55 protein-coding genes and 1 other RNA gene (1 of these 56 cut by a window edge) are annotated in these 55,030 nt (G+C 72.3%); 35 read left to right on the forward strand and 21 right to left on the reverse strand.

Going from position 1 to position 55,030, the window contains the following annotated elements; all coding sequences use genetic code 11:
* Positions 1-110: 110 nt before the first annotated feature.
* The 3 genes from NUM_RS37395 to NUM_RS25910 form a co-directional block, all read right to left on the reverse strand.
* Positions 111-4,082 (reverse strand): glycoside hydrolase family 2 TIM barrel-domain containing protein, encoded by a 3,972-nt coding sequence (locus tag NUM_RS37395; protein ID WP_225918864.1) that lies wholly within the window; start codon positions 4,080-4,082, stop codon positions 111-113.
* Positions 4,083-4,527: 445 nt separating this feature from the next.
* A complete protein-coding gene (locus NUM_RS25905) occupies positions 4,528-5,109 on the reverse strand; it encodes a ClpP family protease (RefSeq protein ID WP_207127616.1) in 582 nt (193 codons plus the stop codon).
* 224 nt (positions 5,110-5,333) lie between these two features.
* On the reverse strand, positions 5,334-5,654 hold the full coding sequence (locus NUM_RS25910) for a PadR family transcriptional regulator (RefSeq protein WP_207127539.1): 321 nt from the start codon (positions 5,652-5,654) through the stop codon (positions 5,334-5,336).
* A gap of 133 nt (positions 5,655-5,787) precedes the next feature.
* On the opposite strand from NUM_RS25910, the gene NUM_RS25915 reads away from it, so the two are divergent.
* Complete coding sequence (locus NUM_RS25915) at positions 5,788-6,831, forward strand: NAD(P)-dependent alcohol dehydrogenase (RefSeq protein ID WP_207127540.1); 1,044 nt, start codon at positions 5,788-5,790, stop codon at positions 6,829-6,831.
* 11 nt (positions 6,832-6,842) lie between these two features.
* Here the strand turns inward: NUM_RS25915 and NUM_RS25920 are convergent, their stop codons facing one another.
* Positions 6,843-7,565 carry a maleylpyruvate isomerase N-terminal domain-containing protein gene (locus NUM_RS25920; RefSeq protein ID WP_207127541.1) on the reverse strand — a complete coding sequence of 241 codons (723 nt, stop codon included), beginning with the start codon at positions 7,563-7,565 and terminating at the stop codon, positions 6,843-6,845.
* 3 nt (positions 7,566-7,568) lie between these two features.
* The gene (gene malQ, locus NUM_RS25925) at positions 7,569-9,590 is read right to left on the reverse strand and encodes a 4-alpha-glucanotransferase (RefSeq protein ID WP_207127542.1); all 2,022 of its coding nucleotides are present in this window, start codon (positions 9,588-9,590) and stop codon (positions 7,569-7,571) included.
* 253 nt (positions 9,591-9,843) lie between these two features.
* On the opposite strand from malQ, the gene NUM_RS25930 reads away from it, so the two are divergent.
* Positions 9,844-12,420 carry an ATP-dependent Clp protease ATP-binding subunit gene (locus NUM_RS25930; RefSeq protein WP_370467062.1) on the forward strand — a complete coding sequence of 859 codons (2,577 nt, stop codon included), beginning with the start codon at positions 9,844-9,846 and terminating at the stop codon, positions 12,418-12,420.
* A gap of 63 nt (positions 12,421-12,483) precedes the next feature.
* A complete protein-coding gene (locus tag NUM_RS25935; protein WP_207127543.1) occupies positions 12,484-12,900 on the forward strand; it encodes a DUF2795 domain-containing protein in 417 nt (138 codons plus the stop codon).
* A 166-nt stretch (positions 12,901-13,066) separates the two neighbouring features.
* On the opposite strand, the gene NUM_RS25940 is transcribed toward NUM_RS25935, so the two are convergent.
* From NUM_RS25940 to NUM_RS25955, 4 genes are read right to left on the reverse strand one after another with little or no spacing between them, the layout of a single operon-like run.
* Positions 13,067-14,161 carry an acetate/propionate family kinase gene (locus tag NUM_RS25940; RefSeq protein WP_207127544.1) on the reverse strand — a complete coding sequence of 365 codons (1,095 nt, stop codon included), beginning with the start codon at positions 14,159-14,161 and terminating at the stop codon, positions 13,067-13,069.
* On the reverse strand, positions 14,158-14,940 hold the full coding sequence (locus NUM_RS25945; RefSeq protein WP_207127545.1) for a deaminase: 783 nt from the start codon (positions 14,938-14,940) through the stop codon (positions 14,158-14,160). The genes NUM_RS25940 and NUM_RS25945 overlap by 4 nt, the downstream gene beginning before the upstream one ends.
* Before the next feature lies 1 nt (position 14,941).
* Positions 14,942-15,112, reverse strand: coding sequence for a hypothetical protein (locus NUM_RS25950; RefSeq protein ID WP_203962613.1), 171 nt, complete (start codon positions 15,110-15,112; stop codon positions 14,942-14,944).
* A gap of 22 nt (positions 15,113-15,134) precedes the next feature.
* Complete coding sequence (locus NUM_RS25955; protein ID WP_207127546.1) at positions 15,135-15,785, reverse strand: UdgX family uracil-DNA binding protein; 651 nt, start codon at positions 15,783-15,785, stop codon at positions 15,135-15,137.
* Positions 15,786-15,955: 170 nt separating this feature from the next.
* On the opposite strand from NUM_RS25955, the gene NUM_RS25960 reads away from it, so the two are divergent.
* A complete protein-coding gene (locus NUM_RS25960; protein WP_207127547.1) occupies positions 15,956-17,572 on the forward strand; it encodes an L-lactate permease in 1,617 nt (538 codons plus the stop codon).
* A gap of 134 nt (positions 17,573-17,706) precedes the next feature.
* Here NUM_RS25960 and NUM_RS25965 read toward each other — a convergent pair whose 3' ends face one another.
* Positions 17,707-18,303, reverse strand: coding sequence for a TIGR03086 family metal-binding protein (locus tag NUM_RS25965; protein WP_207127548.1), 597 nt, complete (start codon positions 18,301-18,303; stop codon positions 17,707-17,709).
* 51 nt (positions 18,304-18,354) lie between these two features.
* Here NUM_RS25965 and NUM_RS25970 point away from each other — a divergent pair, with 51 nt between their 5' ends.
* Entirely contained in the window at positions 18,355-18,804 is a 450-nt protein-coding gene (locus NUM_RS25970; protein WP_207127549.1) for a MarR family winged helix-turn-helix transcriptional regulator, read from the forward strand.
* Positions 18,805-18,834: 30 nt separating this feature from the next.
* Here the strand turns inward: NUM_RS25970 and NUM_RS25975 are convergent, their stop codons facing one another.
* A complete protein-coding gene (locus NUM_RS25975; RefSeq protein ID WP_207127550.1) occupies positions 18,835-19,053 on the reverse strand; it encodes a DUF2277 domain-containing protein in 219 nt (72 codons plus the stop codon).
* Positions 19,054-19,203: 150 nt separating this feature from the next.
* On the opposite strand from NUM_RS25975, the gene NUM_RS25980 reads away from it, so the two are divergent.
* The 7 genes from NUM_RS25980 to NUM_RS26010 all read left to right on the forward strand — a co-directional run bounded on the left by NUM_RS25980 (position 19,204) and on the right by NUM_RS26010 (position 27,357).
* Positions 19,204-19,665 carry a MaoC family dehydratase gene (locus NUM_RS25980; RefSeq protein WP_207127551.1) on the forward strand — a complete coding sequence of 154 codons (462 nt, stop codon included), beginning with the start codon at positions 19,204-19,206 and terminating at the stop codon, positions 19,663-19,665.
* 115 nt (positions 19,666-19,780) lie between these two features.
* Positions 19,781-20,905 (forward strand): LacI family DNA-binding transcriptional regulator, encoded by a 1,125-nt coding sequence (locus NUM_RS25985; protein ID WP_207127552.1) that lies wholly within the window; start codon positions 19,781-19,783, stop codon positions 20,903-20,905.
* A gap of 15 nt (positions 20,906-20,920) precedes the next feature.
* Entirely contained in the window at positions 20,921-22,114 is a 1,194-nt protein-coding gene (locus NUM_RS25990) for an extracellular solute-binding protein (protein WP_207127553.1), read from the forward strand.
* The gene (locus NUM_RS25995) at positions 22,111-23,922 is read left to right on the forward strand and encodes an AMP-binding protein (RefSeq protein WP_207127554.1); all 1,812 of its coding nucleotides are present in this window, start codon (positions 22,111-22,113) and stop codon (positions 23,920-23,922) included. Before NUM_RS25990 ends, NUM_RS25995 begins: the two co-directional genes overlap by 4 nt.
* A gap of 27 nt (positions 23,923-23,949) precedes the next feature.
* Entirely contained in the window at positions 23,950-25,278 is a 1,329-nt protein-coding gene (locus tag NUM_RS26000; RefSeq protein ID WP_207127555.1) for an MFS transporter, read from the forward strand.
* A gap of 14 nt (positions 25,279-25,292) precedes the next feature.
* Positions 25,293-26,555: a CaiB/BaiF CoA transferase family protein gene (locus NUM_RS26005; protein ID WP_207127556.1), complete on the forward strand. Its 1,263-nt coding sequence runs from the start codon at positions 25,293-25,295 to the stop codon at positions 26,553-26,555.
* Between the two features lie 28 nt (positions 26,556-26,583).
* The gene (locus NUM_RS26010) at positions 26,584-27,357 is read left to right on the forward strand and encodes an enoyl-CoA hydratase/isomerase family protein (protein ID WP_207127557.1); all 774 of its coding nucleotides are present in this window, start codon (positions 26,584-26,586) and stop codon (positions 27,355-27,357) included.
* Positions 27,358-27,369: 12 nt separating this feature from the next.
* On the opposite strand, the gene NUM_RS26015 is transcribed toward NUM_RS26010, so the two are convergent.
* From NUM_RS26015 to NUM_RS26025, 3 genes are read right to left on the reverse strand one after another with little or no spacing between them, the layout of a single operon-like run.
* Positions 27,370-27,918 carry a DinB family protein gene (locus tag NUM_RS26015; protein ID WP_207127558.1) on the reverse strand — a complete coding sequence of 183 codons (549 nt, stop codon included), beginning with the start codon at positions 27,916-27,918 and terminating at the stop codon, positions 27,370-27,372.
* Between the two features lie 42 nt (positions 27,919-27,960).
* Positions 27,961-28,524 carry a universal stress protein gene (locus tag NUM_RS26020; RefSeq protein ID WP_207127559.1) on the reverse strand — a complete coding sequence of 188 codons (564 nt, stop codon included), beginning with the start codon at positions 28,522-28,524 and terminating at the stop codon, positions 27,961-27,963.
* A 4-nt stretch (positions 28,525-28,528) separates the two neighbouring features.
* Complete coding sequence (locus NUM_RS26025) at positions 28,529-29,770, reverse strand: ArsB/NhaD family transporter (protein WP_207127560.1); 1,242 nt, start codon at positions 29,768-29,770, stop codon at positions 28,529-28,531.
* Positions 29,771-29,949: 179 nt separating this feature from the next.
* Between NUM_RS26025 and NUM_RS26030 the strand changes: the two genes are divergently transcribed.
* Positions 29,950-30,225 carry a DUF3311 domain-containing protein gene (locus NUM_RS26030; RefSeq protein ID WP_370467063.1) on the forward strand — a complete coding sequence of 92 codons (276 nt, stop codon included), beginning with the start codon at positions 29,950-29,952 and terminating at the stop codon, positions 30,223-30,225.
* A 112-nt stretch (positions 30,226-30,337) separates the two neighbouring features.
* Complete coding sequence (mctP, locus tag NUM_RS26035; RefSeq protein WP_207127561.1) at positions 30,338-31,930, forward strand: monocarboxylate uptake permease MctP; 1,593 nt, start codon at positions 30,338-30,340, stop codon at positions 31,928-31,930.
* A 477-nt stretch (positions 31,931-32,407) separates the two neighbouring features.
* Here mctP and NUM_RS26040 read toward each other — a convergent pair whose 3' ends face one another.
* A complete protein-coding gene (locus tag NUM_RS26040; protein WP_207127562.1) occupies positions 32,408-33,634 on the reverse strand; it encodes an MFS transporter in 1,227 nt (408 codons plus the stop codon).
* Between NUM_RS26040 and NUM_RS26045 the strand changes: the two genes are divergently transcribed.
* The 3 genes from NUM_RS26045 (at position 33,633) to NUM_RS26055 (ending at position 36,639) form a co-directional block, all read left to right on the forward strand.
* Positions 33,633-34,676 carry an ArsR/SmtB family transcription factor gene (locus NUM_RS26045; RefSeq protein WP_225918865.1) on the forward strand — a complete coding sequence of 348 codons (1,044 nt, stop codon included), beginning with the start codon at positions 33,633-33,635 and terminating at the stop codon, positions 34,674-34,676. The two genes, NUM_RS26040 and NUM_RS26045, sit on opposite strands and share 2 nt — an antisense overlap.
* A 197-nt stretch (positions 34,677-34,873) precedes the next feature.
* Positions 34,874-35,282: RNase P RNA component class A (gene rnpB / locus NUM_RS26050), an RNA gene on the forward strand.
* A 412-nt stretch (positions 35,283-35,694) separates the two neighbouring features.
* Positions 35,695-36,639, forward strand: coding sequence for a hypothetical protein (locus tag NUM_RS26055; protein WP_207127563.1), 945 nt, complete (start codon positions 35,695-35,697; stop codon positions 36,637-36,639).
* Positions 36,640-37,015: 376 nt separating this feature from the next.
* On the opposite strand, the gene NUM_RS26060 is transcribed toward NUM_RS26055, so the two are convergent.
* The gene (locus NUM_RS26060; protein WP_207127564.1) at positions 37,016-37,384 is read right to left on the reverse strand and encodes a hypothetical protein; all 369 of its coding nucleotides are present in this window, start codon (positions 37,382-37,384) and stop codon (positions 37,016-37,018) included.
* A 736-nt stretch (positions 37,385-38,120) separates the two neighbouring features.
* On the opposite strand from NUM_RS26060, the gene NUM_RS37990 reads away from it, so the two are divergent.
* On the forward strand, positions 38,121-38,963 hold the full coding sequence (locus NUM_RS37990) for a hypothetical protein (protein ID WP_207127565.1): 843 nt from the start codon (positions 38,121-38,123) through the stop codon (positions 38,961-38,963).
* 10 nt (positions 38,964-38,973) lie between these two features.
* Here the strand turns inward: NUM_RS37990 and NUM_RS26070 are convergent, their stop codons facing one another.
* The 3 genes from NUM_RS26070 to NUM_RS26080 are packed head-to-tail and all read right to left on the reverse strand — an operon-like array spanning position 38,974 to position 41,356.
* Positions 38,974-39,798, reverse strand: a complete 825-nt coding sequence (locus NUM_RS26070) for a phosphotransferase (RefSeq protein WP_207127566.1) — start codon at positions 39,796-39,798, stop codon at positions 38,974-38,976.
* On the reverse strand, positions 39,795-40,496 hold the full coding sequence (locus NUM_RS26075) for an HAD family hydrolase (protein ID WP_207127567.1): 702 nt from the start codon (positions 40,494-40,496) through the stop codon (positions 39,795-39,797). Before NUM_RS26075 ends, NUM_RS26070 begins: the two co-directional genes overlap by 4 nt.
* Entirely contained in the window at positions 40,493-41,356 is an 864-nt protein-coding gene (locus tag NUM_RS26080) for a winged helix-turn-helix domain-containing protein (RefSeq protein ID WP_207127568.1), read from the reverse strand. Before NUM_RS26080 ends, NUM_RS26075 begins: the two co-directional genes overlap by 4 nt.
* 169 nt (positions 41,357-41,525) lie before the next feature.
* Here NUM_RS26080 and NUM_RS26085 point away from each other — a divergent pair, with 169 nt between their 5' ends.
* The 12 genes from NUM_RS26085 (at position 41,526) to NUM_RS26140 (ending at position 49,661) form a co-directional block, all read left to right on the forward strand.
* Positions 41,526-41,948: a hypothetical protein gene (locus NUM_RS26085; protein ID WP_225918866.1), complete on the forward strand. Its 423-nt coding sequence runs from the start codon at positions 41,526-41,528 to the stop codon at positions 41,946-41,948.
* A gap of 80 nt (positions 41,949-42,028) precedes the next feature.
* Positions 42,029-42,403: a hypothetical protein gene (locus tag NUM_RS26090; protein WP_207127570.1), complete on the forward strand. Its 375-nt coding sequence runs from the start codon at positions 42,029-42,031 to the stop codon at positions 42,401-42,403.
* The gene (locus tag NUM_RS26095; protein WP_207127571.1) at positions 42,400-42,621 is read left to right on the forward strand and encodes a hypothetical protein; all 222 of its coding nucleotides are present in this window, start codon (positions 42,400-42,402) and stop codon (positions 42,619-42,621) included. Before NUM_RS26090 ends, NUM_RS26095 begins: the two co-directional genes overlap by 4 nt.
* Positions 42,621-42,812, forward strand: coding sequence for a hypothetical protein (locus tag NUM_RS26100; RefSeq protein WP_207127572.1), 192 nt, complete (start codon positions 42,621-42,623; stop codon positions 42,810-42,812). Before NUM_RS26095 ends, NUM_RS26100 begins: the two co-directional genes overlap by 1 nt.
* Positions 42,812-43,081 carry a hypothetical protein gene (locus NUM_RS26105; RefSeq protein WP_207127573.1) on the forward strand — a complete coding sequence of 90 codons (270 nt, stop codon included), beginning with the start codon at positions 42,812-42,814 and terminating at the stop codon, positions 43,079-43,081. Before NUM_RS26100 ends, NUM_RS26105 begins: the two co-directional genes overlap by 1 nt.
* Before the next feature lie 351 nt (positions 43,082-43,432).
* A complete protein-coding gene (locus NUM_RS26110) occupies positions 43,433-43,687 on the forward strand; it encodes a hypothetical protein (protein WP_207127574.1) in 255 nt (84 codons plus the stop codon).
* Positions 43,688-43,803: 116 nt separating this feature from the next.
* Positions 43,804-45,432, forward strand: coding sequence for a hypothetical protein (locus tag NUM_RS26115; RefSeq protein WP_207127575.1), 1,629 nt, complete (start codon positions 43,804-43,806; stop codon positions 45,430-45,432).
* Positions 45,432-45,686, forward strand: coding sequence for a spread protein (locus tag NUM_RS26120; RefSeq protein ID WP_207127576.1), 255 nt, complete (start codon positions 45,432-45,434; stop codon positions 45,684-45,686). The genes NUM_RS26115 and NUM_RS26120 overlap by 1 nt, the downstream gene beginning before the upstream one ends.
* Before the next feature lie 16 nt (positions 45,687-45,702).
* Positions 45,703-46,422: a DUF2637 domain-containing protein gene (locus NUM_RS26125; protein WP_207127577.1), complete on the forward strand. Its 720-nt coding sequence runs from the start codon at positions 45,703-45,705 to the stop codon at positions 46,420-46,422.
* The gene (locus tag NUM_RS26130; protein ID WP_207127578.1) at positions 46,419-48,206 is read left to right on the forward strand and encodes a replication initiator; all 1,788 of its coding nucleotides are present in this window, start codon (positions 46,419-46,421) and stop codon (positions 48,204-48,206) included. The genes NUM_RS26125 and NUM_RS26130 overlap by 4 nt, the downstream gene beginning before the upstream one ends.
* A 70-nt stretch (positions 48,207-48,276) precedes the next feature.
* Positions 48,277-48,423: a helix-turn-helix domain-containing protein gene (locus tag NUM_RS26135; RefSeq protein ID WP_370467064.1), complete on the forward strand. Its 147-nt coding sequence runs from the start codon at positions 48,277-48,279 to the stop codon at positions 48,421-48,423.
* Positions 48,424-48,434: 11 nt separating this feature from the next.
* On the forward strand, positions 48,435-49,661 hold the full coding sequence (locus tag NUM_RS26140; RefSeq protein ID WP_225918867.1) for a tyrosine-type recombinase/integrase: 1,227 nt from the start codon (positions 48,435-48,437) through the stop codon (positions 49,659-49,661).
* A 123-nt stretch (positions 49,662-49,784) separates the two neighbouring features.
* Here the strand turns inward: NUM_RS26140 and NUM_RS26145 are convergent, their stop codons facing one another.
* A complete protein-coding gene (locus NUM_RS26145; RefSeq protein ID WP_207127580.1) occupies positions 49,785-50,930 on the reverse strand; it encodes a tyrosine-type recombinase/integrase in 1,146 nt (381 codons plus the stop codon).
* The gene (locus tag NUM_RS26150; RefSeq protein ID WP_207127581.1) at positions 50,917-51,585 is read right to left on the reverse strand and encodes a hypothetical protein; all 669 of its coding nucleotides are present in this window, start codon (positions 51,583-51,585) and stop codon (positions 50,917-50,919) included. Before NUM_RS26150 ends, NUM_RS26145 begins: the two co-directional genes overlap by 14 nt.
* 149 nt (positions 51,586-51,734) lie before the next feature.
* On the opposite strand from NUM_RS26150, the gene NUM_RS26155 reads away from it, so the two are divergent.
* From NUM_RS26155 to NUM_RS37745, 5 genes are all read left to right on the forward strand, one after another.
* Complete coding sequence (locus tag NUM_RS26155; protein WP_207127582.1) at positions 51,735-51,932, forward strand: helix-turn-helix transcriptional regulator; 198 nt, start codon at positions 51,735-51,737, stop codon at positions 51,930-51,932.
* Position 51,933: 1 nt separating this feature from the next.
* Positions 51,934-52,233, forward strand: coding sequence for a hypothetical protein (locus NUM_RS26160; protein ID WP_207127583.1), 300 nt, complete (start codon positions 51,934-51,936; stop codon positions 52,231-52,233).
* Between the two features lie 128 nt (positions 52,234-52,361).
* Complete coding sequence (locus NUM_RS26165) at positions 52,362-52,688, forward strand: hypothetical protein (RefSeq protein ID WP_207127584.1); 327 nt, start codon at positions 52,362-52,364, stop codon at positions 52,686-52,688.
* Complete coding sequence (locus NUM_RS26170; RefSeq protein WP_207127585.1) at positions 52,685-54,622, forward strand: toprim domain-containing protein; 1,938 nt, start codon at positions 52,685-52,687, stop codon at positions 54,620-54,622. The genes NUM_RS26165 and NUM_RS26170 overlap by 4 nt, the downstream gene beginning before the upstream one ends.
* Positions 54,623-54,923: 301 nt before the next feature.
* A protein-coding gene (locus tag NUM_RS37745; protein WP_263975146.1) for a hypothetical protein crosses the window boundary here: on the forward strand, positions 54,924-55,030 show its 5' portion. Its footprint extends 25 nt past the window's final position; only the first 107 of its 132 coding nucleotides appear in the window; the start codon lies at positions 54,924-54,926; its stop codon lies beyond the right edge, outside the window.

The following is a 55,030-nucleotide window of genomic DNA, read 5'->3' on the forward strand; positions in this document are numbered from 1 at the left end:
GACCGCCTAGCGCCCACCTCGGCGCCGACGACCCGGCGGTCGGGCCGAGGTCCGTGCCGACCCGGCGCCCCGGCCGGTCCGCGGTGCGCGCGGCCGGCCGGGGCGGACCGTCACGGCGTGGCGGCCGGGCGGCGGGCGAGCGTCGCTGCGTCCGCGACGTGCCGCAACGGGCGCAGCCGGTACGACCAGGCGTAGTCCCGGTCGGCGAACAGCTTGTACTCGTCGTGGGTCTGCGCGCCCCAGCTGTTGTCCCCGCCGACGCCCATCTGCCGGTGGTTGAGCCGCAGCACCACCGCGTCCCGCGGGGTCAGCTGGTAGCTGTGCCGGGCGCCCGCGGACAGGTCCTCCGGCGTGTAGCGCAGCGCGGAGAACTCCAGCAGCGGGTCACCGACCGCGAGCAGCCCGGCGCCGTGCCGGTTGGTCAACGCCACCCAGCGCACGTCGGTCCGGTTGCCGTTCTCCTGCGGCCGGACGTACTCGGTCCACAGAGAATCCACAGTGGACGAGTAGCGGCCGACCTCGGAGCCGGACTTGCGGTCCCAGTAGTTCTCGCCCGGCCCGCGGCCGAGGTAGTCGACGTTCGACAGACCCGCCGGCAGCGTGAGCATGGTCCCGACGACCGGGATGTAGGGCAGGCTCGCGGCACCGGGATGCAGCGTGCTGTCGACCGCGACCTCGCCGCTGCCGAACACCGTGTACGTGGTGGTGTAGTCCGAGCGGGTACTGGTCGGCAGCGTGCCGGTGACCGCGATCCGGACCGCCTGGTCGGCCGGCCGGCTCACCGCCACCCCGGTGACGGTCCGGTCCGCACCGGCCCGCCGCCAGGTGCCGTTGCGGGACGGCTGCCCGTTGCCGTTGTCGTTGTCGGTGGGGCCGCGCCAGAACTCCGGCGCCGGGCCACCGGTGACCAGCTCGATCCCGTTCGCCCGGTACGAGGAGAGCGCACCGGAGCTCTTGTCCACGGTCAGCCGGAAGCCGTCGCCGGTGACCGTCACCGAGTCGGCGCCCTCGTCGACGGTCAGCGTCGGCAGCGTCGCCACCGGTACCGGGGTGACCGCCGGGCTGCCGAAGTCGACCGGCAGCTGCTGCGCCGCCACCTCGAACCCCGGACCGGCCCAGACGCTGTGGCCACGGGTGGTGAACCACACCCGCAGGAAGTACTCGCTGCCCGGGGCCGGATGGGTCGGCGCCGTCAGCGGCAGCGTGATCGTCCTGCTCGCCAGCGGCGCCAGGTCGAGCTGGCCGGTCGACAGCCGGCCGCGCTGGACGACCCGGCCGTCCACCGCGAGGCTCCAGTGCCCGTCGTAGGCGTCGAGGTTGGTGAACAGCATCTCGTTGGTCAGCCGGACCCGGCCCTGCGCCACGGCGTCGGTCGCGGCGACCAGGATCTGTTGGTACACCTTCTTGACCTCGACCGCCTTGCCGTTCGGCTCGCGGCTGGCCGGCAGGATGCCGTTCGCGCAGAAGTTGCCGTCGTTGGGGTTGTCGCCCCAGTCGCCGCCGTAGGCGAGGTAGGTCTTCTCGGCCGGTTGCTGCTCGGTGTAGCCGGCGGTCGCCGCGTCGAACCACAGCCGGACGCCCGGGTCGTCGACCCCGCGGCCGGTGTCGGCGAGCTCCGCGGCGCTCAGCGCCCGGGCGTACACCCGCGCCGCACGGATCGTCCCGGCGAAGATGCGCTCGTCGTGGTCGGCGTCCGCGCCGATCGCGATCGGCGCGGCGATCACGTCCGGTACCGCCGTGGTGCTGCGGGTGGCGGCCGCCACCCCGTCCAGGTAGACGGTGAGCGTGCCGGCGGCGTGGTCGAACACGCCGGCGACGTGGTGCTCGGTGCCGACCCAGCCGTCCGGCAGGTCGGTGGTGGCGGCGATCCAGCTGGACCCGGCGTGGATGAAGAACTCGATCGTCTCGTCGGTCTGCTTCAGCGAGTAGGCGGTGTCGCCCTTGGCCACGATCGGCTGGTGGCCGCCCGGCGCGGTCGCGGTGATCCACGCCTCGGCGGTCAGCGACCCAGTCAGGTCGAGCGACGGATCGGTGTCGAACACCGCGCCGCCGGACAGTCCGTCGTCGCGGTCGAAGCTCGCCGCCGGTGCGAGTTCGGTGTGCAGCTTCGCCGGGCCGGTCTCGGTGACCTGCCGGCGTTTCGGGGTCGGCCAGGTCAGCGCCTGGTCGACGAAGTCCCAGATGAACCCGCCCTGCAGCACGTCGTGGGCGCGGATCACGTCCCAGTAGTCGGCCAGGTTGCCGGTCGAGTTGCCCATCGAGTGCGCGTACTCGCACATGATGTACGGCCGGGTGTCGGTGCCGTCCGCCGCCCGCTCGGCGATCCTCGCCGGGCTCTCGTACATGTGCGAGCGCATGTCGGAGACCGCGGCGCGGTTGTCGCCCTCGTAGTGGATCAGCCGGGTGGTGTCGTACGAGGCGATCCAGTCGTGCATCGCGACGAAGTTGGACCCGCCGCCCGCCTCGTTGCCCAGCGACCAGATCACCACGCAGGCGTGGTTCTTGTCCCGGTGCACCATGTGCTGCGCGCGGGCGACCACCGCGGCAGTCCAGTCCGGCTTGGAGTCGGGGAACTGGTCGCGCACCCCGTGCGTCTCCAGGTTCGTCTCGTCCAGCACGTACAGGCCGTACTCGTCGGCCAGCTCGTACCACAGCGGGTTGTTCGGGTAGTGCGAGGTGCGGTGCGCGTTGATGTTCATCCGCTTCATCAGCGTGATGTCGCCGACCAGGTCCTCGCGGGTCAGCGCGGCACCGCGGTCGGGCACCATCTCGTGCCGGTTGGTGCCGCGGATCGAGATCGGCTTGCCGTTGATGCACATCAGCCCGTCGAGCATGGCGAACTCGCGGAACCCGACCCGGCTGGACAGCGTCTCGATCACCCGGCCGTGCGGGTCGCGCAGCACCAGCACCGCGGTGTACAGGTTCGGCTGCTCGGCCGACCACAGCTTCGGCTTCGACACCGCCTTCGCGTCGCGCACCGTCACGTCCTCGCCGGCGGGCTTGGCGCCGAGGTCCACCGACTGGCGCAGCGGCGCCGCCCACACCGGCCGGCGGTGCGCGTCGTACAGCTGGGTCTCCACCGTGTACGTGCCGGTCGTGGCGTCGCCGTAGTTGCGCACGCTGGCGGTCACGTCCAGCTCGCCCGCGGTGTACCCGTCCGACAGCGGGGTGCGCAGCCAGAAGTCCCGCAGGTGCACCGTGGGCGTGGCGAACAGGTAGACCGAGCGGAAGATCCCGGACACCCGGATCATGTCCTGGTCTTCCATCCAGTCGCCGTCGGAGAAGCGGTACACCTCGACCGCGACCTGGTTGCGCCCCTCGACCAGGTACGGCGTGACGTCGAACTCGCTCGGTACGAACGAGTCCTCCCGGTAGCCGACCTTGACCCCGTTGACCCACAGGTAGAACGCCGACTTGACGCCCTCGAAGTGCAGGAAGATCCGCCGACCCGACCAGTTGCCGGGCAGCGTGAACGAGCGACGGTACTGGCCCACCGGGTTGAACCTCGTCGGCGCCGCCGGCGGCTGCGCGTTCTCGTTCCTGCCGTTCGCGCCCCACCACGGGTACGTGATGTTGACATAGATCGGGTGGTCGTAGCCGTGCAGCTGCCAGTCGGACGGCACCGGGACCGTCGGCCAGTCGTGGTCGTCGAAGTCGGTGCGGTGGAAGTCGGTGATCCGCGCGTCCGGCGTGTCGGAGTGCGCGAACCTCCAGTCGCCGTCGAGGTCGTGGCGCCACGGCGAGTCGCGCCGGTCGGCGGTCAGTGCCTGCCCGAGCCCCGCGTACGGCATCAGCGTGGCGTGCGGTGGCTCCGAGTTGACGTCGAAGATGCCGATGTTGTTGGTCCACTCGGGGAAGCCGTTCGGCGGGTCGGTCCACTCCGGCCTCGGGGTGTCCGACGAGGTCGCAGGCGCGGCCTGGGCCGCGCTCGGCGCGGCGACCGACGGGAGGGCCGCCGCGCCGAGCGCGACGGCGCCGCCGGTCAGCAGGGTCCGGCGGCGGATCGGTACGGAGGGCTGTGCGGGTGCGGCGGACTCGGGGGAGAGGGGCTCCGGGACGGGGGACTCGTGTGCGGAGGACATGCCTGGGGGACTCCGTTCCTCGAACGACCGTCGCGGCCGGGGTCTGGCCCGACGGGGGATCGGTGGAGCTGCCCGCACCGCCGGCTGGGGCGGCGGTCCGGCATGGCCCTTATTCGTACTGGTGGACCGACTTCGATGTCAATATTTGTCGAAGCGCTTTCGGTTCTGTGTGTCTGTGTCGCGACGTGAAACATCCTGCTCTGCGTTGTTTGGCCGGAAACTGCCGCCGGGCAGCGAGGGCGCCGGCCGCGGAACGCAGGTCACGGCGGCACGGTGCGGCGCGGTCGGCGCCGACGGATCCACCGCGCCGGCGGCGTGGCTCGATCGCCGCGGTCGCGGGAGACGCCGCCGCGGGCGCACCGCACGGCCGGGCGCCGACACGGCGCTGCCGTCCGCCCGGCGCGACTCGATCGCGGCGGGACGGACGGCAGCGGAACGTGCTCGGTCAGGGGGTCGGCATCGTGGCCAGGACCCGGTCGACCATGCCGTACTCCCGGGCCTCGTCGGCGGTGAACCAGCGGTCCCGGTCGGCGTCCTCGGCGATGCGCTCCACCGGCTGACCGGTGTGCCGGGCGATGACCTCCTGGTTCTCCCGCTTCATCGCCATCATGTTCTCCGCCTGGATCGCCACGTCGGCCGCGGTGCCGCCGACCCCGCCGGAGATCTGGTGCATCATCACCCGGGCGTGCGGCAGCGCGAACCGCTTGCCCGGCGCCCCCGCACACAGCAGCGTCTGGGCCATCGACGCCGCCATGCCCATCGCGTAGGTGGCCACGTCGGCCCGGATCAGCTGCATCGTGTCGTACACCGCCATGCCGGCGGTCACCGAGCCACCCGGCGAGTTGATGTACAGGTGGATGTCGCGGTCGGAGTCTTCGGCGTCCAGCAGCAACAGCTGGCCGCAGATCATGTTCGCGTTCTCCTGCTTGACCTCGTCGCCGAGGAAGATGATCCGGTTGCGCAGCAGCCGCTGGAACAGCTCGCCGTCGATGCCGGTGCCGGGCGTCTCGCCGGACCGCCCGTGCATCGTGCCGAGGTCGACCATCTCGTACCACCTGCTCCTTCTGCCCTGACCTGATCGCGTGACGCTTCGACCCTACGGGCCGGGCAGTGGTGTCGTCCGCGGTGTTCGCCCAGGGCCGATTCCGCTGAGAGCCGACTGAGCACCCGCGGCAGAGCCCGCCGCACCGGCGGCCGGCGGCGATCCACCGCCGGAGGTCGCCCGGCGCCGCGGCCGGTCGGTGGCGCCTGTCAGGCCAGCCCCGTCGCCGGAGCGCCGGTGATGCCGAGGGAACGGCGAATCGTGGCGAGGGCGTCCCGCCCGGCGGTGACGCCTTCGGGGGTGAGCCGGTAGTAACGGCGCGGTGGCCGGCCGATCTCGCTGGCGTCGGCGCTCTCCCACTCGCCCGCCACCCAGCCGGCCCGGTGCAGGCGGGTCAGGATCGGGTACAGGGTGCCGCTGGCTTGGCCGGTGGCGTGCATCAGCTCCAGCCCGTAGCGCGGGCTGTCCGGTTCGGTGAGGAACACGGTGAGCACGGCTGCCACCGCGGTGGTGACGCGAAGCTGGGCCACGCCGGGACCCTACATAGCCCCTCGACGGCCGGCAAGTGTGTCACCGACCGGTACCAGCCGGCACAATCTCCACGGGGCCCGGTCCACCGTGGCGATCCGGGCCGGCGACGAGCACCGGCGAAGGTGAGGAACGATGACCGACGTGCGCACCGTGGCAGCGCTGCCGACCACCATGCGGGCCAGCGTGCTGTACCGGGTGGGTGAGCTGGGTGTCGAGGACCGGCCGGTGCCGGTGCCGGCCGCCGACGAGGTCCTGGTCGAGGTCGGTTCGGTCGGGGTGTGCGGATCCGACGTGCACTACTTCCGGCACGGCCGGATCGGCGACTACGTGGTCCAGGCACCGCTGGTGCTGGGGCACGAGGCCGGCGGCCGGGTCGTCGGGGTCGGCGCGGAGGTCCCGGCGCAGCGGCTCGGCCAGCGGGTGTCGCTGGAGCCGGGCATCCCGTGCCGGCGCTGCGAGGCGTGCCGGCACGGCCGGTACAACCTCTGCCCGGACGTGCGGTTCTTCGCCACCCCGCCGGTCGACGGCGCGTTCTGCCAGTACGTCGCGGTGCCGGCGGACTTCGCCTACCCGGTGCCGGAAGCGGTGTCGGACGACGCGGCCGGCCTGCTGGAGCCGCTGTCGGTGGGCATCTGGTCCTGCCGGAAGGCGGGCGTCGGGCCGGGCAGCCGGGTGCTGATCGCCGGCGCCGGGCCGATCGGGTTGGTGACCGCGCAGGTGGCGGTCGCGTTCGGGGCGATCGAGGTGATCGCCACCGACGTGGCGGCGCCCCGGCTGGACGCGGCCCGGCGGCTCGGCGCCACCGGTACCGTCCCGGCCGGTACGGTGCTCGCCGCCGGCGACGCGGTCGACGTGTTCATCGACTGCTCCGGCGCCGCGCCGGCGGTCGACGCCGGGATCCGGTCGGTACGCCCGGCCGGCTCGGTGGTGCTGGTCGGGATGGGCGCCGACACGATCCCGGTGCCGATCCCGGTGATCCAGGGCCGGGAGCTGCGGGTGACCGGCACGTTCCGGTACGCGAACACCTGGCCGCTGGCGATCGCGCTGGCCGCGGCCGGCCGGGTCGACCTGGACGCGCTGGTCACCGGCCACTTCGGGCTGGCCGAGGTGGGTGCCGCGCTGGCCGCCTCGGCGGACCCGACCGCGATCAAGGCGATCGTGACGCCACAACACTGACCGGTCGGCCGTCAGGCCAGGCAGGCGAGGGCGGTGCGCAGCGCGGCCGGCAGCGGGTGGTCGGCGGGCAGCCGGTCCACGGTGGCCTCGACGAACTCCGCCGGGGACAGCTGCGCGGTGACCGCCCCGGGGTCGTCGACCTCCACGTGCCAGCGGTTGTCGGCCTCCCGGACCAGCACCGGACGGTCCTGCTCGGCGAGCACGAACGCGCCGAACCGGGCCCGCCAGTCGGTGCGGTCCGGTTCGTCCGCCGGTGGCGTCCGGTAGCCGACGTCGTCGGCGTGGGTGGCGAGCTCCGAGGCGTAGTGCAGCGCCTGCAGCCCCACCGGGTACGGGCCGGCCTGGGTCGGCAGCAGCGCGTCGGCGCCGCGGGCCCGCAGCTCGGCGCGGGTCCGACCGTTCGCCGCGCGCCACTCCGACAGCACCGTGTCCACCGGTACGTCCCGGCGTTCGTCGACGGTCCACTGGTTGAAGCCGTCCAGGCCGTCCACGCCGGCGTCGGTGAGCAGCCGGTTGAGTCCGGCCAGGTCGTCGTCCAGACAGGCGTGGTTGTACAGCTCCTCGCCGGCCAGGTGGGCCAGCACGTCGCGGACCGACCAGCCGGCGCAGCGCGACGGCCGGTCCCAGTCGGCGCCGGCGAGCCCGGCGAAGTGTTCGTCCAGCCGGCGGGCCTCCCCGTCGTACAGCGCGAACGGGTCGAGGTCGGCCAGCGCACCGGCCGTTGCGTGGTTCACGGGTCAGTCCTCCCTGGTTCGGTTGTCCGGCACCGCGTCCGGCGCCGGCATCGCTGCCGGTCCGGGCGGGACGTCCGGGTCGGGTGCATCGTCGGGCAGCGGCGCGGTGGTGGGCGGGCGCAGCAGGGCAGCCACCCGGCGCAGTCGCAGGTCGTCGACCAGCTCGGTCACCGTGACCGGCAACGGGATCCGCCAGTTCGGGTAGCGGTCGGTGGTGCCCGGCAGGTTCGGTGCGCGCAGCTCGCCGAGCACGTCGGTCGGCGCGACCGCCTTGATCCGGCACGGCGTGCGGTGCAGCAGCGTGTGCATCGCGAGGATCGCGTCGTCCAGCTCGGCGCGCCGGGCGAGCAGCCCGCGCCGGGTCAGCTGCGCCAGCAGCGCGCGCCGCTCGGCGTCGGCGGAGTGCCGGGCCGCGGCCGGATCGGCGAGCAGCCCGAGCTCCTCGCGTACCCGGACCGCCTCGCCGGTGAGGAAGCCGGCCGCGGTGGGCAGATCGTGGGTGGAGATGCTCGCCATCGCCCGCTCCGGCCACGCCTCCGGCGGCAGCGGCCGGCCGGCGTCGTCGCGGGCGAACCAGAGCACCTCGCAGCCGAGCATCCCGCGCTGCGCCAGGGCGGCGGTCACCGCCGGCTCGACCGTACCGAGGTCCTCGCCGACGACGACCGCGTCCGCCCGGTACGCGGCGAGGGTCAGCGCGCCGAACATCGCCGCCGCGTCGTAGCGCACGTACGTGCCGTCGGCGGGGGAGCCGCCGCGCGGGATCCACCACAGCCGGGACAGCCCGGCGACATGGTCGACCCGCAGCCCGCCGCCGTGCGCGAGCAGCGCGTCGAGCATCTGCCGGTACGGCAGGTAGCCGACCTCGGCGAGCCGGTCCGGCCGCCACGGCGGGAAACCCCAGTCCTGCCCGGCGGCGGTGAACGCGTCCGGCGGGGCGCCGACCGAGGCGCCGCCGGCCAGCACGTCCTGCAGCGCCCAGGCGTCCGCGCCGGCCGGGTCGACGCCGACCGGCAGGTCGTGCAGGACGCCGACGGCCATCGCGCCGGCTGCCGCGTCGACGGCGGCCAGCTGGTCGGCGCAGCGTCGCTGTACCCAGGCGTGGAAGCCGATCCGGTCGGCGAGCTCGCCGGTGGCGCGACGTACCGCCGGGGAGTCCGGCCGGCGCAGTTCGGCCGGCCAGCGCCGCCAGTCGCCGCCGTGCCGTTCGGCCAGCGCGCACCAGGTCGCGTACTGCGCCAGCGCCGGGTCGGGCGGCGCGGTCGGCAGCCGGTAGGGCCAGAGCAGGGTCAGCGCGGCCTGCTTGGCCGCCCACACCGCGTCGTGCTCGATCAGCGGCCCCGTCGCCGGGCGCAGCGCGTCCACCTGCCGCCGGGTCGCGTCGTCGGCCGCCGCGTACTCGGGCAGCTCGTCGATGCGCAGGTACAGCGGGTTGGCGTAGCGGCGGCTGGCCGGCGAGTACGGGGACGGCTCGACCGGCGGCCCCAGCCGCGGCGCGCACAGCGGCCCGGCGACCAGCACGTCCGCGCACAGCTGGGCCCGGCTCGCGGCGACCAGCTCGCGCAGGTCGGCGTACTCGCCGATGGCCCAGGACCGGGCCGAGTGCAGCGCGTACGGCTGGACGGTGAGCCCCCAGCACGGTGGCACCGGCGGCAGGCTGCCCGGCGCCACCAGCACGGTCGACTCGCCGCCGGCGTACCGCAGCCGGTACCAGCCGGGCGGCAGGCTGGCCGGCAGCGCGTCGCCGATCCGCCACCGGGTACCGTCCTGCGCGCTCAGCGTGCCCGCCGGCACCGGATAGGCGGTACCGGCCGGCACGGTCAGGGTGGCCGGGACCGGCCCGGCGTGCCGGTCGGCGAGCTCGGCGCGGGAGGCCCGGATCGCACCCGGGCCGGACGCGTCGATGCCGAGTTCGGCGAGCACCGCGACGACCACCGCCGGGTCGACCGCAACCGGACGATCGGCATCGTCCCGGTATTCGGTGGCGACTCCGGCCGCGTCCGCCAGTTCGGCCAGTTCGGCATCCACTCCGACAAGTCTGGCAGCGCGGCGGCTGTCAGGCTGGCCGAATGCCCACGCCGCCGCGGGGTACCCCGCTAGCGTCGGAGCTAGGGTCCGTGTCGCCAACCCCCGGGGTAGTGGCGCCGGTCCTGGACGTCACGGGCCGGCGCCTGGCAGTGCCGGCGGGTGTCGCGTGCGCGGGCCGCCCGACGCGACCCGGTCTGGTACCGCGCCGGCGCCCGGCGGGCGGGCCGGTGCCGGCCCCTGCGAAGGGGGAGACGTGTCGAACAGTTACCTGGGGCCGGACGAGGTACCCGATCCACTCAGCCAGCTGCTGTCCCAGTTCCTCGGCGGCGGTGGCCTGCGCCGGCCGGTACGGCGGATCGACATCGGCCGGCTGATGAGCGCCGAGACCCGCGAGCTGGTCGCCGCGGCCGGTCGGGAGGCGCAGCGGCACGGGGACGCCGAACTGGACACCGACCACCTGTTGTGGGCGGCGACCCAGCTGGACCGGACCCGGCAGCTGCTGTCCGCGGCCGGTGGCGACCCGGACGCGATCGCGCAGCGGATCGAGGCGCAGCCGTCCGGGCCGGGCGCGGACGGCGGGCCGGACTCGCTGACCCCGGCGACGAAGCGGGCGCTGCTGGACTCGCACCAGATCGCCCGCAGCATGGGCGCCACCTACATCGGGCCCGAGCACGTCCTGCTGGCGCTGTCGGCGAACCCGGAGTCGCAGGCCGGGCGGGTGCTCGGCAGCATGCGGATCGGCCCGGCCGAGCTGGCATCCGGTGCGGCCCCGCGGCCGGGCCTGGAGCGCGGCATGGAGCGCGGCATGGAGCCCGGCGGGCGCGGCGGCGGATCGTCCACCCCGACGCTGGACCAGTACGGCCGGGACCTGACCGAGGAGGCGCGCGACGGCCGGGTGGACCCGGTCGTCGGCCGTACCGAGGAGATCGAGCAGACCGTCGAGGTGCTGTCCCGCCGGACCAAGAACAATCCGGTACTGGTGGGTGAGGCCGGCGTCGGCAAGACGGCCATCGTGGAGGGGCTGGCGCAACGCATCGCGGACGGCGACGTGCCGAAGGTGCTGGCCGGCCGGCGCGTGGTGCAGCTGGACCTGTCGTCGATGGTCGCCGGCACCCGCTACCGGGGCGACTTCGAGGAGCGGATGAAGCAGGCGATCGACGAGATCCGGTCGCACGCCGACGAGCTGATCGTGTTCATCGACGAGCTGCACACCATGGTCGGCGCCGGTGGCGGCGGCGAGGGCGGCGGCAGCATGGACGCCTCCAACATGCTCAAGCCGGCGCTGGCGCGCGGCGAGCTGCACGTGGTCGGTGCGACGACGCTGGACGAGTACCGCAAGTACATCGAGAAGGACGCGGCGCTGGCCCGCCGGTTCCAGCCGGTGATGGTGCCCGAGCCCAGCGTGGACGACACGGTGGCGATCCTGCGCGGCCTGCGGGACCGGTACGAGGCGCACCACCAGGTGCGGTTCACCGACGAGGCGCTGGTGGCCGCCGCCGAGCTGTCCGACCGGTACCTGACCGAGCGGTTCCTGCCGGACAAGGCGATCGACCTGATGGACCAGGCCGGGGCCCGGGTGCGGCTGCGCGCGCTGGCCCCGGACACCGACGTACGGGAGCTGACCGAGCAGGTGGAGGCGCTGCGCCGGGACAAGGACCAGGCGGTCGCCGGCGAGGAGTACGAGCGGGCCACCGAGCTGCGGGACCGGATCGTCGCGCTGGAGAAGCAGATCGACGAGGTGCGCGGCACCGCCGCGACCGGCGGTTCGGTGCCGGAGGTGACCACCGCGGACATCGCCGAGGTGGTGTCCCGCTCGACCGGCATCCCGGTGGCGGAGCTGACCGAGGAGGAGCGCGACCGGCTGCTGAAGCTGGAGCAGCGGCTGCACGCCCGGGTGGTCGGCCAGGACGACGCGGTCGAGGCGGTCGCCGAGGCGGTCCGCCGCTCCCGTGCCGGTCTCGCCGACCCGAACCGGCCGATCGGCAGCTTCCTGTTCCTCGGCCCGACCGGGGTGGGCAAGACCGAACTGGCCCGCGCGCTGGCCGAGGCGCTGTTCGGTTCCGAGGACCGGATGGTACGGCTGGACATGAGCGAGTTCTCCGAGCGGCACACGGTGTCCCGGCTGGTCGGCGCGCCACCCGGGTACGTCGGGTACGAGGAGGCGGGGCAGCTGACCGAGGCGGTACGCCGGCATCCCTACTCGGTGCTGCTGCTCGACGAGATCGAGAAGGCGCACCCGGACGTGTTCAACATGCTGCTGCAGGTGCTCGACGACGGCCGGCTCACCGACGGCCAGGGCCGTACCGTCGACTTCAAGAACACGGTGCTGATCATGACCAGCAACCTCGGTTCGGACCTGATCTCCGGGCAGGGCGCCGCGCTCGGCTTCGGCTCCGGGCGGTCCGGTACCGACGGCGCCGACGAGCCGGTCGACGCCGGGCTTCGGGACCGGCTGATGCGCCGGCTGCGCGACTCGTTCCGGCCGGAGTTCCTGAACCGGATCGACGAGATCATCGTCTTCCGCCGGCTCGGTACCGAGCAACTGCGCCAGATCACCGAGCTGATGTTGGACCAGACGGCCCGTCGGGTACACGGTCAGGGCGTGACGATGGAGGTCACGCCGGCGGCGGTGGACTGGCTCGCCGAGCACGGGTACGAACCGGCGTTCGGCGCCCGGCCGATGCGCCGCACGATCCAGCGCGAGGTGGAGAACCGGCTGTCGGCGATGTTGCTGGCCGGCGAGTTGTCGGCCGGGCAGCACGCCACCGTGGACGCGGTGGACGGCCACCTGAGCATCCGGGTGGGCGAACCGGCGGCGACCGGTTCCTGACTTCGTCCGTACCCCGCGGTGGCCGGCGGGGCCACCGCGGTCGGCGATCAGCAAGGAGTCGGTATGGAACTCGGCAACAGCAAGCACGCGGGCCACCGGGACACCGAGCTGGCCCGCGAGACCCGCGAGTACGTCGAGGCCGGGCACAGCTCGCGGGCCGAGCCGTGGCGGGAGACCGAACCAGCGGACGGCAGCGGTCCGGAGGCGGAGCTGCTGCCGACCGCGGAGGGCGTCGGCGGCACCCCGCCCGGCATGGACGGCGACGACGTCGCCGGCCGCAGCGACCTGGCCCGGCTGCTGGACCCGGGCGAGTTCCCGGCGGACGCCAAGCGGCTCGCCGCCACCGCGGCACGCCACCAGGCCGACGACGCCACCGTCGCGGCGCTGCGGGCGCTGCCGGCGGACCGCCGGTACCGCACCGTGTCGGAGGTGTGGGCGGCGCTCGGCCACCGGACCGAGGACGACACCCGCCGGTTCTGACCCGCGGCACGGCGTGCCCGGCGCCGGTACCGCCGGGCACGCCGCGGGACCGCTGCCGCCGCCGCTCGATCCCGGTGCTCCTGGCGGCGGTTCGGGGCGGCTCGACGGTCGGGGCGGCTCGACGCCGGTGGCGTCCGGAGCGAGGTGTGCGGCGCGGTCGACCGGTTCAGCGGTGCGCGAGCGCGGTGCGGGTCTCGATCGCGATCTGCTGGATCTCGCCGGTCGGTACCACCAGCACCGGCACCCGCGCGCCGGTGGGCGAGACGATCGTCGGCTCGACCGGCTCGGCCGGACCGCTCAGCGTCCGGGGCAGGCCGAGCACCCGCAGCCCGGCGGACACCTCGACGCGCACCTCGGGCTGGTCGGTACCGATCTCGCCGGTGAACACGACCGCGTCGAGCCGGTCCAGGCTGGCGGCCATCGCGGCCACACCCGCCCGGACCCGGTGGGTGAACACGGCGAGCGCGAGCTCCGCGGCGCGGTCCCCGCGGGTACGCGCGCGGACCAGGTCGCGGGTGTCGTCGGAGCTGCCGGACAGGCCGAGCAGTCCGGACCGGTGCTGCAACGCATCGGCGAGCTCGGCGGCGGACAGGCCGTGCTCGGTCTGCAGCCACAGCAGCAGTCCCGGGTCGACCGATCCGCTGCGGCGGCTCATCGCGAGGCCCTCCAGCGGGGTGAAGCCCATCGTGGTGTCCACGCTGTGCCCGTCCCGGACCGCGCAGGCCGAGCAGCCGCCACCCAGGTGCGCCAGGACCACCTGCAGGTCGTCGGCCGGCCGGTGCAGCAGCGCGGCGGTCTGCCGCAGCGCCCACGCGTACGACAGGCCGTGGAAGCCGTACCGGCGCAGCCCGTACCGGGTGTCCCAGCCGTGCGGCAGCGGGTAGCTGCGCGCCGCCGCCGGCAGCTCGGCGTGGAACGCGGTGTCCAGGCACACCACGTGCGGCAGGTCCGGCAGCGCGGTACGCGCCGCGTCGAGCGCGGCGAGCGCCGGCGGCACGTGCAGCGGAGCGAGCCGGGCCGCCGCGTCCAACCCGGCCCGTACCGTGTCGTCCACCCGGACCGGCGCGGTCAGCTCCGGGCCGCCGTGCACCAGCCGGTGGCCGACCGCCGTCACCGGTGGCAGCCGCGGTACCAGCTCGGCCAGCTCGTCCGGCGCGGACAGGTCGTGCGTGCGCACGACGGTGCCGGCCCGATCCAGCACGGACACGTGCAGGCTGGCCGAACCGGCGTCCACCACCAGGACCGCGCCGTCCTCGGTCACCGTCGGCCCGCTTCCTCGCCGGCGGGCTGCTCCCCGGCGGCCGGATCTCCGGCGCCGCCGAGCCGTCCGGCAGGGTCTCCGGTTACGGCGTGCCGGCCGTCGGGATGTTCGGTGCCGGCGTGCTGGCCGGCGAGGTGCTCGGCGCCGGCGAGCTGTCCGACGGGGTGCTCGGTGCATGCGGGGTGCTCGGTGACCAGGTCGAACAGCCCGGCGGCCGAGGCGTCCGGCTGCCGCGCGTCCAGGGCGACGATCCGCCGGGCCAGGTCGAACAGCTCCGGCATCACCCGGCGGTGCACCGCGACGGCGGGTGCGTCCGGCTGAGTGCGCAGGTAGTACGCCAGGTGCAGGGCGCTGCCGAGCGCGCCGGCGGGGCCGCGCACCGGCCCGTCGACCCGCAGCGGCAGCTCGTCCAGGTGCGGGGTGCGCCGGTAGTGCCGGCTCGCCCCGGCGTACGGGTCGGCGCCGAGGAAACGCAGCCGCCCGAGCGCGGCCATGCCCGCCGCGCCGACGCACATCAGGCACGGCTCCAGGCTCACGTGCAGGGTGTGGTCCGGGCGCTGGCCCGCGACGGGCAGCTGCGCCAGCGTGTTGATCTCCGCGTGCGCGATCGCGCAGCCGGCGAGCCGGCCGGGCCCCGGTGCGGACCCGAACATCCGGCCACGTTCGGCGGCGACGACCGTACCGGCGGCGTCGGTGACGACCGCGCCGACCGGCAGGGTGCCCGCGCACCAGCCCTCCCACGCCAGCCGCAGGCACCGCGTCGCGATCGGGTCCGGCACGTCAGGGCACCGTCTTCTCGATCGCGGCCGGACCCTCCTCGTCGAGCTCCTCGGCTGCCCTGCGCACGTTCTCCGGCGTCGGGTCCTCGCCTTCGGCCTCGGCCAGGTCCTCCGGATCCCACGGCTGGTCGGCGCCGGTGCGCGCCACCGGTTCCGGCTTCTCCTCGCTCATCCTGCTCACCCCCAGCGGTTCGCTACCCGCCGTACGAGCCGTTAATCGCAGTGACCACCACCCGCAGGTCGGACACCAGCGCGGCGAGCGCCTCGTCGCGGGCGTCGTCCGGTGCCCGCAGGATCGCCGACGGGTGGGTACTGATGACCGCCCGCGCGTCGGCGCCCGCCTGCGGGCACGGCAGCAACCGGCCCCGATCGGCGGTCACCTTGTAGCGGGTGCCGAGCACCGCGCGTACCGCGGTCGCGCCGAGCGCCACCACCACGGCCGGTCGCACCGCGGCGTACTCGGCGGTCAGCCACGGACGGCACGCGTTGATGTGGCCCACCGACGGCTTCTTGTGCAGCCGCGGCTTGCCCGGCGCACGGGTGAACCGGAAGTGCTTGACCGCGTTCGTCAGGTAGCACCGGTCCCGGTCGAGGCCGGCGTCGGCGAGCGCGCGGTCCAGCAACCGGCCGGCCGGGCCGACGAACGGTTCGCCGGCCCGGTCCTCCTTGTCGCCCGGCTGCTCGCCGACGAGCATCACCCGGGCCGCCGCGGCGCCGTCGCCGAACACCGTCTGGGTGGCGTCCCGGTACAGCTCGCAACCGCGGCAGCCGGCCGCCGCGGTGCGCAGCGCGGCGAGATCGGCGTCCTCCGGGACGAACTCGGCGGCGCTCTCCGGCTCGCTCATACCGTCATGGTCGCGCCGATCGCCGGGCGCCGCGACCGGAACCGGCCGCCCGGAGGGGAACGGAATCAGCCGGTGTGCGGGTCTTTCGCCCGCCGCGGGTCCGGGTGCACGATGGGCAAGATCCTCATTCGCGGCGGCTGCGGGGGACGCCCGAGGGCAGGGAGAGGCCCATGGACGCTCTTGCGCAGTCCTTCCACCAACCGTTGACCCCGCTCGGCGGGGTCCTGGGATCCACCCTGATCGCCCTGGTACCGGTCGCGGTGCTGCTCGTGCTGCTCGCGGTGGTACGCATGTCCGCCTGGCGCGCGGTGCTGGTCGGCTCCGTGGTCACCGTGCTGCTCGCGATCTTCGCCTGGCACGCCCCGGTCGGCGACGCGTTCGCCGCGTACGGGCTCGGCGCCGCGAGCGGTGTCTGGTCCGTCGACTGGATCGTGTTCTGGGGCGTGATCATCTACAACATCATGCGGGTCACCGGCGCGTTCGACGCGTTCAAGGACTGGCTGGTGCACCGGGCGACCGCCGACATCCGGGTGCAGACGATCCTGCTCGCCTGGGCGTTCGGCGCGCTGATGGAGGGGCTCGTCGGGTTCGGCTACCCGTGGGCGGTGGTGGCACCGATCCTGATCGGGCTGGGTGTGGCCGACCTCGCCGCGATCCGGGTCGCCGCCATCGCGAACAACGCGCCGGTGTCGTTCGGCGCGCTCGGCGCCCCGATCGTCGGCCTGGCCGCGGTCACCGGGCTGCCGCTGATGGACCTGTCCGCCTCCATCGGCAAGATCGTCGCGGTACTGGCGCTGCTGCCGCCGTGGATCCTGATCTACCTCGTCGCGGGCCGGCGCGGCCTGCGGGACGGCTGGCCGCTCGCGGTGGTCGGCTCGCTCGCCTACATCGCCGGCCAGTTCCCGGTGTCCCAGTGGGTCGGCCCGTACCTGCCGGACATCACCGGCTCGCTGGTCTGCTTCGTCGCGCTGCTGGTACTGCTGAGGTTCTGGCGGCCCAAGCGGACCCTCGGCTACGGCGGGGTGGAGCTGCCAGCGTCCACTGTGGAGTCTCACGGGCCGGGGATCCGGACCGCGGTGCGCGGGCTGATCCCGTTCGGGATCCTGATCGTGGTCGTGGTGGCGTGGACCGGGCCGTGGTCGCCGCTGCCCAAGTGGGTGCCGTTCAAGCCGGCCATCGAGGCGGTCGGATCGCTGGACCACAAGCCGCTGTCGGTGAACTGGTCGTTCGCGCCGGCGATCGCCGGGACCGCGATCCTGGTGGCGGCGCTGATCGTCGCCGCCGTGCTGCGGCCGCGGCCGGCCCAGATCCGTACCGTGTTCGCCGACACGTTCCGGCAGATGTGGGGCGCGCTGCTGGTCGGGCCGCTGGTGTTCGGACTGGCGTACGTGTTCAACTTCGCCGGGATGGCCAACTCGATGGCGAACGGGTTCGCCAAGCTCGGCGTCGCGTTCATCATCGTGGCCCCGCTGCTGGGCTGGATCGCGGTCGCCCTGTCCGGCTCGAACACCTCGTCCAACGCGGTGTTCGGCGCGTTCCAGCTGTCGGTGGCGCGCATTCTCGGCGCGCCGCCGCTGCTGTTCCCGTCGCTGAACTCGGTCGGCGCCGAGGTCGGCAAGCCGGTCGCGCCGCAGACCGCGAGCGTCGGCGTCTCGACCACCAGGTTCGTCCGCAACGAGGGCGAGGTCATCCGGTACAACCTGGGCTGGACCCTGGTGATCCTGGTCTGGCTGGTGCTGGTCGGCCTTCTCTACTACTTCGTCTTCCCGGACACCATGCGCCTGTGACGCCGTCGGTCGTGGCGCCGTGCCCGTGCCGTACCGGCGGGTGCGGCGCCACGGCTGCGCCCGGCGCGCGATGCCGGGGCGCGGGCGGGCCACGGTGCCGTACCCGGCCGGCGCGCTTCCGCCCGCTGGAGCGGTCAGGCCGGTACGGGGTGGCGGCCGAGCAGCAGCAGGATCTCGGTCAGCGCGTCGGCGCCGGTCGGTACCGGCCGGGCCGGGGCGAACGCGGCGCCGGGGGCGAGCCGGTCCGCGCCGTCCGGTACGGCCCGGGCGATGCGCAGCGCCGCCGCGAGCACCGCGTCGTCGAGTGGTGGCGCGTCGATGCCGAGCGCGGTGGCGACGTCCCAGCCGTGCACGACGTAGTCGACCAGGTGGAAGCCGATCGCCTGGGTGGCGGGGAAGTCCGGCGCGCGGGTGATCTCCGGCAGCACGAACCGCCGGCCGTCGAGGCCGGGTGCGGCGAACGCGGCGAGCACCTGGTCGGCGGCGGCCAGGTGGGCGGCGACCGGATCGGCCGCGGGCACCGGTTGCCAGCCGGCGAGGTCGCCGCCGTGTCCGGCCGCGGCGGCCGCGAAGCCGCGGTGCTGCGCGGTCATGTGGGCGAGCAGCGCGGCGACGTCCCAGTCGCCGCACGGGGTGGGCCGGGCCAGGTCGGCGGGGGTCACCCGGCGCACGACGTCGGCGCTGGCGCGCACGGCGCGGCCGTCCAGCTCGATCAGCGAATCAATGTGCATGTGCTTACGATGTGCTCAAGCACATGATTTGTCAAGGCGTAGATTCCCGGTATGGCCGAGCCCGCGAACCGACCCGACCTGGCTGCGATGATCGTGCCGCTCGGCAGGTCGTTGATGGCGGCCGAGCAGCCGGTCCTCGCCGCGCACGAGCTGACCATGTGGGGCTACGTGGTGCTCAGCCACCTGCGCGGCACGCCGACCCGGACCCAGGCCGTGCTCGCCGACGCGATCGGCGCCGACCGCACCCGGATCATCGGCGTGCTGGACGAGTTGCAGCAGCGCGGCCTCATCCGGCGCGAGGCCGACCCGGCCGACCGCAGGGTGCGGCTGCTGTCGCTGACCGCGGCCGGCCGCCGGCTGCGCGACACGGTCAGCGCGGAGATCCAGCGCAACGAGGAACGGCTGCTCGCCGCGCTGCCGGCCGCCGACCGGCGGGCGCTGCTGCGGTCGCTGCGGGTCCTCGCCGAACTCCCGCGGGACCGGATCGTCGGCACCGACTGACCGGCGCCGTCGATCCGGCGGCGGGTCGGGTCAGGAGGCGGCCTGGCCGCGGACCTCGAGGTGGTCGAGCAGGTGCTGGGTGGCGTGCGCGATCTCGGCGACGGCGCGGTCGAACGCCTCCTGGTTGTGCGCCGCCGGGGCGCGGAAGCCGCTGATCTTCCGCACGTACTGCAGGGCGGCGGCACGCACGTCGGCGTCGGTGACCTCGGTCGCGTACGGCGGGCGCAGCGTCTTGATGCTTCGGCACATGCCCAGACCGTAGCGCCACGGTCTGACGAACGGTGCCGGCCGCGCACCGCGGGATACCCCCGTACGGAGGCTTGACCGGGCCGGTTGCCGTCAGGTAAAACGTTGAACCACTCAGGTAAAACGTTTGTTCACCCGATGGGGATGGGCGTCGTGCAGACAGTCACGCGGTACTTCGAGGACCACGCGGTCGGGGATCGGCGGGTGAGCACCGGCCGGACGATCACCGAGTCGGACATCGTCCTGCACGCCGGGCAGACCGGCGACTGGTTCCCGCACCACGTCGACGCGCAATGGTGTGCCGAGCAGGAGTTCGGCCAGCGGATCGCGCACGGCACGCTCGTCCTGTCGGTCGCGGTCGGGATGACCGCCGGCGACATCAACCCGGCCTCGGTCAGCTACGGCTACGACCGGATCCGGTTCGTCGCGCCGGTGTTCATCGGCGACACGATCCACGTCGAGGCGCGGATCACCGCGCTGCGCGACCACCGCAGCCGCACCGACGTCGGCTTCGTCGACGAGCTGGTCACCGTCACCAACCAGCACGACGCGGTGGTGCTCGTGCTCACCCACCTCTACCTGGTGCAGCGACGGCCGGCCGGGGACGCCTCGTGAGCGCGGATCGGCGCGCGAACCCGCGGTGCCTCGGCGATGTTCCGGCGAGGCGGGAGCGGCGACGGCGAGCGGGTGCCGGGGTGCCCGCGCGGCGCCCGGCGAGAAAGGACCCCCGATGAGCCGCCGACCCAGCCTGTCCGACGTGGCGAAGCGGGCCGAGGTGTCGGTCTCGCTGGTGTCGCGCATCCTGTCCGGCGACACCACGGTACGGGCGCGCCCGGAGACGCAGCAGCGGGTGCACGAGGTCGCCGCCCAGCTCGGGTACCAGCCGCACGGCGCGGCGCGGGCGCTGCGGCTGTCGCGCGCCGGCGCGCTGGGGCTGGTCGTGCACGAGGTGTCCAACCCCATCCACGCCGAGATCATCCGCGGCGCGCAGGCGGCCGCGACCGCCGCCGGCCAGGTACTGCTGCTGTCCGACGCGCCGGAGCTCGCGGCCAACGCCGACGCGTTCGCCCAGCTGGTCGGTACCGGCCGGATCGACGGGCTGATGTGGCAGGGCAGCGGCGAGGACTACGACGACGAGCTGGTCGCCCGCGCGGCCCGGCAGCTGCCGACCGTGCTGGTCAACAGCCGCCCGCGGGCCGGCGTACCGGCGTTGCGGCTGGACGACGAGGCCGCCGCGCGGCTGGCCGTCGAGCACCTGATCGGGCAGGGCCACCGGCACATCGGGTACGTCGGAGGTCGGCCGGGCGCCGACCTGACCGAGCGCCGGTACGCCGGCTACCTCGCCGCGCTGCGCGACCACGACCTGCCCGTCCGTCCGGAGTGGACGGTCGAGCGGGAGTGGGACGCGCCGGCCGGCCACGCCGCGATGGCCGCACTGCTCGCCACCGACCCGCGACCGACCGCGGTGTTCGTGGCGAACGTGGTGGTGGCGGTCGGCGCGCTCGCCGCCGCCCGGGAGGCCGGCGTCGCGGTGCCCGAGCAGCTGTCGGTGATCGCCGTGCACGACGCCTGGTTCGTCGCGCACGGGGCACCGCCGTTGACCACCGTCCGGCTGCCGCTGGACCGGCTCGGCGCCGAGGCGGTGCGGCTGCTGCTGTCCGGCGAAGGCAGCCCCGTCCCGGCCGGCACCGCCGCAGACGGCGCGGCCGGCGGGGGCGGCTCCGCCGCGATGGGTGACCCGGGTGGCGGGGGCGACCCGGTCGGCGGCTCCGCCGGCCGGGGGATCGTGCTCGCCGATCCACCGCCGCAGTTGCTGGTCCGAGGCTCCACCACCCGACCCGAAGGGATGCGCTGACCCGTGTTGCGCGGCATGACCTGGAACCACCGGCGCGGCCTGGCGCCGTTGCTCGCGGCGACCGAACGGTTCGGCGTACCGATCCGCTGGGAGGCGCGGTCGCTGCGCGAGTTCGAGGACGTGCCGGTGGCCGAACTCGCCGCGAAGTACGACCTGATCGCCGTCGACCACCCGCACGTCGGCCAGGCCGCCGCCACCGGCGCGTTCCTGCCGCTGGACGGGGCGCTGCCGCCCGGCGTGCTCGATGCGCAGCGGGCCGGCAGCGTCGGACCCAGCTTCGCCAGCTACACCTGGCAGGGCCGGCAGTGGGCGCTGCCGATGGACGCCGCGGCACAGGTCAGCGCGTACCGGCCGGATCTGCTGCCGTCGCCGCCGACCCGCTGGGACGAGGCGCTGGAGCTGCTGCGCGGCGGGGCGGTGACCGGCCTGCTGCCGGCGAACCCGACCCACCTGTGGTCGACCTTCCTGTCGCTGTGCCACCAGCGCGCCGCGGGCGGACCCGCCACAGCCGGCGGGTCGGGCGGCTCCGGGGTGTCCGGCGGAGCCGGGGCGGCCGCCGGGCCAGGTGTGGTCGATGCGACGGGGCCGGACTCGCGGCCCGGGTGGTGGCCGGCCGACGGGATCGAGCCCGACGTCGCCGCCGCCGCGTTGGCGCAGCTGCGCGCCGTGCTCGCCGTGGTCGACCCGGCGTCGCTGGACAGCGACCCGATCCAGGTGCTGGACGAGATGGCGACCGGCGACCGGATCGGCTACGCACCGCTGATCTTCGGCTACGTCAGCTACGCCCGGCCGACCGCCGGCCGGCGGCTGGTCCGGTTCGCCGACGCGCCGAGCGCCACCGGCGCCCCGGTCGGCACCATGCTCGGCGGTGTCGGGCTGGCTGTCTCGGCCCGTTGCACCGACCCGGGCGCCGCGCTGCGGTTCGCCGCCGCGGTGGTCGATCCGGACTTCCAGGCCGGCGAGTACGCGAGCGCCGGTGGGCAGCCCGGCCACCGCGCGGCGTGGACCGACCCGGTGGTCAACGCCGCCAGTACCGACTTCTACGTCGCCACGCTGGCCACCCTGGACCGGTCGTTCCTGCGCGGCCGGGACGCCGGCTACCCCGCCTTCCAGCGCGCCGCAGGCGAGGCGCTGCATGCCGGGATCCGGCGTGGCGACGGCGATCGCGCGATCCTCGCCGCGATCCGGGAACGGTGGCAGCGACGATGACCGACACCACCCTGGCCGGGCTGACCCGGCGCGCGCACGAACGGTACGCGACGGCCCCCGCGCTGCTCGGCCCGGCCGGATGGCGGGACTTCGCCGACCTGGGCGCGGCGGCCCGGCGCACCGCGTACCGGTTGGCGCGGCTCGGGTTGCGGCCCGGTGACCGGGTGCTGCTCGCGCTCGCCAACTGCGCGGAGCTGATGGTCTGCGAGCACGCCCTGTTCGGCAGCGGCCTGGTCCGGGTCGCGGTGTCCGAACGGTTGCACCCGCGCGAGATCGCCGGCATCGCGGCCGACTGCGCCGCGGCGCTGGTGGTCTGCGAGAACGACGCCGCGGCACCCGTCCGCGCGCTGCTCGCCGCCGGCCCCACCGGCACCGAGGCGCCGGCGCGCGCGGCACGGGCTGGCACCGAGGGCGGTGCGGCACCCGCCGGCCTCGCACGGGAGGACGAGGGCGGTGCGGCACCGGCCGGCCTCGCACCGGAGGACGAGGGCGGTGCGCCACCGCTGGCCGCCGGTACCGACCGGGCCGGCATCGCGGCACCGGCCGGCGAGGGCACGTGGCAGCCCGGCGGTAACGGCGGGGCCGGCACGGTGGTGCTCTCGGTGGCCGAGGCGGCCGAGCTGGCGGCGCCCGGCGTACCGGACCGGTGGCCCGACTGGCCGCTGCCCGGCGTCGACGACCTCGCCGCGTTGATGTACACGTCCGGTTCGACCGGGCAGCCGAAGGGTGCGATGGTCAGCCAGCGTGGCTGGGTGGCGATGCTGCGCGGGTTCTGGGCCGCGCTGCCGCCGCTCGGGCCCGGTGACGTCGCGGTGCACGCGGCGCCGATGAGCCACTTCGGCGGTTCGGTCGGCACCGCGGTCGCGTTGCGCGGCGGCGCGTCGGTACCGGTGCGCCGGTTCGACGCCGCGGCCGTGCTGGACACCGTGGCCTGGCACGCCGCGACGGTGCTGCCCAGCGTGCCGACGATGCTCAAGGCGCTCACCGAGGCGGCCGCCGGACGTACCGATCTCGGTTCGCTGCGGGCGATCCCGTACGGCGGCTCGGGCATCTCGGCGCCCGCCGCGGCGCGGGCGCAGCAGGCGTTCGGCTCGGTGCTCTACCAGTGCTACGGCCTGAGCGAGGCGCTCGCTCCGGTCACCGTGCTGGACGCCCGGGACCATGCGGCCGGCGGCGACCGGCTCGCCTCGGCCGGCCGGCCGACCCCGGAGGTCGAGGTCCGCATCGTCCCGGTCGGCCCGGAGCCATCCACCGAACCCGGCGTCGACGGGGTGGCCGTCCCGGACCCCGGCGAACACGTGTCCGATGTGGACGGTGCGGTCGGTGAGGTGTGGCTGCGCGGCGCCTGCGTGCTGCCCGGCTACTGGGGCAGGCCGGCGGCGAGCGTCGCGGCGCGCACCCCGGACGGCTGGTTTCGGACCGGCGACATCGGCCGCATCGACGCGGCCGGCTACCTGTACCTGGTCGACCGGATCTCCGACGTGATCGTCTCCGGCGGCTTCACCGTCTACCCGTCCGAAGTGGAGCGTGCCATCGCCGAACTGCCCGAGGTCGCCGACGTGGTCGTCTTCGGGGTACCGCACGAGCGGTGGGGCGAGGCCGTCGCGGCGCTGGTGGTACCCGGCGCCGGTGCTCGACTGTCCACAGCGGACGTCGTCCAGGCCTGCCGGGACCGGCTGGCGAGCTACAAGAAACCGTTGCAGGTCGAGATCGCCGACGTGCTGCCCACCTCCAGTACCGGCAAGGTCGCCCGCCGCGCGCTGCGCGCCGCGGCCTGGGACCGGTACGAGCGTCGCGTCGGCGAGTGACCCCCTCCGTCACCGAAAGGTGCAGCCATGACAGCAACGACGACCGGTGAGAGCCGGTTCCGGTACCGCTGGGCGGTACTGAGCATGAACTTCCTGGTGCTCGGGCTCAACTACGCCGACCGGGCGGCGATCGGGGTGGCCGCACCACTGATCATCGCCGAGTACGGCTTCAGCAAGGGCACCTGGGGCTGGATCGCCGCGGTGTTCTCGCTTGGGTACGCGCCGTTCTGCTTCATCGGCGGCGCCACCTCCGACAAGTTCGGCCCGCGCAAGGTGATGGCGCTCGCGGTCGGTTGGTGGTCGCTGTTCACGGCGCTGACCGCCGCCGGGTTCGGCTTCGTCAGCTTCATGATCATCCGCTTCCTGTTCGGCTTCGGCGAGGGGCCGCAGGCGTCGGTGACCGCGAAGACCATGTCGAACTGGTTCCCGCAGCGCAAGCTCGGCACCTCGCTGGGGCTGTCCCAGGCTTCCACGCCGCTCGGCGGCGCGGTCGGTACCCCGATCGTGGTGGCGCTGATCGAGGCGTTCGGCGGCAACTGGCGCGCCCCGTTCATCATCCTCGGCGCCATCGGGATCCTGTTCCTGCTCGGCTGGTGGGTCGTCGTCCGGGACCGCCCGGAGGGCCACCCGTGGGTCAAGCGCGTCGAGGTCGAGGAGATGCGGACCGACGCCGCGGCGCACGAGCAGGCCGCGGCAGGCGCGGGCGAGCCGGAGCGCAGCCTGTTCGGGTACCTGCGGATGCCGATCGTGCTCGCCACCGCGCTGACCTACTTCGGCTACACCTGGGTGCTGTTCACGTTCCTCACCTGGTTCCCCGACTTCCTGCACGAGGCGCACCACCTGGACCTGTCGCAGATCGCCGTGACCGGCTCGATCCCGTGGCTGTGCGGGTTCGTCGGCCTCGCGCTCGGTGGGGTGTTCACCGACGCGCTGGGCCGGCGGATCGGGCTGTTCAACTCCCGCAAGTGGACCACCGTGGTCGGCCTGCTGCTGGTGGCCTGCGCGTTCGGCCCGGTCGGCATCGTGCGCTCCGCCTACGGTGCGGTGGCGCTGATGGCCGTCACCGTCTTCATCCTGTACATCGTCGGGGCGCAGTTCTTCGCGATCATCGGGCCGGTGATCCCGTTCCGGCGGTTCGGCTCGGTGTCCGGGTTCGTGCACTTCATCGCGAACATCGCCGGCATCATCGCGCCGATCGTGCTGGGCTACGTGGTCGACGCCACCGGCTCCTGGGAGCTGTCGTTCGTGGTGTCCGCGATCGTCGTCGCGATACCGGCCATCCTGCTCGCCGTGCTCGGCCGGGACCGCCGCCGGTACGTGCCGAGCACCGAACCCGCCGCCGCGGCGGCATCGTAGAGAGGGGACCGCTGATGCCCGGGGCACTGGACGGCATTCGCATCCTGGACTTCACCCAGATGATGCTCGGCCCGTACGCCACCCAACTGCTCGCCGACCTCGGCGCCGACGTGATCAAGGTCGAGCGCCGGGAGGGCGAGTGGGAGCGCCGGCTGGAGATGATGGGCGAGCTGGTCGGCACCGGCGGAGCCGCCGGCGACCCGCCGGCCACCGGTGCGGCCGGCGACGGCGCCGCCACCGGCTCGGCCGGGAGCGCCACCGGCGCACCCGACTCCGCCGCGTTCCTTGCCATGAACCGGAACAAGCGGTCGGTCGCGGTCGACCTGAAGTCGCCGGCCGGCCGGGACGCGCTGCTGCGGCTGGCCGCGACCTGCGACGTGGTGGTGGAGAACTTCCGCCCCGGCGTCCTGGCCCGGCTCGGTCTCGGCTACGAGGAGCTGCGCGCGGTGAAGCCGGACATCATCTACTGCTCCGGCTCCGGTTGGGGGCAGGACACGGTGTTCGCGAAGGAGGGTCGGCCCGGCCAGGACCTGCTGATCCAGGCGATGTCCGGGCTCGCCGCGGCCGGCGGCCGGGCCGGCGACCCGCCGACCCCGGCCGGTACGTCCATCGTGGACGCGTCGACCGCGCTGACGCTGTCCAACGGCATTCTCGCCGCGCTGGTGGCGCGGGAACGCCACGGCATCGGGCAGCGCGTCGAGGTCGACCTGTACTCGACCGCGATCGCGCTGCAGTGCCAGGAGATCTCCGCGATGGTCAACCAGCACCGGCCGTGGGAACGGTCGGCCGCCGGGGTCGGCCAGGCGTGGCTGTCCGCCCCGTTCGGGGTGTACGCCGCCGCCGACGGCCACGTCGCGATCGCGATGGCGCCGGTGCCGAAGGTCGCCGAGCTGCTCGGCGTCGACGGCCTCGCCGACGCCGACGCCTGGGCCGACCGGGACGCGATCAAGACGGCGCTGGAGGCGGCCACCGCGCGCCGGCCGGCGGACGAGCTGGTGGCGTCGCTGCTCGCGGCGGGCATCTGGTGCGCCCGGGTGCGGACCACCGCGGAGGCGGTCGACGAGCTGCGCGAGCAGGGCCACGACCTGGTCGTCACCGTCGACCACCCGAGCCACGGCCGGCTGGAACTGATCGGCTGCCCGGTACGGCTGTCGGACACGCCCTGGCAGCTGCGACTGCCGCCGCCGATCGCCGGCCAGCACACCGACGAGGTGCTCGCCGAGGTCCTCACCGGCGACGAGCTGGCGGCGCTCCGCGAGCAGGGAGCGGTCGGATGAGTCACTCGACGCGGCGGGGAGCGGCCGGATGAGCCACCTGGTGATCGAGCGCGCCGGTGCGGTGCTGACGATCCGGATCGACCGGGAGGAGGCGCTCGGTGCCCTGTCCCGGTCGATGGTCGCCGAGCTGGGGGAGCGGCTGCGCGCGGTCCGGGCCGACGACACGGTGCGCGCGGTGGTCCTGACCGGCACCGGCCGCGGGTTCGTCGCCGGCGCCGACATCGGCGAGTACGACGGGGCCAGCGCGGCGGAGTTCGACGCCTACCAGCGGCTGTCCCGATCGGTGTTCGGAGAGCTCGCCGCGCTGCCGCAGCCCACCGTGGCCGCGGTCAACGGGTACGCGTTCGGCGGCGGCTTCGAGCTCGCGCTGTGCTGCGACTTCATCGTCGCCTCGGAGCGGGCCCGGTTCGCGCTGCCAGAGGTGAAGCTCGGCCTGATCCCCGGCGGTGGCGGCACCCAGCGGCTGGCCCGCGCCCTCGGTACCCGGCTGACCAAGGAGCTGGTGCTCACCGGCCGCACCCTCCACCCGGACGAGGCCGACCGGCGCGGGCTGCTCACCCGCCTGGTCCCGGCGGACGAGCTGGCCGGCGCCGCCGCGGAGCTCGCCGGGCAGCTGGCCGCCGGCGCCCCGCTCGCGGTACGGGAGGCGAAGCGCGTGATCGACGACGGCGTCCGGCAGGACCTGGACGCCGCGCTGACCGCCGAGCAGGCCGCGCTGGCCCGGTTGTACGCCTCGGCCGACGGCCGGGAGGGCATCGCCGCGTTCCGCGCCAAGCGACCGCCCACCTTCACCGGCCGGTGACGGCCGGCCCGGCTACTCGCCGGTGCTGCCGTCGGCGAGTTCCCGGGTGATGTCGAGGTGGCCGAGGTGCCGGGCGTACTCCTGGATCAGGTGGCAGTAGATCCAGCCGAGCGTCGGTGCCTGCTCGTCGCCGGCGAACCGGCCGGTGTCCGCGCCGCGGTCGGTGATGCGGTGCCCGGCGACGGCGGCCCGGCACCGCTCGACCTCGTCCCGGTGCCCGGCCAGCAGGCTCGCCGCGGTGGCGCCGGCCGGCACCCGCCACGGCGCGTCCGTCTCGTCCGGGTCGGCGTCGGCCCACACGTCGTCGAGCCGCTCGCCGGCGAAACCCCAGCGCAGCCAGCGGCGCTCCACGTTGGTCAGGTGCCAGACCAGCCCGAGCGGCGACCAGCCGGACGGCACCCGGCTGACCATCAGCTGCTCGTCGCTCAGCCCGGCCAGCTTGCGGGCCAACGCTTCCCGGTACCCGTCGAGGAACCCGACCAACAGTTCGTTCAGATCGCCGACCGCCGGGCTCGGCTCCTGCAACGCGTCCCGCCGCGGCGCGGCCTGCTGCTCACCCATCCCGGCACCGTACCGCCTGCCGCCGACACGACCCCGTGCACGTCAGCGACCCGGCGCGGGTGGCCGCGGCGGCGCCGGCGGCGCGGGTGGACGGGGCGGCGCTGGCGGGGTGGGTGGGCGTGGGGGAGCCGGGGGAGGGGGTGGCAGCGTGGTGAGGTTCGGCGGTTCGTCCGGCCAGACCAGCAGGACCCGGCAGGGCGCGTGATCCAGGACGAACCGGGTCGGTGGCGCGATGCTGGGCGGGCCGAGCCTGGTGTGGTCGCCGTCCCGGGCCAGCACCAGCAGGCCGGCGCGTTCGCAGGCGGCCACCACGTCGCGCTCGGGGTGCCCGGACCGGCGGGCCTGCCGGTCGGCGTCGCGACCCAGCCTGCTCGCCGCGGCCGCGAGCAGCAGGTCGGCGGCGCGGTCCTGCTCGGCGCCGAGCCGGTCGAGCGGGTCGGGTCCGCCGCGGCCGAGCAGCGCCTCGTCCGCCCCGCCGGCCAGCTCGACCAGCCGGTCGTCGGCGGTGGCGAGCAGTACGAGGTCGTCGTCGGCGTCCGCGACGGCGCCCGCGGCGTCGACCACCGACTCCCAGGTACCGGGCAGCAGCCAGGCCACGATGCGCATCGAATCACCCGATTCCGGTCAGCCGCAGCCCGCACCATAGCGCGACGGTGGCCACGACCAGGCCCGCCGGTACCGTCGACACGCCGAGCCGCAGGAACTCGCCGGCGGCCGGCCGGGCGTCGTGCGCGTGCAGGATCCGGCGCCACAGCAACGTGGCGAGCGATCCGACGTAGGTCAGGTTCGGCCCGATGTTGACGCCCAGCAGCACCGCGAGCACCAGGCCCGGCCGCGCCGCCACGACCGGTACCAGGATCAGCGTGGCGGGCAGGTTGTTCACCAGGTTGGCGAGGATCGCCGCGAGCACCGCGACGGCGAGCAGGGTGAGCAGCCCGGTACCGCCGGGTACCAGGGTGTCGACCAGGTCGGCGAGCCCGGCCCGGCGCACCGCGAGGACCACCACGCCCAGGCCGAACACGAACGCGAGGAAGCCCGGGTTCGCCGCTCGCACCAGGTGCAGCAGTGCGGCCGGCCGGCGTACCCGGCGGGCGGCGAGGACGAGCGCGCCGGCCGCGGCCACCCAGGCCGGCGCGATCCCGAACGGCTCCGCCACCGCGAACCCGACCAGCGTGGCGGCCAGTACGGTCAGCGCGAACACCGGCGGCCGCGGGCCCGGCAGCGGCGCCACCGCGTGCGTCGGGGTGCCCAGGTCGGCCGCGAAGAACCGGCGGAACACCAGGTACTCCACCGCGATCACGGCCAGCCACGGCACCGCCATCAGCCCGGTGAACGACACGAACCCCAGCCCGGACGCCGCGAACGCGAGCAGGTTGGTCAGGTTCGACACCGGCAGCAGCAGCGAGGCGGAGTTGGCCAGGTGGGTGCAGGCGTACACGTGCGGCCTGGCCCGCACCGACAGCAGCGCGGCGGTCCGGAACACCACCGGGGTCAGCAGCACCACGGTGGCGTCCAGGCTCAGCGCCGCCGTCACCACCGCGGCCACCGCGAACACCACCGTCAGCAGCCGGCGCGGCGAGCCGCGGCTGGCCCGGGCGGCGAGCGTACCGGCGAAGTCGAACACCCCGGCGTCCGCGGCGAGCTGGGCGAGCACCAGGACCGCGGCGAGGAAGCCGACGGTGGGGCCGAGCGAGCCGAGCTCGTGCACCGCGAGCCGCACCGGCACCAGCCCGAGGGCGACCGCGAGCAGCGCCGCCGGTACCGCGGCCACCGCCTCGGGCAGCCGGCGCGGCCGCACGATCGCGAACGCGAGGACGGCGAGCAGCAACGCCACCGCCCCCACCGTCCGCATGCCGGCAGGTTACGCGACGTACCGGCCGGCGTTCGGCGGAAGAGTCGGTGCGTCGAACGGGTTTCGCCGGGCCGGACGCGGGCTTACGATGCGCCTGCCCGTCGCGTGACGGGCGTCATACCGCTCGGTGCGGGTGAACCCCCAGCCGCACCGTTCCGGGAGGAGGAGGCGGTCTCACCGTGACCGAACCTGAATCAGGCGGCGCGTCCGGCTCGGACGGCGCCGCCGGGGAACCGACGTCCGGCGACGTGCCCCGCCGGTCCGACCGCAGCGCCTGGAACTGGCTGCTGCTGTTGCCCATCGTCATCCCGCTGATCACACCGCTGTTCAACCGGGACCATCCGCGACTGGCCGGGATCCCGATGTTCTACTGGCTCCAGATCGCGTTCATCATCCTCGGCGTCGGCGCCACCACGATCGTCTACCAGGTCGGAAAGCGGAGGCGGTCCCGATGAGCGAGCGTCAGCGAGCGAATCATGAGTGCCGCGTGGCGAGCGAGCGTGAGCGAGCGAGTCATGGGCATCGTGCGTCGTGCCCGATCGGGGTTCCGACGAAGGAGGAACGCCGATGAGTGCCGGGCATGTGACCGAACTGGTCATCTTCGTCGTGCTGTTCTGCGCCGTGGCGGCGATGGGTTTCTGGGCGGCGCGGTGGCGCAAGCCCGGCGACATGATGCACCTGGACGAGTGGGGTCTGGGCGGCCGTAGCTTCGGCACCTGGATCACCTGGTTCCTGGTCGGCGGCGACCTCTACACCGCGTACACCTTCGTCGCGGTGCCGGCGCTGGTGTTCGGTGCGGGCGCGGCCGGCTTCTTCGCCGTGCCGTACACGGTCGTGGTGTACCCGCTGATGTTCCTGGTCCTGATCCGGCTCTGGTCGGTGTCGCACCGGCACGGCTTCGTCACCCCGGCCGACTTCGTCCGGGCCCGCTTCGGCTCGCCGACGTTGGCGCTGCTGGTGGCGATCACCGGCATCGTGGCGACGATGCCGTACATCGCGCTGCAACTGGTCGGCATCTCCGCGGTGCTCAAGACGATGGGGCTGGGCTCGCACTGGCCGCTGGTCATCGCGTTCCTGGTACTGGCGGCGTACACGTTCCAGTCCGGGCTGCGGGCGCCGGCGCTGATCGCGTTCGTCAAGGACCTGCTGATCTACGCGGTCATCATCGTCACCGTCATCTACATCCCGTACAAGCTGGGCGGGTTCGGCCACATCTTCGACGCGGCGAGCAAGCACTTCACCGCGACGACGCCGCCGACCGGTTCGACCGTGCTGGGTGCCAACAACCAGCTCAACTACGCCACCCTGGCGTTCGGTTCGGCGCTCGCGCTGTTCCTGTACCCGCACAGCGTGACCGGGGTACTGGCCTCCAAGAGCCGCAACGTGATCAAGCGCAACATGTCCGCGCTGCCGGCGTACTCGTTCCTGCTCGGGCTGATCGCGCTGCTCGGCTTCATGGCCATCGCGGCCGGTACCACGCCGATCGGCAAGGACGGCAACACGATCGTGCCGCGGCTGTTCGACCAGATGTTCCCGAGCTGGTTCGCCGGCGTCGCGTTCGCCGCCGTCGGCATCGGCGCGCTGGTACCGGCGGCGATCATGTCGATCGCGGCGGCCAACCTGTTCACCCGCAACATCTGGCGCGAGTACATCAAGAAGGACGCGTCGCCGCGGCACGAGGCGTGGGTGAGCAAGATCGTGTCGCTGCTGGTGAAGTTCGGTGCGCTGCTGTTCATCGTGTTCCTGAACCCGCAGTTCTCCATCGACCTGCAACTGATCGGCGGCGTGATCATCCTGCAGACGCTGCCGTCGGTGGCGCTGGGCCTGCTCACCCGGTGGTTCCACCGGTGGGCGCTGGTGCTCGGCTGGGTGGCCGGCATGGCGATCGGGATGTGGATGCTCTACACGATCCCGAACCCGAAGACCGGACACCTGCACTTCGGTGGGTCGGCGTTCGCGCTGTCCAAGCTCGGCTTCGACACCGACTGGACGATCTACACCGGGTTCGTCGCGGTCATCGTCAACCTGCTGGTCGCGGTGATCGCCACGCTGATCTTCAAGGCGGCCAAGGCGCCCGACGGTGCCGACGCCACCACGCCGGACGACTACACGGCCGACGAGGGCGACCCGAAGGTCTCGGAGCTGCCCGTGACGGCCTGACCCCGAGCCGTCGGACACGCTCGCGCGGCGCCCGCTCCGTGGCCGGAGCGGGCGCCGTCGTCTGCCGACAACCCCCTGGTACGACGCGGCCGGCGGCTCCCGCCGGCGCACCGGCAGCACCGAACTCTCCCGGTATCCGGGGTAGCGCCGGACCAGCCCGGCGAGCGCCAGCGCGGGCGGCCGGCACGCCAGCTGCCACCAGCCGTCCGGCGTGCCCCCGCGACCCAGCCGCACCGCCGTCCCGCGCACGCTACCCGCGCCCGCCGACACCCTGCGACCGTTCACGACCGGCATCCGCCGAGCCGTTCGCGAACGACCGGCGCCGCCGAGCCGGCCGCGAACGACCGGCATCCGCCGAGCCGGCCGCGGTTCAGCTGCCGGCGGGGGGGGCGTCCGGCTCGGCGGGTTGCCGGGGACACCGCGCCCGACCACGGATTCGCGGCGGAGCCGGTCGCCACTCGTGAAGCGGGCGGCGAGCTAGCCGGTCGGGGCGTCGGCCAGCGGGCGGTCGGCCGGCGCGGTGGCGCTGCGGCGTACCCGGTGGACGGTGGCCGCGGTGGCGCCGAGCCCCAGCAGTGCCGCGGTGACCACCACCAGGTGCGGCGCCAGGTACTCGGCCGCCGCGCCGGCCGCCGCCATCCCGATCGCCTGGCCGAGCATCAGCCCGCCGGAGTTGACCGCCATCGCCCGGCCGGCCAGCTGCTCCGGTACCGCGGCGAGGAACCACTGGTCGAGCCCGACCAGGTAGGCCGAGCACAGCCCGGCACCGAACAGCGCCAGTACCGCGACCGGCAGGCCGGGGTGCACCGCGAACACCGTCAGCGGCAGCAGCGAGGCGCTCGCGAGCGGCAACACCAGCCGGGACCGCAGCCGGGCGGAGAGCATCCCGGCGCCGAGCTCACCGAGTACCGTGCCGGCCGGTACCGCGGTCATCAGCAGGCCGAGGCCGACCGACCCCTGCCCGATCCCGTGCGCGTACGGGGCGGCGAGCGCCTCCGGTGCCACCGCGAACACCGGCGGCACCCACCACAACGCCAGCAGCACCCGGATCCGCGGCGCGCCGAACACCGCACGCAGGCCGTGCACCGAATCGCCCAGCATGGTGCGGCCGGTGCCGCCGCGCGCCGGCCGCCACCGGGTACCCAGGCGCAACAGCAGTGCGGACAGCACGAAACCGGCCGCCTCGCCGGCCAGCGCGAACCGCGGCGACACCGCGACGAGCAGCAGCCCGCCGACCGCGAACCCGACCAGCTGGGACGACTGCGTCACCACCCGGATCAGCGACCGGGCCAGCACCGCGGCCGGCCCCGGCACGATCTCCGGGATGCTCGCCGCCCGGGCCGCGCCGAAGACCGGCGCCACCGTCGCGCTCGCGAACCGCAACCCGAGCAGGGCGGCGACCGGCAGCCCCGGTACCGCCATGGCCGCGATCAGCAGTGCGGACAGCAGGTTGCACCAGACCAGGACCGTCCGGGTCGGGTAGCGGTCGGCGATCGAGGCGAGCACGGTGCCGCCCAGCGCGTACGGGACGAAACCGACGGCGAACGTGGCCGCGGTCAGGAACGGCGACCCGGTCGACCGGTACACCAGGACCGACAGCGCGACCTCGGCGACCATCGTGCCGAGCATCGAGATCACGTGCGCGACGAACATCGGGCGGTACTCGCGCACCGCGAACACCGCCCCGTACCGGGTGACAGCCATGCCCGGCAGCCTCGCGGCCGGTACCGTCGCCGGCGAGAGATTCGGTGAGGAGCGAATGATGGCGGTGACCCTGCGGTTCGGCTCGGACGACGCGCTGCGCTGCCGGTTCGCCATCTCGCCGCTGTGGGAGGCGCACGCCGCGCTGTACACGCTGCGCGACGCCACCGAGGCGCACCACCTGCCGTGGGTGCGCCGGGCCCGCGCCGCGCTCGCCGACGTCGACCTGTCCCCGCTGTACGCGGTGCTGCCGACCCGCGGGTACACCCCGGACTTCGTCGCGCCGCCGCCGGCCGGCCCGGCCGAGACGTTCGACGCCGAACTGGCCCGGGTCCGGGCGACCGCGCCCGAGGTCGCGGCCCGCGAGCTCGCCCTCAGCCTGGACCGGCCCGGTGACCCGGAGGCGGCCCGGGCGGCCCCGGACCTGCTCGCCGACCCGGCCGCCACCATCGGCCGGCTCGCCGACCTGGTCGCGTCGGTCTGGCGGGCCGCGGTCGAACCCGACTGGCCGCGGCTGCGCGGGCTGCTGCAGGCCGACGTCGCGTACCGGGCCAGGATGCTCGCCGACCACGGCCTCGCCCGGCTGCTCGACGACCTGCACCCCCGCCTGTCGTACGCCGACGGCGTGCTCACGTTCGCCGCACACTGGGGCCACGACCGGCACCTCGACGGCGCCGGCCTGCTGCTGATGCCCAGCGCCTTCGTCGGCGACCGGATCGCCACCGGATTCCCGCCGCCCTGGCAGCCGACCCTGGTGTACCCGGTCCGCGGCGCCGCCACCCTGTGGCGCCCGGCCGAGTCACCCGACGAGCCGCTCGCCCGGCTGCTCGGCCGCGGCCGAGCCCGGATCCTGCTCGCGCTGGCCGAGCCGGCCACCACCACGGCGCTCGCGCACCGGTTGCGGCTCGCCCCGGCGACCGTGTCCGCGCACCTCGCGGTCCTGCGCTCGGCCGGCCTGGTCACCGCCGGTCGGCACCGGCACGAGGTGCTGTACCGGCAGACCTCGCTCGCCGACGCGCTCATCGCCTCGTGCGCCACCGGCTGATCGTCGGTGCCTGCCGCCGTGATCGTCGTGCCGGTCGGTGCCTGCCAGTCCGCGATCCTCGCTGCCGGCCGGTGTCTGCCAGTCCGCGGTCCTCGCTGCCGGCCGGTGTCTGCCACCGGGTGCTCGTCGGTACCGGACGGCGCCCGCCACCGGGTGATCATCGGTGCCGGGCGGCGACGTACGATGGCCGCGGTGGACGAGCCGGCCAGACGGTCGCGTCGCCGGGAGCGATCCCGGCGCCGAGGAACGTCCGGGCTCCACAGGGCAGGGTGGTTGTCAACGGCAACCCGGGGTGACCCGCGGGACAGTGCCACAGAAAACAGACCGCCACGGCCGCTTCGGCGACCGCGGTAAGGGTGAAACGGTGGTGTAAGAGACCACCAGCGCCCCGGGTGACCGGGGCGGCTCGGTAAACCCCACCCGGAGCAAGGTCACAAGGGCCGTGGCGACACGGCCTGCGCAGGCGTTCGAGGGTAGCCCGCCCGAGCCTGCGGGTAGACCGCTCGAGCCCGTCGGCGACGGCGGGCCTAGATGGATGGCCGTCACCCGGGGCAGTGCCGCAAGGCGCCCCGGGCACAGAACCCGGCGTACCGGCCGACTCGTCCACCCCACCCCAGCTCCCGGCGCCGATCATGGCGCTGACCTGCATTGACGCTGGTCGACGGTGGTCATGAATGGTCGTCGTCGGTGGTCGTCGGAGCCCCCAACGAGCCCCCAGAGCCCCCGACGAGCCCCCGAGATTCTGTCCATCCCGTCTGCCGTCGGCCCACCCTCCGGGTAGCGGGGCTGTCCTGTCTGGTGAAGGTGGAGCGCCCGACCGGACGTACGACCTTCGCCAGACAGGACAGGTCTGCTAAGGCGTCGCCTGGGTCGTCGGCGGGCGGGATGGACAGCCTTCGGCAACCAGCCATCGACCCGCACCCGCCCGGCTGTCCCCATCCATCCTGGAGCCTGAGCGCCCCCGCCGGAGGCGTGTTCCTCGGGCGGCGATGTCGCAGCGGGTGGCTAGCGTGTCGGCGTGAGCGAGTCATTCGATCTTGAGCCGGGTGCGGTGTTGACGCGAGGCGAGCGGGCTGCGCGTTGGGGTGGTGGTACGCAGCGGGGGATTGAGCCGTCGACGCGGACGCCGAACGTGTTCCTGTACGCCGACCCGGCGGAGGCAGGCAAGTTCGGCTACGTCGATGGGTGGGCGCCGGACGGCGACGTGTTCCTGTACACCGGTGAGGGCAGCGAGGGTGACCAGCAGCTGGCGCAGGGGAACGTGTCGGTGTTGGAGCATCGTCGGCAGGGCCGGGCGCTGCGGTTGTTCGTCGCGGTGTCGGGCAAGCAGCGCGGCGGAAAGCTGCATCGCTACGTGGGCGAGTTCGAAGTGGACCGCGACATCCCGTTCACCCGGGAGGATGCGCCGGATGCGTTGGGCGCCATCCGGTCTGCGCTGGTGTTTCGGCTGCGCCCCGCGGGATCTGTCGAGCATCGCGAGTCGGATGCCAGCCACGTCGACACCGCGATGATTGGCCCTCGCGCCGAGCTGGTGGGCGTCGAACGTGCCGTGGCTGTGGAGTCGGATCGTAAGGCCACGCCGGGTGGCAAGGCGCGCCGTCGTGAGGCTGAGCTGACCGAGCAGTACCGGGCGTGGTTGGAGGCGCAGGGCCACGAGGTCAAGCAGTGGAAGCTGCATCTACCTGGGCAGGTGGCAGCGCTCCGCACCGACCTGTTCGACGTGACGGCTGGCGAGATTTACGAGGCGAAGGGCTCGATCGCGCGAGAGAGCATCCGCATGGCGATCGGGCAGCTGCTCGATTACCGCCGTCACGTGCCGGTGCCGGGTGCCGTGCTGGCCGTGCTGCTTCCTGCCCGTCCCTCGGATGACCTCGTGGATCTGGTGACCTCTGCGGGCATGAGCTGCGTGTACCGGCAGGATGCGGGGAGCTTCGCTCGGGTCGGCCCGGCCACGGTGAGTTGAGGCAGCGCCTTTCGGCAGGCAGCGTGTGCGGCCGCGGCTCGTGCCCAGCTGACTCGGGGGCAAGATGGCCCCGGGGTTGGGCCATCGCGGCAGCGCTCGCCCGCAAGCACGGCGAAACGGTGGCCACGCAGAGGCGAGCGTAAGGCCGTGCCCGACAGCTCGCTCTGGCCCTGGCGGTGCTCGTCGACGGCGGCGCCGGGCGCGGGCCGGCCTTCCGCCCGCCGAGGCCGCCAGGCCGTAGGCGGGCGGCCCTTCCCGGACCGTGCCCGGCGCCTGCGCCGCGCAGCGGCGCCTTGATCCAGTAGAGACCAATTCGGCAATAGCAGAGGCTAGGCTCGTGTCCTGTCTCGGGTGATGCTTGACGTGCCGGCCCCCGTCAGCGTTGGAAGTGACGCGGGTCGGCCACGTAGCGATCGAGGCCAGGATCCTCGTAGAGGTCCTGAAACGCGTCGACGAGCTCCCAGCCGGGGCCAAGCTCCTCGCTGAGCTGATGGAGAGCATGACGGACTGCCCGGTTGAAGCGCTCACACTCGTGCTCGCGCCACGGACCCGGATCCGGCGGGTAGTCCCAGTTCAGTGACCCGTCGTACTGCTCGACGAGCGATGCGAGCTGGTCCCGGAGAGGCTGGCCGATCGGCAGACGTACGAGGTCAACCGGGAAGCCGTACCGCTGCTGATCCTGGTCGGACTCCGGCCACAGGACTCCTCCGGAGCCCGCGTCGAAGAAGAACCGGACCCGTGGCATGGCTCGGATGCTGGCCGCTGCCCGATCACCTGTCAAGCGTCAGCCGATACAGATCCGTCAGGCATCACCTGAGTCAAGGCACGGAGGCTAGGCTCGCGACATCTATGTGGAGGTATGCGTGATGGAGAAGCCCCCGCTAACGCAGATTCTGTCGCCTGGAGAGTATCGTGTTGAATGGGATCTACCCACACAAGATGGCGTAAGCACCGTTAGTCTCGATGGCGATATACATCTACGAGCCGATCGTCAACCAATCGGATATGCGTACGGTCCAGTGCCATCAGTCTATTCGCATGAGAATGGCACTTCCTGGGCCGGCTTTCCTCAGGTTTACAAACCCGGCTTAATTCGCGGAACACTACTAAATGGCCTTCAGGTGGTGCTCATCGACCCGACTGTTGAAATCTGGGTAGATACCAGAGCAGTAATAACGGCTCGGGCCGCGCTTGTTGGCCGCGCGGATAGGTTCCCGGAAGAGCCTGGGATCGCGGTCTCACAAATAGAGATGCAGATAAGCGGATTGGATTGTATCGCGGGGATCCCGCCGCTACGCAGCTCAGGGCGAAAGGAGAATAGCGGTGCGACTCTGGACTGGTCGTGGGAGGTGCGGGGTGAGCCCGCTAGCGTCAGTAGCTGGTCCGACGACGTGGCTCAGGTCGAGGTTCGGTTCCTTCCGGGGTGGCGGCCGTCAATGGATCATTATCGGTTCTACGTGATATTTAGCCCGATTGTCCGCGTGAAGCTGCAGCGATCCATTTCGTTCAATGAGGCGATTTCTGATTGGGTATCGCCACTGAGATATATAGTTGCGTTGGGTACGGGCCGCAAGGAAGAATCCACCTATTTAAGCATTCGGGTCGGCCCGGATAGGAGCGATGACTTGACGTTTCAAGTTTACGGTTCGTCGCTTGGGCAGATGCCATACGCGTCCGATGGCAATGCTATTTTGAAGGTGCGCCGGGCGTTTTCTATCTCAACCCATCACTTGTCGCTTCTGGAATTGCTGAGATCGTGGCAGGAGTTGGAACGGCTACACCATCCGCTGTTGGAGACTTACGGATCTCTTATGTTTGTGGCAGAACAGCATCCGCGTTCTCGCTATCTATTGTTGATTCAGGCACTGGAGGGCCTGGATGGATTCGATACACGTGCGGACCGGCAGAAGAATGTAGCTGCGCACTCTGGGCGCCGAACCGCGGTTCTGGAAGCCCTCCAGAGGTTGGCTGGTGCTCTCGGTTCGGAAGAGATTAAGTTCATTAAGAAATTTTTAAATAAGAGGCCGCTATCTAGCCTGGATGATTGTCTTCGGAGAACCATTCAGGGCCTGCCAATCGACACTGCCTCCGAGCTGGGTGATACGGCCCTCGTCCGTTCTGTCATGGCGGAGCGCGCCAATGGCGACTATGCGACGTGCCTTAGAATCGTTCGGAATGATTTGGCGCACGGAAACCGCGGCTATGATGCGTTCGAATTGCACGAAGCGGCAGAGATACTGGACCGAGTGGTACGGGCGCATCTGGCGAAGGCTTTGGGCTGCGGCGATACTGTACAGTCAAGAATCCTTGAAAAGGATCACTAACCCGAAGGTGTCATACGCGTGCCGCTTTCGCAACTGACACCCACGAGTAGATGCGGTCGAGGTCTACACGAAGTTCCTTTGATAGAAAAGCGATGGCGCTTTGAAATGTATTTGTATCGAGCTTGGATACTGCAATCGCGACGTCATACGCTAGTTCGCCGCTAGTGCCCCGCGGATCGATTAGGCTTAGATGGTCCCGATGTTTGGTCAGAATGTTCCAGGGCGAGGCGTCGCCATGGCATAAGGAAGGGATATGGCTCTGAGCGAGTTCGTCCAGGAGGATGATGGCCTGGCTGCGTTCGGGAAGTGGTGCCACGCTACGGCCTCGGGGTAGGTCGTTCAGGTGATCGTCGGTGAGGCGGCCACGGAGCCAGTGAAAGATGCTGGGCAGGTCGGCGTCTGGTGCGGGTTGGTCGGCTAGGGGCTGAAGCATTTCGACGATGGCGCCGGGCGTCGGCGGCTCGGTGAGATCGCCGAGTGGGATACCTGGCGTGACGCGATCCATGACGGTCCATATGCCGATGTCGGTGGTGCGGACCTGATGGAGGCGCGGGGACACGCCAAGCTTGGCGAGCGCGCGACTGACGGTGGCCTGGTGGCCTCCGTCGGGGTCCGGCGTCGACCGGAATACGAGGGGGCCGGTCGGGGTGTCGGCGCTGACGACTAGTCCGTAGCGGGCGGGCATGACCTGGGGGTGGGTCGCGTGGTGCTCGGCCAGTAGCTCGTGCAGCTCGTCGACGACTACGGCGGACCAGGCGGGGCCGACTGCTGGCCAGCGTCGGTGGACCTGCTGCCGGACGCCTTCCGGTACGGCGAGTTGGGCGAGGTTCGTCATGGCATCGTCCGGTCCTCGGTGCCGGTGTCCAGGCTGAGTGCCTCGGCGAGTTGGTACATGTCGGTGACCGTGGTGGTGGCGCCAGCGTTCGTGAGGCGGTCGGCTTTGCCGGGCTTGTTGGCGTAACCGATGCTGGCGGCTCCGGCAGCCTGGGCTGCCTCGATGTCGGTGATGGAGTCCCCGATCAGGACGCATTCAGCGTTGGGGACGTGGTGGCGGCGTGCGGCCTCCTGCAGCGGCCACGGGTCGGGCTTCATGCGTTCGGGAGCGGCGTGGGGCCGGCCGATGACTCCGGCGACGTGCTCGCCGAGCTGGTGCAGTACGAGGTAGGTGCGGACGGCGGCGGCTGAGTTGTTGCTGACGATCACGACGGGGCGGCCTGCACGGTGGGCGGCGGTCAGCATGTCCAGGCATCCGGGGGTCGGCTCGGCGGTGCGGGCGGCTTCGACCTCGGCGGCGGTCACGAGGGTTTCGATGGTGTCGGCCTGGTCGCGGTGCTGACGGATCAGCTCGGCGCCGAGCTCGGGCGGTCCGTACTGGTCGGCGTCGTCGGGCAGCGGGACACCGGCGGCGGCGAGCTGGGCGGCGAGTCGGTTCGCGACGGTGCGGGCTGGGGTGCCGGCGAACAGGTGGGCGGTCGGTCCGTCGAAGTCGAGCAGGATGAGGCGGGTGGCGGCGAAGATCTGGGTGGGGGTCATAGCGGGTAGTCCTGGGCGATGGTGTCCCAGCGGGTGTCGAACCACTGCTGTGCCTGCTCGATGAACTCCCGGGAAATCGACGTGTCGCCGTCGCTGTCGGCGAAGTGGAACAGGGTCGAGTCTTTGCCCAGAACGTCGCGGATGACGGTCGGGGTGCCGTCGATGCTGACGCGGTTGTCGATCACCGAGTACAGGCCGAAGAACGCTTCGGCGTGGTTGATCACGTAGAGCTTGAACGACGGCGGCATGTCGTGGGTGCGTACCTCGACGCGGGCGCTGGGCACCAGCCCCATCCCGGCCAGTTCGCGCACCGGCTCGGCGATGCTCTCGACCGACCGGCGGATGATGCGGTCTGCGCGGGCTCGTACGGCGGGGTCGTCTTGGCCGGTCTCGGCGTTGGATGGCAGCATCGTGGGCCGGCTGACGTCGGTCAGTAGCAGCCGGATCGCGATGGACTGCGGGGTGAGGCGTCCGGCGCGGACCTTGTCCAGCGGCTCGGTAATGGCTCCGGCCAGCGTCTCGCCGGAGAACCCGGCGAAGTCGATCGACACGTGCGCGCGGTCGAAGGCGGCTTCGATGTGCGGCCGGAGTCCGACCGCGCGCTCGGTGCGCTGCTTGACGAACACACCGCTGCCCTGTCGGCTGACCGTGAGGTGTTCGGCGTGCAGCTGCGCCAGTGCACGCTTGACGGTCTCGCGGGCCACGTTGTACCGGGCCGCGAGGTCGTTCTGCGAGGGGAGCTTGTCGCCGGGCGCGAACCGGCCGGTCAGGATCGCTGCTCGTAGCGCGTTCGCGATCTGCTGTGCCGGGGACCGGGGGTCGTCCGGGTCGAGATCGGACAGCGCATCCGTCTGCGTCATTGCCACAGGGTACGGGCTGACTAGCCAGGATGGCTAAATCTGCCCGACATGGTTGACATGGCTAGCCAAGCGAGTCATGCTGATCTCAGCACACACGACTAGCCAAGCTAGTCACAAAGTAGCCCGGTCGAGAGCGGCCAATGGGGCATCGAGTAGAGGAGTGGTTGTTGTGCTGGAGCGTGGTACGCGGTTCTCGGTTCCGTTCGAGGTGCCGTTCCCGAAGGGCCTGATGCAGTCCGGCCCGGTAATGCCGGACTACGAGTACAACCCGAACAAGAACGCGCCGAAGGTGCAGAAGCGCGATGAGGTCACCGGGAAGCTTCAGTTCAAGGCGAACGTGACGGACCCGGCGGAGACCAACGCGAAGCGGGCGTCGTTCGCGCTGCTGTTCGTGGCGGATGTGCAGCCGGTGCCGGAGACCCCCGAGCTGGTGCCGGGTACCGACATGCGGCTGATCGAGCTGGAGGGCCTGACCGCGGAGCCGCGGGTGATGGGGCAGGGCGAGTTCAAGTACCTGGGCTACATCTTCCGCGCCGAGGGCTACCGCCCGGCGGGCGGGAAGTCGGCGTCTCGTTCGGACAAGGCGGCCTGATTCGTGACGTGGGCCGGGCTGCGGCATGGTTCCCGGCCCGGCCTGCGTCGACCAATGCGGTGTGTGGGAGGGAGTGGGCGGTGACCAGGAAGCATGAGGCGGCGGCGTTGGCAGCGCGGGGGATCGACGCGATTCGGGATGCGTACCTGACGGGTGGGTCGGATGCGCAGCGGGTGGCGGCCCTAATCGAGATTGCCGGTGCTGCGGCGGCGCTGGCCCGGACGGTGGCCCGGTTCCGGCACGTGGACCGGGTGGAGCTGTTCGAGCTGGTGTCGCGGCGCTCCGATGTGCTGCCGGTGCTGGGTCGCGGGCAGTGGCTGCCCACGATGACCTACCACGTCCCGGCCCCGGGCAAGCGGCGGGTTCGCCGTCGTAGCAACACATCCACGGCGGAGGTGCCGGTGCCGGCGGTGATTCAGCCGGAGCTGTTCGCGGACGTGGACGGTGCGGCGTGAACGGCGAGGACTCGTTCCGCGGGCGGCATGTGGCGTTGGTGTCGGCAGGGGTGTTCGACATCCCGTGCGCGTTCCGGCGGATCTCCACGGCGATCGCGGATCAGGACTACCCGCTGGCGCTGCGGGCGATCGAAGACGCGCGGTCGGTGCTGGACGAGACGGCCCGGCTGGCGCGGCTGTCGATCCCGGACGGCGCGTTGTCGGGTGGTGGCCGGTGATGGCGCTGGATTGGGAGGACCTGGCGGCGGTGGTGGAGCTGGCGGACGCGGAGTTGCGGGCGTTGCGGGGTGCAGTGGTGGCTCGGGACGTGGAGGCGATGACGGCTGCGGGTGAGCGGCTGCGGGCGGTGTCGGTGACGGCGAGGCAGTTCGTGCAGGCCCTGGCGGCGCGGGAGCGAGGTGGCTGGTGATGGACACGGAAGGGAGGCCGGTGTTGTCGGCGGCGGACGTGATGGATCAGGTGACGTTGGGCCGTGATCCGGGGCCGGATGCGCGGGAGCGGTTGCGCGCCTGGTGTGGCTTGAGCGAGGCGCTGGTGTCGGGGCTGGTGAGCCTGCGGGCGTCGATGGGTGGTTCGGGTGACTACTTGTCGCGGCTGGTCGATGAGGCGCAGCAGGCCATGACCGAGCTGTCGGAGCGGCTGTCGTACACGCGGCAGCGTCTCGACACCGACCGGTAGGGGCTCGTGGTGGCGGTGTCGCGGCGGCTTCGGCAGGCGGTAGCGGTGTCTCGCCGGGTGCGGTGGCAGGTGCGGAGCTCGGTCATGGGTTCGGTGCCGGTGCGGGCGTGGATGCGGGCGACCTACCGGACCGGCAAGACGGTGGCGTCGATGCGCTACGGGCTCCCGCAACGGGGCGTGGTGGCGGTACGGCGGTCGGGTGGCCGGACGAGGTTCGCTCGTCGTCCGGCGGGCCGCTCGGGGATGAGTCGTCCGGCGGTGGGTCGGCCGGCTCGTCCGGCAACTGGTGGTGGCCGGTCGGCTCGTCCGGCGGGTCAACGGAATGTCCGGCAACAGGTGAGGAGAGCAGTCATGGCAGACGAGGCGTTGGCGCAGGTCCGGACCGCGCTACAGGGCAAGGTCGGCAACGGTGAGGGTCTGGCGCTGGTCCGCTCGTGGGCGGCGTCGGTGCGCTCAGCGGCCGACGAGGTGGCGTCGGTGCAGCGGAAGTTGTCGGTGGCTGAGGATGAGTTCCTGGACCGTCCGGCGCAGCAGTCGTTCAACTGGCTGGCGCGGCTGACCGACAACCTGGATCACTTGGCGCGCAAGCTGTCCGCCGGCCAGTAGGCGGCACGGTAAGTCACGGAAGGTAGGGCGAGGGCCGCCCGTCACGCACACAGCATGCGGGCGGCCCTTTCTGTGCCAAAACACGGTTACGCACGGTGAGCGGAGGGGTAGGGGTCATGGCTAAGCGGGTGGTGGCCACGCAGGTCTATCGCGAGTCGATGGGCCAGCGGCTGTGGGACGCGATGCCGCTGGTGGTGCAGATCCCGGTAGCGGTGGGTGTCGGCGTCTACCGGGTGATCAAGCTCGCGGTCCAGCACCCCCGCACCACCGGCGTGGTCGCCACGCTCGGCACGGCGGGGCTGGTCGGGGGCCGGTGGGCGCTGGCCGGCGTCGTCCTGGCCCCGATCGTCGCCGGTGCGGTGTTCCGGATCTGCTGGCCGGCCTCGTTCAAGCAGCGGGTCACGCCCCACATTCTGCGGTGGCAGCGTCGCTGGATCCGCTACGGCCGGCGGTGGGACCGCTGGATGACCCGGTGCAAGCTGACCGTGCGGGACCACGACGGCGAGGTCATTCCCAGCATCCGCAAGGTGCAGGTCCTGCCGGCGGCCGATCGGCTGCTGGTCGACGTGCCGGTCGGGATGACCGTGGACACCCTGCGCGGCAAGACGGGGGAGCTGGCGAACGCGGCGCGGGCGCTGGCCTGCCGGGTGTGGGAGGTGCCGGGCAGTCCCGGCGAGGCGTGGGTGGAGTTCCAGCACACCGACATCCTGACCTCCACGGTGGCGGCGCTGCCGATCCCGCAGGCCGACGAGTCGGGCATGGTGCCGGTGGACCTGGCGGCCGTCCCGGTCGGCATGCGTGAGGACGGGACCGCGTGGGTGATTCCGCTGCTGGCCCGGCATGTGCTGGTGGCGGGCCGGTCCCGGTCGGGTAAGGGCTCGCTCATCTGGTCGGTACTGCGGTACCTGGCGCCGGCGATCCGGGCCGGTCTGGTGAAGGTGACCGGGATCGACCCGAAGGGCGGCATGGAGCTGTCCATCGGGCGCCCGTTGTTCACCCGGTATGAGGCGGACCGGGCCGAAGCCATGGTCGAGCTGCTGGAGGCAGAGGCCGATCATATGGACTGCGTGGCGTTGGAGCTGGCGGGCAATGTCCGCAAGTTCACCCCGTCGATGACCCACCCGCTGCATCTGGTGATCGTGGACGAGTTGGCGACGCTGACCGCGTACGCGCCGATGGATGTGCGGCGCCGGGCTGAGTACGCGTTGGGGCGGCTGCTGACCAAGGGCGCGGCGGTCGGCTGGGTGGTGCTCGGGTGCGTGCAGGAGCCGTCGAAGGACATCATCCCGATGCGCGGCCTGTTCACCTACCGCATCGCCCTCGGGCTCGACACCCCGTCGCAGGTGGACATGGTGTTGGGCGACGGGATGCGCGACCTGGGTGCGCTGGCCGATCAGATCCCGTTGACGGCGCCGGGCATGGGCTACGCGCTGTCGGAGTTCGAGAAGAACCCGTTCCGGGTGCGTGCCGCCTACGTCGATGACGACCAGATCCGCGACATGGCCGCCGAGTATGCGCCGATCACCACCGACGCCAACGACGTCGAAGACATCCCGGCTGCCCCCATGGCTGGCAACCGCAACGAGGGCCAGGCGGACGAGGCCAAGCGGCCGGAGCCGGTGGAAGTGGTCGACCTGGAGGAATGCCCGCCGGCCGACGCGACGCCGGTAGTGCCTGACTCGCTGCTGGCCAAACTGCGCAACCTGCCGGCAGCGGACGGCTCGGACGGATCGGAGGCGGCGTGATGAGTGCGGTACCAGCAGACAACGACGGGGCGCGGCTGTTCCGCATCCGGGTCCCTGGATCGGAGAAGTCCACGGCGGTCACGGTGCGGATGACCGACGAGTCGGCGTGGATCGCGATCGGGGCACGACATCGCAGGCTTCCGCTCACGGTCCCGGAGGCGTGGGCGCTGTTCAAAGCCCTGGCCGACGCCCTGGACACCGCCGGGGAACCGCCGGCGTTCCTGTCTCGTCCTGTCAAGCGCGACACCAAGTAGAGGGAGGTGACCTGTGATGGCTGAGGCAAGCAAGACCCAGCGGGTGGAGGACATCGCCCGGCTCGGGATCATGGGCGCGATCGGCGTCATGGCCGGTGCCGCGTCCTTCACGCACATGCACGACTGGACGATGCAGGCGCTTCCGCACGGGACGGCCGACTGGTTCGGCTGGGCGAACGCGGTCGCTTCCGAGCTGATGCCCACGTGTGCGCTGTTGGAGATCCGCCGGAAGCGCCGCTCAGGCGGCTCGATCGGCTACCCGGTCGCGCTGCTGGTCGCCTCCGGCCTGCTCTCGCTGGGCGCCCAGGTCTCGCAAGCCGGAGACTCCCTCACCTCGAAGGGTCTGGCGGCGTTACCGGCGTTGGCGTTCATGCTGCTGGTCAAGCTGGTGTTCTCCGGGCTGCCCCACGGCACGCCGGCGTCGCAGGCTTCGGCTGACGAGGATGCCGCCGACCATCAGCACCAGACCTCCGCCGGCGATCACCGCGGTATGCCACACGCGCTCGTGGCGGACGGCCCGCACGATCGTGAAGAAGACACCGACCCACGCGATCGACAGACCGAACTGGCGCAGCACATCCCCGCCGTTGCGGACGGGCCACAAGGGGTACCAGCGAGGTCGGCGCATGATCAGAACGTAGCGGCGCCCGGACCGGTGACGCCTCGTCCGATCGTCCCGTCTGCCCCGGTGGTGCCGGGTCGTGTTAACGGCCGTCCGGTGGTGGTCGGCCGATGAGCACCGACATGATGACGCTGCCCGGTCTCGGGCAGGACGAGGCACCCCGGCAGGGGTCGCGGGCGGCTCGACTGTTGCAGCCGATCGCGAAGGACGTTGCGGTTGAGCTGGCGAAGCAGTTCGGGGTGTGCGTCAAGCCGGTCTGGCTTCGGCGCACCAACACGGCGACCGGGGAAACCGAGCTGGTGTCGGTGCCGTGCGGCGCTACCTCGGCGGCGAAGTGTGAGCCGTGCGCGGAGGCGAACCGCAGGCTGCGGATGCAGCAGATTCGGGAGGGCTGGCACCTGACCGACGAGCCGGTCACGACCCCTGATGCCCCGACCGATGAGCAGCGGGAGTTGGTGGAGTACCGGGCGGTGTTGGAGTTCGCCCGGACCTCGGTTGTCTTGGCGGCCGAGTGGGACCAGGTGCGCGAGCTGGACGCGGAGATTGACCGGGTGGACGAGCAGATCACCGCGGCCGGTGTGCGCGGCTCGGTCCTGCCCGGCGGCCGGAAAGACGGCAGCGATCCGGACGAGTCGGCCCCGGCCCGGAAGCGGTCCACGAAACGGCGGCAGGACGCACCGGACCTTCCTCGGCTGCCCGTGGCGAACCGGACGATCCCGCATCCGCACATCGGTACGGACGGGCGGGAGCACCGGGACTCGATGTTCCTGACGCTGACGCTGGGCTCGTACGGGCCGATCCACTCCGCCTACCGCCGTCGCGGCCGGGTGCAGGTATGCGAGTGCGGACAGCTGCACAGCCCCCACGACCCCCGCATCGGGACCCCGGTGGACCCCGACTCCTACGACTACCGGGCCGCGGCGCTGGACTGCATCCACTTCGCCAAGGTCCTCGACCGGTTCTGGCAGAACCTGCGCCGGGCCGTGGGCTGGAACGTGCAGTACGCGGGGTCGGTGGAGATGCAAAAGCGGCTGGCCCCGCACGGGCACTTCGCCGTCCGGGGCGCACTGGCCCGCAAGCTGGCCAACCAGGTCGCGGCGGCGACCTACCACCAGGTGTGGTGGCCCGCCCACGACAAGATCGTGTACGACCCGGACGGGGCAGTACCGGTGTGGGACCCAGACACGAAAACCTACCGGGACCCCGAAACCAGCGCGGCGCTGCCGACCTGGGACGAGGCGCTGGACGCGATCGACGAGGACCCGGACGCGGAGCCTGCGCACGTGGTGCGGCTGGGCGCTCTCAACGCCAAGGGCGTACGGGGTGGCTCCGAGAGCGCGGAGAAGACGATCCGCTACATCACGAAGTACATCACCAAAGACATCACCGACGCGGTCGCACCGGGGTCGCGGGCGCAGGAAGACCACCTCGCTCGCCTGGCGGCGGAGCTGCAAGTCCTGCCGTGCTCTCCGACGTGCGCGAACTGGCTGCTGTACGGGGTGCAGCCCAAGAATGCCAAGGCCACGGCGCGGCCGGGACGGTGCAAGGGCAAGGTGCATCAGCGGCGCACGCTCGGGTTCACCGGGCGGCGGGTTCTGGTCTCCCGGCAGTGGTCGAACAAGACCCTGTCCGATCACCGGGCCGACCGGAAAGCCTGGGTCAAGGCTCTGCTCGCGCTTTCGGCAACCGGGGAGACGGCCGGCGAGCACGACCGGGTGCCCGGCGACCCGCCCCCGTTCGAGTACGAGTTGGCGTCGAGGGACGACCCGGACGTGCCTCCGCCGCACGTGCACTTCTTGCGCAAGATCGCCGAACGGCAAGCCTGGCGGGCACAACTCGACGCGGCGAAACAACAGGTACAGCAGCAGCTTTCGGCAACGCAAACCGTTGCGGCATAAGGATCTGGGGAGGATCACTGTGTCCACGAAGGACGCGGTTCGGCTCGAACCTGCTTGGACGATTGACGACGTGGCGGCGTACCTGCGGGTGCCGGTCGAGACGCTACGGACTTGGCGAAAGAAGCGCACCGGCCCGCCGGCTCGTCGCTGCGGCAAGCACCTCCGGTACGACCCGGAGGCCGTCCGGGCGTGGCTCAGTTCGAGCGACGTGGCGTAGGGCGGCGGGACGTGGCGCACATCGAGGATCGTTGGTACCGACCGACGCAAGACGAGTTCGGCAAGGTGGTCGTCAACGGCCGCGGCAAGCCGGTGATGGAGCGGACGGAGAGGTACGGCAAGGGGGATCGGTACCGCGTTCGCTACCTGACCCCAGCGGGGGAGCGGCGGAGCAAGTCCTTCGCGGACAAGCAGAAGGGCGATGCTGAGGCGTTCCTCATCACCGTTGAGTCCGAGAAGCGGCGAGGGACGTACGTCGATCCCACCGCCGGCAAGGTCTTGTTCCGCGACTACGCGGAGCAGTGGATGCGCGGACAGACGTTCGATGAGTCGACCCGCGAATCGGTCGAGTACCGCGTTCGCAAGCACCTCTATCCGATGCTCGGCGGCCGTCCGCTGGGCAAGATCAACCCCGGGCTGATCCGGGAGTGGGACCGTTCGCTGTACGACGTGCTGTCGGCGTCAACGCGCTCGGTCGTCTTCGCTCACCTACGGGCCATCCTCGGCGCGGCCGTCGATGACGAGAAGATCGTCAAGAACCCGTGTACCGCGCGCTCGGTACGACAACCGCGGCCCACTGAACGCCGCGTCGTGCCGTGGACTCGCGAGCAGGTGGCTGGGATCCGCCGTGCGATGCCGGAGCGGTATCGGCTGGTGGTGGACCTCGGCGCCGGTTGTGGCCTTCGGCAGGGTGAGATTTTCGGTTTGTCTCCGGATGACGTGGACCTGGATGCCGGGGTGATCCATGTGCGGCGGCAGGTCAAGCGGGTCCGCTCGCGGTTGGTCTTCGGCCTGCCCAAGAACGATCGCGACCGGCATGTGCCGCTTCCGAGCATGATCGCGCGCCGAATCGAGGACCACATCGACGGTGGTCGGTTCGGCCCGACCTCGATCACGCTGCCGTGGGAGAACCCGCTGACCGGGAAGCCGACCACGGTCGACCTGCTGTTGACCACGACCCGGAACGGTGCGCTCAACCGGTCGACGTTCGACAGCAAGATGTGGCATCCGGCCTTGGCCCTGGCGGGCATCGAACGGTCGCGCGCGACCGGCGTCCACGCGCTGCGGCACTTCTACGCCTCGGCGCTGCTGGACGCGGGGGAGAACATCAAGAGCCTGTCGAGCTACCTCGGGCACCACGACCCCGGCTTCACGCTGCGGGTGTACACGCACCTGATGCCGTCGAGTGAGGACAGGGCGCGTCGCGCGATCGACAGCGTGTTCGGTGGGGACGAGTAGCCCCCACGCGACCCCCGGAGAGGTGCGGCCCGGGTGTTTTGCCAGGTCAGAGGCTACGTCGTGACAGTCCCCGGCGTACCGGCCGACTCGTCCACCCCAACGCTGTGACCTGCGGCGATATCATCAGGCACCCCCGCTGTTCCGCCGCTGTTCCGCCGGCCGGATCGCGAGCAGCGCCTCGACGGCACCGCGGCCGAGGTCGGCGTCATCCGGGAACAGATGCCCGTAGGTGTCCATGGTCTCGGTGATCGTGGCGTGCCCGAGTCGGGTCTGTACCGCCTTCGGGTTGACGTTCGCCCGGATCAGCGCCGAGGCGTACGTGTGCCGCAGATCGTGGAACCGGGTACCGGCCGGCAGACCAGCGCGGTCGACCGCCTCACGCCAGCAGTGGCCGAAGCTCGACCGCTGCGCGATCTTCCACGACCGGTTGGTGACCAGCACACCGCCCGGACCCTCGCGGTACCCGTCCCGCTGCATGTGCTTGGTGATCTCGGCCAACACCCAGTCGTCGGCCGGGACGGTGCGGCGTGACGCGGCAGTCTTCAGCTCGACCAGCTCGCCGTTCTGCGCCTGCTCGCGCACCAGGACGCGGCGGCGCAGGAAGTCGACCTGCGGGACGGTGAGGCCGAGCGCCTCACCCTCGCGCAGGCCGAGGCCGAACCCGAGCACCACGGCGAGCCGGTACCGCTCGGTGATCGCCTCGCACAGCGCGAGCAGTGCCTCGGCCGGCAGCGGCTCGACGGCGTGCGCGGTCACGCGGGGGAGCGGCACCCGCGAGCACGGGTTGACGCCGATCACCTGGTCGTCGACGGCGGACTGCATCAGGCTGCGCAGCACCGCGAACACGGTGTGCACGGTCGACGCGCTGAGCTTGCCGCTGATCGCCGTCACGAACGCCTTCATGTCGGACCTGCCGAGGCTGCCGATCGGGCGCTCACCCAGCGCCGGCAGGATGTGGTTCCGCAGGTGCCGGTCGTACGTCTCGGTCGAGTTGCTGCGCAGGTGAACCTGCGCCGGCAACCACCTGGTCGTGGCGTAGTCCGTGAGCCGGATCCGGCCGGCGCGCTGGTCGACGTACACGCCGCGGTGCCGGTCCGCTTCCATCGCGACCGAGTGCCGGTCGGCGTCGGTCCGCCGAGCGAACGCCTTCGTGTGCTCGCGGCCGTCCGGCCCGATCCATACAGCAAGCCACCGCTTCGCCCGCCCCGGGTTCGCCTTGGCACGCTCGCGCCGAGCCGGGTCCTCCCAGAGGTCCCTAACGCGCGCCATCGTCGCCGCCCTGGTCGCCGACCCGGATCTGCCCGGTGTCGATGCCGACCCGTGCCATGTCGTCGACGACCCCACGATGCAGCCGCGGCGGGAGCACGTCCCGGTCGCGCATCTCCTTGTGCACGGTGGCCAGTGCGGCGAGCGCGTCGCTGTACTGGCGGCGTGCCTCAACGGCAGCGGGTGAGTCGGCGCCGTCGGTGTACTCCTTCGTCTGCACTCGACCGTTGGCCTGCTCGACACGCTGTTGGGCCGCGTAGTGCTCGCGGTACAGCACGAGGGGCAGCGCGGCGCGCTGATAGAAGGGCACATCCCCGGTGACGTGGCGGTCCGATGTCGTCTGCGGAGTCTCACCCTCGATCCAGCGACGCACCAGGTCCGGATGCAGCGCCACGTCGGGGACCGCTTCCATGCTGTCGCTCTCGCCGAGCGGCAGCAGCAGCGCCAGCGGCGGCACCGACAGTGCGTACGACAGCGCCAGCCACTCGCCGACGGTCACGATGTTGCGCCGGCCGCTCTCCAGGTTGGCGATGGTCTGGCGATCCCACTGCAGGCCGATCTCCTGGCATCGCTCGGCGAGCCGTTGAGCGCTCATCGTGCCGCGGTACGTCTTGATCCGCTCGGCGACGATCTCGGCCAGCCCGGCGTCGGTCGGCACGAGCTCGGCGCGTGTGCGGCGCCCGCTGCGCGGTGTCTGTGTCATAGAAGCGCACTCTAGCGAGTCCACATTGACAAAGCTAGCCCCGGGCCGGAAGATGCTCACCAACGACAGTCCAAAGCGCAGGACTGTGCGAGGGGAGCACAACCATGGCCGAACGGCTTATGACGGTGGGCGAGGTCGCCGAGTACCTCGCCGTGCCGGTGCAGACGATCTACGCATGGCGGAAGCGGTCGGAGGGCCCGCGCGGATGCCGCGTTGGCCGCTACGTGCGATTCCGGCGGACGGATGTCGAGAAGTGGCTCGACCAGCAGGCGGCGGGCGGCGGCCCCGGGGCGGCGGCCTGACATGCCGCAGACACGAAACCGCCGCACCGGCGACGACTCCGGTACGGCGGTCAACAACATGGTCGGCGAGACCGCTGTCAGCGTACCGCGCTTCCCCGTGGCGTACGCCTCGGCGTGGGCGCCGTCGGCTCGCCGCACCCGCTGGGTGGTCGTGACCCGCTGCCCGTTCTGCGGCGCCGGACACGTCAGCTACGCCCACGAGATCGAGCGGGCGGGCGGTCTGCGCCGACCCGGCTGCCGACCTGGTGCCCGGTACTGGGTGGCGGTGGCCCGCACCTACACGGGAGAGGTGGCGGAGTGATGAACGGATCCGTTACACCGCAACGTTCCTGTGACGGGTGCGGGGAGCCGTTCGCACCGCGCCGGTCGGATGCCCGGTACTGCTCGGGTCGGTGCCGCACTGCGGCCTATCGCAACCGTCACACCCCGGTGGAGACGAAACGGGTACGTCGTCGGCCGATCCGGGACGCATGGCGGGATGCGGCGTGGGAGTACCTGCGGGCCGCCGAGCGCCTCGCCCGGCTCACCGAAGACGACCGGTTCGCCGGCGACGTCGACGAGCTGTTCAGGATCGGCGGCCGGCTGATCGCCGATGCTGACCTGGCGATGACCACCTACCACGCGCACGTCGACCAGATCGACAAGAAGACCCGGCAGCAGGTCCTCATCGGGCGGGTACTGCCGCGGACCGAACGGGCGTTCCTGCGATCCGTAACAGGAGAGTCGTTCGGTGACGGATCGGGGGATGCGGCATGAGCGCGCTGGACATCGTGTTGGGCAAGCTGTCTGCGGCCACCGGCACCGCGCCGAGGCAGTCGGCCGGGCAGTACGTGCTGCGCTGCCCGGCCCATGAGGATCACTCGCCGAGCCTGTCGGTGCGGGGTATTGAGGGGCAGGCGTTGGTGTACTGCCACGCCGGGTGTGCGGTCGAGGATGTGCTCGCCGCGGTCGGGTTGACCCTCGCCGATCTGTACGACGAGCGGCGTGCGGACTACCGGTACGACGACGGCCGGGTCGTGCGGCGTCGGTACGAGCAGGGGAGGCGGATCTTCAAGCAGTCGGGGACCGACCGGCCGCCGACCCTGTACCGGCTCGCCCGGGTCGCCGATGCGGTCGCGGACGGACGCCGGGTGTACCTCGTCGAGGGTGAGAAGGACGTGCACGCCCTGGAGTCGCTGGGCGCGGTGGCGACCACGGCGCCGATGGGCGGCGGCAACTTCGACAAGGTCGACGTCTCGCCGCTCAAGGGTGCCGAGGTGGTCGCGGTCGCCGACCGGGACGCCACCGGGGTCCGGTGGGCCGAGGTGGTGCGGTCCCGGCTCGTCGGGTACGCCGGCAGCCTCGCCGTGGTCGAGGCAGCCGAGGGGAAGGACGCGGCCGATCATGTCGTGTCTGGGCATGGCCTGGCCGACTTCGTGCCGGTCGACGAGCCGAGCGCCGGTACCCCTGGAGATCAACACTCCGAGCTGCCGCCGAGCCGGCGGGTGGACTTCTGGCGGGCGCGCCCGTACTTGGCCCACATTCGCCAGTACGCGCAGGCCCGGATGGTCGGGCCGTGGGCAGTGTTGGGCAACGTGCTGGTGCGGGTGGCGTGCGCGACCGAGCCGACCACGATGCTGCCCAAACTGATCGGCCACTACGGCAGCCTGAACACGTTCATCGCGTTCGTGGGGCCGTCCGGACTCGGTAAGGGCACTGCGGCCGCCGCCGCCGACGATCTGCTCCAACTGTCCGACGAGATCGACGAGATGCCGCCCGGGTCCGGCGAGGGCATCGCCCGGATGTTCGCCCACCGGTACAAGGAAGGCGCCGGCGCCGACGCCACCTGGACGCTGACGAAGGACCGCACCCGGCTGCTGCTGGTGGCCGACGAGGTCGACTCCTTGGCCGCGCTGGGTGGACGCAAAGGCGCGACGCTGCTGCCGGAACTGCGTAAGGCGTGGTCGGGTGAACGGCTCGGATTCGCTTACGGCGACCGGGAGAAGGCCGTCATCCTGCCGGCACACTCCTACCGGCTCGGCCTGACCGTCGGCGTACAGCCCGAACGGGCCGGGGCGCTGCTCGACGACGCCGCCGGCGGCACGCCACAGCGGTTCCTGTGGCTGCCGGTCGGGGACCCGGATGTGCCCGAGTGCGACGTCGACGACCCCGGTACGGCCGAGCTGACTCTCCCGAAGGTGGGCGCCATGACCGTGCCCGCGGCGATCGGCGCCGAGATCAAGGCCAACCGGCGTCACCAACTGCGCACCGAGACCAGCAACCACGACATGATGCTCCGGCTCAAGGTCGCCGCGCTACTGGCCCTGATGGACGACCGGGGCGACATCAACGCCGAGGACTGGGAGCTGGCCGGGGTCGTCAAGGCGGTGTCCGACGAGACGCAGCAGCGGATCCGTGACGCACTGTCGGATGCCGCCCGCCGGACCAACCACGGCCGCGCCCTGGCCGACGCCGACCGCGAGATCGTCAAGGCCGACCGGGTCGCCGAGGCGACCGGGCAGCGCATCGCCCGGTTCCTGCGGCGCAAGATCACCGCGCAGGGTGTGTCGCTGCGCGACGTCCGTCATGCACTGGCCTCCCGGGACCGGCCGGACTTCGAGAGCGGTCTGGACCGGCTCGTCGCCGCCGGCGAGGTCGAGATCTACGACGCCGACAAGGGTCAAGCGGTCCGACTCAAGGCGGGTTCCTGATGGGGTGGACGCGCCTGAATCCGGGGACACGTGGGGACATTGTCCCCGGTACCTCAAGCACAACGGCCGATCACCGACTACCCGCACCCCGGGTGACCAGCGAAAACACTTCTAGCCGGGGACAGATTCCCGCAGAACGCGGGGACATTGTCCCCACGTGTCCCCGACCAGACGTGACCATCGCCGAACCCGTCGACGGCCCCGACTGCGGCTGGTGGCTCGTCGCCAGCCGCGGCGAGCACGGCACCGACTGCCCCGGCTGCCGGCAGGCAACCGGGGGGCCCGACCACCGGGAGGCGTCGTGACCGTTACCGACCCCGACCTCGTCGACGAGCAGCTCGCCGCCGCGCTCGCCGGACTGTCCGCCGCCGCCGACCAGCTCGCCGCGGCGATCCGCGAACTGACCGA

Source organism: Actinocatenispora comari (genome assembly GCF_017312725.1).
Classification (GTDB): domain Bacteria; phylum Actinomycetota; class Actinomycetes; order Mycobacteriales; family Micromonosporaceae; genus Actinocatenispora; species Actinocatenispora comari.

Bases quoted from the DNA above. Each gene is read 5' to 3' on its own strand.
- NUM_RS37395 (WP_225918864.1), bottom strand. From the start codon at position 4,082: ATGTCCTCCGCACACGAGTCCCCCGTCCCGGAGCCCCTCTCCCCCGAG.
- NUM_RS25905 (WP_207127616.1), bottom strand. From the start codon at position 5,109: ATGCACGGGCGGTCCGGCGAGACGCCCGGCACCGGCATCGACGGCGAG.
- NUM_RS25915 (WP_207127540.1), top strand. From the start codon at position 5,788: ATGACCGACGTGCGCACCGTGGCAGCGCTGCCGACCACCATGCGGGCC.
- NUM_RS25935 (WP_207127543.1), top strand. From the start codon at position 12,484: ATGGAACTCGGCAACAGCAAGCACGCGGGCCACCGGGACACCGAGCTG.
- NUM_RS25950 (WP_203962613.1), bottom strand. From the start codon at position 15,112: ATGAGCGAGGAGAAGCCGGAACCGGTGGCGCGCACCGGCGCCGACCAG.
- NUM_RS25955 (WP_207127546.1), bottom strand. From the start codon at position 15,785: ATGAGCGAGCCGGAGAGCGCCGCCGAGTTCGTCCCGGAGGACGCCGAT.
- NUM_RS25960 (WP_207127547.1), top strand. From the start codon at position 15,956: ATGGACGCTCTTGCGCAGTCCTTCCACCAACCGTTGACCCCGCTCGGC.
- NUM_RS25965 (WP_207127548.1), bottom strand. From the start codon at position 18,303: ATGCACATTGATTCGCTGATCGAGCTGGACGGCCGCGCCGTGCGCGCC.
- NUM_RS25970 (WP_207127549.1), top strand. From the start codon at position 18,355: ATGGCCGAGCCCGCGAACCGACCCGACCTGGCTGCGATGATCGTGCCG.
- NUM_RS25975 (WP_207127550.1), bottom strand. From the start codon at position 19,053: ATGTGCCGAAGCATCAAGACGCTGCGCCCGCCGTACGCGACCGAGGTC.
- NUM_RS25985 (WP_207127552.1), top strand. From the start codon at position 19,781: ATGAGCCGCCGACCCAGCCTGTCCGACGTGGCGAAGCGGGCCGAGGTG.
- NUM_RS25990 (WP_207127553.1), top strand. From the start codon at position 20,921: ATGACCTGGAACCACCGGCGCGGCCTGGCGCCGTTGCTCGCGGCGACC.
- NUM_RS25995 (WP_207127554.1), top strand. From the start codon at position 22,111: ATGACCGACACCACCCTGGCCGGGCTGACCCGGCGCGCGCACGAACGG.
- NUM_RS26000 (WP_207127555.1), top strand. From the start codon at position 23,950: ATGACAGCAACGACGACCGGTGAGAGCCGGTTCCGGTACCGCTGGGCG.
- NUM_RS26005 (WP_207127556.1), top strand. From the start codon at position 25,293: ATGCCCGGGGCACTGGACGGCATTCGCATCCTGGACTTCACCCAGATG.
- NUM_RS26010 (WP_207127557.1), top strand. From the start codon at position 26,584: ATGAGCCACCTGGTGATCGAGCGCGCCGGTGCGGTGCTGACGATCCGG.
- NUM_RS26015 (WP_207127558.1), bottom strand. From the start codon at position 27,918: ATGGGTGAGCAGCAGGCCGCGCCGCGGCGGGACGCGTTGCAGGAGCCG.
- NUM_RS26020 (WP_207127559.1), bottom strand. From the start codon at position 28,524: ATGCGCATCGTGGCCTGGCTGCTGCCCGGTACCTGGGAGTCGGTGGTC.
- NUM_RS26025 (WP_207127560.1), bottom strand. From the start codon at position 29,770: ATGCGGACGGTGGGGGCGGTGGCGTTGCTGCTCGCCGTCCTCGCGTTC.
- mctP (WP_207127561.1), top strand. From the start codon at position 30,338: ATGAGTGCCGGGCATGTGACCGAACTGGTCATCTTCGTCGTGCTGTTC.
- NUM_RS26045 (WP_225918865.1), top strand. From the start codon at position 33,633: ATGCCCGGCAGCCTCGCGGCCGGTACCGTCGCCGGCGAGAGATTCGGT.
- NUM_RS26040 (WP_207127562.1), bottom strand. From the start codon at position 33,634: ATGGCTGTCACCCGGTACGGGGCGGTGTTCGCGGTGCGCGAGTACCGC.
- NUM_RS26060 (WP_207127564.1), bottom strand. From the start codon at position 37,384: ATGCCACGGGTCCGGTTCTTCTTCGACGCGGGCTCCGGAGGAGTCCTG.
- NUM_RS26070 (WP_207127566.1), bottom strand. From the start codon at position 39,798: ATGACGAACCTCGCCCAACTCGCCGTACCGGAAGGCGTCCGGCAGCAG.
- NUM_RS26075 (WP_207127567.1), bottom strand. From the start codon at position 40,496: ATGACCCCCACCCAGATCTTCGCCGCCACCCGCCTCATCCTGCTCGAC.
- NUM_RS26080 (WP_207127568.1), bottom strand. From the start codon at position 41,356: ATGACGCAGACGGATGCGCTGTCCGATCTCGACCCGGACGACCCCCGG.
- NUM_RS26100 (WP_207127572.1), top strand. From the start codon at position 42,621: ATGGCGCTGGATTGGGAGGACCTGGCGGCGGTGGTGGAGCTGGCGGAC.
- NUM_RS26105 (WP_207127573.1), top strand. From the start codon at position 42,812: ATGGACACGGAAGGGAGGCCGGTGTTGTCGGCGGCGGACGTGATGGAT.
- NUM_RS26110 (WP_207127574.1), top strand. From the start codon at position 43,433: ATGGCAGACGAGGCGTTGGCGCAGGTCCGGACCGCGCTACAGGGCAAG.
- NUM_RS26115 (WP_207127575.1), top strand. From the start codon at position 43,804: ATGGCTAAGCGGGTGGTGGCCACGCAGGTCTATCGCGAGTCGATGGGC.
- NUM_RS26120 (WP_207127576.1), top strand. From the start codon at position 45,432: ATGAGTGCGGTACCAGCAGACAACGACGGGGCGCGGCTGTTCCGCATC.
- NUM_RS26125 (WP_207127577.1), top strand. From the start codon at position 45,703: ATGGCTGAGGCAAGCAAGACCCAGCGGGTGGAGGACATCGCCCGGCTC.
- NUM_RS26130 (WP_207127578.1), top strand. From the start codon at position 46,419: ATGAGCACCGACATGATGACGCTGCCCGGTCTCGGGCAGGACGAGGCA.
- NUM_RS26145 (WP_207127580.1), bottom strand. From the start codon at position 50,930: ATGGCGCGCGTTAGGGACCTCTGGGAGGACCCGGCTCGGCGCGAGCGT.
- NUM_RS26155 (WP_207127582.1), top strand. From the start codon at position 51,735: ATGGCCGAACGGCTTATGACGGTGGGCGAGGTCGCCGAGTACCTCGCC.
- NUM_RS26160 (WP_207127583.1), top strand. From the start codon at position 51,934: ATGCCGCAGACACGAAACCGCCGCACCGGCGACGACTCCGGTACGGCG.
- NUM_RS26170 (WP_207127585.1), top strand. From the start codon at position 52,685: ATGAGCGCGCTGGACATCGTGTTGGGCAAGCTGTCTGCGGCCACCGGC.